This window comes from Bifidobacterium tibiigranuli, assembly GCF_022655035.1.
Lineage (GTDB): Bacteria > Actinomycetota > Actinomycetes > Actinomycetales > Bifidobacteriaceae > Bifidobacterium > Bifidobacterium tibiigranuli_A.
In genome coordinates this window covers 1-49,579 of the sequence record NZ_JALCUA010000010.1, presented here as the reverse complement: position 1 = coordinate 49,579, position 49,579 = coordinate 1, and the positions used below count along the sequence as shown (strand labels likewise).

Here is a 49,579-nt window from a genome sequence, read left to right as displayed (position 1 = left end):
GCTCGCCAATTGAACGCGATTATCGTACAGGATGAATGCTATTCCGCGTTCGACTGGACCTCCGAGGGCGACGACCCCACTGCCAGCATTCTTTCAATACCGGGTGCCACACGGCCTGGTGGCGGCGTTCTCGCTCTGTACTCGATGAGCAAACAATCCAATATGGCCGGATACCGCGCAGGTTTCGTGGCGGGGGACTCAAGCATCATTGAGCAGCTCGGCACCCGGTGGGGCACATACGGTCTTGTGCTCTCGCAACCGGTGCAATATGCCATGATTGATGCATTGGCGAACACGGAAGCCGTCAGCGAACAGCGACGAATTCACGCTCGGAGACGGTTGGCTCTGCAAGAAGCCTTTGAACGGTGGGGCATGATTTTTTCTACGGGCAATGTCGGTGGGTTCTTCCTCTGGGGCCATGTTCCTGGGGAAAACGCCGAAAGCGTGGTGCAAAGATTGGCTGAACTTGGCATACTGACCCGCACCGGCGCTGCATATGGTGATGAAACGCATACCTACGTACGCATATCAATCACTGCAAGCGATGCGCAAGTGGCGGACGCTGTAGAACGATTGCATCATGATGCTGATCGGTTAGTGTGAAGTTGGGCGTGGAAGACCCTTTATAAAGGACGACGGATCACCGTCACCGGTGTTGCTACCGCGCGTTACGTATTGCAATAATGGCGGGCTGCACTTTGAGGCGCCGGTCACGAGTTCTTATTCGCTGAGCGGCAGTCCCATTGGACTTCGCTAAAACGACTGAGGCTGCTAACGGTGAATGAGGGAACGCGCTTTTGCGCCTCTGTGCATTCCACGCCAGATTCAGGGCATTCAGGCGGTGGCGAGTTCGCGTTCGACTGCGTGGCGCAGCAGTTCCGAGCGCGTGACGCCCTGGCGTTTGGCGCGCGCGTCAAGCATCTCGACGATGGTGGGCTGCGCCTTGAACGTGACGGTTGTGAGCTCCTCGTCGCTGAGCGGCGGCTTGCCGATGAAGATCTCGCCCTTGCGGTTGGGGTAGTGGCCGTTTTCAGCCTGCTGTGCCCACTGGTCGAACTGCTCGTCCGTTATCTGTACGCCGTTTTCCGTGGTGAATGTCATGGTCCTGCTCCTTAGGCTACATGAGATCGAGTTCTCTGAGCGTCTTCCTGGTCGCGCGCATCGCGTGGTAGACGAGCCACTCATGCTGCTCGCCGATGACGGCGAGCATTTCGATGACGCGCCCGTCCGTAGTGGTGCCGACGAGCAGGTATTGGGTGGGCTCGTCGTCTCCGGGTCTGCGCATTGATCTGATGATGTGGCTGAAAGCATAGCGCACATCGTGTTCGTTGATGTCGGGGTGACGTTGCATCACTCGTGGGTGTACTCTGAGCTGGCTCGGCAAAGGCATCACCCCAATCGTTCCGTGTCATTTCAGTGTAATACAAAATGGTCGAAGCGCTAGACGGATAATCCTGGAGAAAAATGTGGGAGAGCTGGAGTCAAAGGGTTCCAAAAGAATCGAGAACGCTGCTGCAAACCTCAGTAATATGCCTACGAGTAATATACGCATGAGTATATTACTCGTAAGTATAATCCGGAGCTGCATTGTATTTACGGGCTGCAACGAGCAAAACCTCATAGTCAAATCGGCCAACGACATGTTTCGCGAGGCCTTCCATGGCGCTGCAGTCGGCGCGGCCGCAGTGCGCAGCGGCTCCTAGCCAAGGGCGAGGTGGACGGAGATGAGCACCATAGCGATGCCGATGACGGAGTCGAGCGCGATCCAGGCCTGGGCGCTGTTGAATAGGCGCGACATCGTCGCGGACAGCGCTCCCAGCAGCGTGAACCACAGGATGCTGCAGAGGATCGCACCTGCGGCGAATGACCATTTCAGCGTTGCGCCGTAGGTGGCTGCGAGCCCGCCCATCAGCACGATAGCATCCAGATAGACGTTGGGGTTGAGGAAGGTGACTCCCAGACAAGCCAGGATATCCGTGCGCAGCGGCGATTGTTCCATATTGGTAGCGGCAGCGCTGGTAGCGGCGGTGTCAGCTGCGGCGGTGTCGGCTCCGGCAGCGTCGGTCGCAGAAATGTCAGAGCCGCCGTGCCTACGCTCCGCGATAGCTGCACGGCGTAGCGCGCGCACGCGAACGAACACACGTTTGAACGCGAGAATCGCATAAAGCATCAGCACGGCAGCGCCAATCCACGTCAAAGCCGACAGCGCCGAGGGATGGCTCTCTACCACGACGCCCATGCCTCGGGTTCCGAGCGTGACGAGGATGGCGTCTGCCGCGATGCATATGCCGACGATGGCGGGGACGTGGGACCGCGCGATGCCTTGGCGAATGACGAAGGCGTTCTGCGCGCCGACGGCCACAATCAGGCTTGCTTGGCTGGTGAATCCTGTGAGCAGGATGGGGAGTGCTGCGATACTCATACCCATGACAGTAAGGTTTGGTTTTCTGCAAGTCCAACTAATTATTTTGCTAATATATAAGAATTACTTATGTCATTGTGCGGTATCCCACGCGAGCTGTGCGGAAAGGAGACCGTTATGACCGTACGTCGGTCTAGCAAGAGGCTTTCTGGTGGCTTGCAGGCGGTGGGCTCGCAATCGGCTGGTTTACAGGCGGTCAGTAGCTCGCAGTCGGTCGGTTCGGATGCTGCGACCGCATTGTCGGCGGCAATCCGCTCCATTCCCATAGAGCAGCTCACTGCCTTGCAGCAGATTGTGGAAACGGGCAGCTTCGAAGCGGCCGCAGACGAGCTGCGCATCTCGCAATCGGCCATCAGCCAACGGGTGAAGGCGCTGGAATCGCAACTCGGGCAGATTGTGGTGCAGCGCACTAAGCCGGCGCAGCCTACGCGCACGGGTCAGTTGCTGCTGCGTCTTGCCCGCCAGATCGCCCTCGCTCAGGAGGAAGCGATGCGGCAGATTGCGGACGAGCAGCGCGGCAATGAGGTGAATATTCGCATCGTGGTGAATGCCGACTGCCTGGAAAGCTGGGTGCTGCCGGCGCTCGCGCCCATTGCGCGCCAGTCCATCGCCGTGGATATCAGGCGGCAGGACGAGCAGCTGTCGTCCCGGCTGCTGCGTTCCGGCGAGGTGATGGCCGCCATCACCGCTGACGAGAAGCCAGTGCAGGGATGTTCCAGCACAAGTCTCGGCGCTATGGCTTACTATGCCGCCTGCGCTCCGCAGTTCGCCCGGCGGTGGTTCCCCGATGGCATGAACGGGCCGAGTCTCGAACGGGCTCCGCTGATGCAATACGACAAGGACGACAGCCTGCAAAATACATTCATACGCAGCATCACGGCGGCCGCAGTGCACCCGACCACGCATTACGTGCCCACGCCCACCGGATTCATGAACGCGATCGCGCTCGGATTCGGGTGGGGCATGATCCCCGCCGCAAGCCTGGACTCGCTTCCCGCCGGCACGCTGATCCGGCTCTCTGACAAGCCGTTGCTGCGACCGTTGTTCTGGCAGCAATGGCGGCTATCATCGCCGTCACTTGACGCCGTGGCCCAAGCGATTATCGCAGCGAGCCGCAAAGCGCTGGTGGCGCAGGACTAGCGGTTTTTCCCGCATGGTTGGGCATCCAGCTGCTCGCAACTGGAACGAAAGGGCCGCTGACCGCGCGCCAGTGGCTCTTTTGTGCCAGTACACGAAGCAACTGGCAGAAATACGCCGCTGACCGCAACTCAGTGGCTCTTCTGCTCCGGTATGCCTGCGTGGGGATACGGTTTAGCCGAGAAACAGAAATCCCGCAGCCTTTGGAAACAAAGGGCTGCGGGATTATGGGCGGAGGATGCGAGATTCGAACTCGCGAGGCTGTTACACCAACACGCTTTCCAAGCGTGCGCCATAGGCCACTAGGCGAATCCTCCAAGTACACCGACCCCATACGGGTATCGGCACACAACTTGAAGAGGATACCACAGATTGCGGCTGGGCAACAACCCAGCGTGGCGCAGGTGGCTTTGAGACTATGCTCCTTTGTCTCTATGCCCCTTGTGCGACGCAGAATCGCGACAGGAGGCACAACAAGGGCATAAGACCTTAAGCTATGCCCTTGTTGTGCCTCCTGTATGGGTTACCTGGCGCAAAAGGGCATTATGCCGAATTTTGCGCCCATCGCCTAGTCGGTCAGCTAGTCAGCCGGAACCCCGGACTGATCAACCAAACTCCTGACTGACTAACCAACCGAAGACCGAAGGATCAGTAGTTGTTCGAGCCGGGGCCTTCGAAGTGGATGGTGAAGCCGCGCTCATAGTGCAGGAACATGACGGCGCCGTAGCGGTCGACGTCGCGGTGGGTGAACAGCATGCGGATGGCGAAGGTGGTCTGCACGTTGTAGGGCAGCTCCTTGAAGGCCTTGTGGGCATCCCAGTTCGGCGGGGCGATCGCCTGATCGGGCACGTAGGCGTAGCCGTAGCCGTCCTCGTTCACATAGCCCATGAAGGGCAGATCCCAGGCGTTATGATCGGTCAGCGCCTGCTTGAAGTCCTCGACCTGCGCGATTTCCTCGTCGGTGATGCCGAATTCCTTGGCGACCTTGATCGCCTCTGCGGTCTTGGCGGCCGCGTCCTCTCCGTACAGCGACGTATCAACTGTGATGAGTTTGTCTTCTGCCATCGGGGTTCCTTTCCATTGCATGTTGCGTTCCCCCAGCGGGTGTCGCTGCGTTGCTGGCCGTTATGCTTCTACGCTGGCAAGCAAACGGACAGCAGGGGAACCGGTGTCGCCGGATTTCTCCAACACCGTTCAACGTATCATGTTTTGGTTACGGCAAAGGGTCTCGCTGTGGAACGAAGGGCAAAATAATGGTCAATGTGATATATAAGACACTGAAAGACAGCGAGGCAGATTTCACAACACCCGCACGTCGAATGTTTGCGCACTGCCGCCGCACCGTGAGAGAGTGGAACGCAGATCACAGCGCAAGGAGGACGGATGACTTCATCGAAAATCGCAGCAATCATGTCTTTGGCGGTGTCGGCGGCTTTGCTCGGCGCATTGGCAACGGCACCCGCATATGGGGCTTACGAGATTTCGCCTTCCGCTGACACATCGGTGAGTCAGCAGGAGTCGGTGGATTTTTCGGCGGCCCCGCGGCAGATGCCCGATACGAGTGCATTGAACAGCCAGATTCCCCCCGACGCCACCTATGTCTCCCCGGACTACGTCACGCTTTCGGACGGCAGCATGGTTGACGCCACAACTGCACAGCCAGTCAATGATGAAAAGCTTGTGGGCGATGCGAACAAGCCGGCTGACCCGTTGGCGAAAACCGATGGAAAATCGTTCGTTCCCATAACCGTTGGCGAGGCCAAACAGGCCGCAGGCGATTCGGCGGCGCAAGACCAGGCACAATCAGCACCGAAGCGCATGCAGCGTTCCCTGCCGCTGGGCAACGGTTCGTACGGTGCATATTGGGGCACATATAACGGCACTCGCGCCTTCTTCGAATCCGATGGCACGCTATTCGCCCAGCAGGCCAAAAGCGTTATCGACGTCTCGCAATGGCAGGGCAACATCGACTGGCAGGCAGCGAAGAACGCAGGCGTCGAGGGTGCCATCATTCGCCTGAGCTATGGCTGGGACAATGGCTTCGACACCTATGCGCGCCGCAACATCAGCGAGTGCAAACGCCTGGGCATCCCTTTCGGCGTCTATATCTATTCCTACGCACAGGATGCGGGCGACGGCGCATCCGAAGGCTCGGACGTGGCGAGTCTGCTCCGCCAGGCAGGCGTGAGCCCGGGCGACTTGAGCTACCCGGTGTTCTACGATCTGGAACGGTGGACCTGGTCGGGCCATACGCCTCCCACCAGTCCGAGCGTGTATGACGGCATCGTCAACGCCTGGTACTCCAAGCTGAATGCTGCTGGATACCACAATCTCTCCGTGTACTCGTACACGAGCTATCTCAATACGGCGCTGAACTCGACCAACATCCGCTCCAAGACCCGCTGGGTCGCCAGCTACGGTGCGCGCACGGGATTCCCCTACTCTACAAACGACCGAGGATGGCAGTATTCCGACAGCGGCAACGTGAACGGCATCTCCGGATCCGTGGACCTCAACGCCTTCGGCAACAAGAACTATGTCGATAACGACCCTGCGGGCCAGGACCCGAAGCAGCAAGGCGCGGCGCTCACGGACGTGAAAGAAGGGGACTATTATATAGTGTCCTCGTACGCTGATCAGGTCGTCGACATCGCCGGGTCGAGCACGGCTGATTCCGCAGCGGCTGAAATCCGGCAATACAGCGGAGCAGCCAATCAGGTATTTCATATCGCCGCCTTGGGAGGGCAGCGTTACTCGATTAAAGCCTCACAATCGGGCAAGGTGCTGAGTGTGAAAAACGGGCTCTCGGGCAACGGCATGAAGGTCGTGCAGAACAGCTCCACGAATGCGGCCAGCCAGCAGTGGCAGCTGTATCGAAGTGCACGTGGGTACTACTTCATCAAGTCCTTGGCCGACAGCACGAAAAACCGTTTCCTCGATGTCACAGCCGGCAACAGCGCGAACGGCACACCGGTCGAGATATGGGGACTCAACGGCGGCACCAACCAGCGCTTCCGGCTCGTGCCGGTCGGAGCATACCGCCCGGGCGCGAATGGCTGGGTCACCATCGGCAACGCCACCTATTGGTACGATAATGGCGTGCGCTGCACCTCCCAGGAAATATATGACCCGGCCTCGAAGGGCTGGTATTACCTCGACGCGAGCGGGAAGCGCGTCAGCGGATGGTTCACGCTACCTGACGGCCGACGTGCGTACTATGATCCGAAAACCGATGCGATGGTTCATGGAGAGCGATATATCGGCGGCATCTGGTATTTCTTTGACACCACCGGCAATATGGCGCACGACAAGGACGTATGGATAGCCGCGGGCCAGAAGTGGGCCAGATACGACTCGCAGGGCCATATGGTGTACGGCGAGGATTTCCGATACGGCGGCTGGTATTACTTCGACCAGCATACCGGGGCCATGGTGAAAGGCTGGAAATTCCTGCAATCCAATGGCGGCAAATGGGTCTTCTACGATATGACCACTGGCCGCATGGCGCATGGCGAACAATGCATCAACGGGAATTGGTATTACTTCAACGATGCCACAGGCGCGACAACCTACGGCTGGAAAAAGCTTGCGGACGGACGATTCGTCTACTATGACCGCGTCACCGGGATCATGCTCAAAGGGCATCAGGTCATCGACGGTCGCGCATACTACTTCGACCCGGTCACCGGCGCGCTGCACAGCTAGAACACAGCGGCACAGCAGGGGCTACGCGCAGTTGCGCCTGCCGTGCCGCCTAAAGGCCATAAGCCCGGGCGGCAATTGGGTGCGACCAGATGCCGTCCGGGCGCGAGAACTCCTGCGTCCGGGCGCAAGAACGCCTGTCACAGCTCCTTTTCGATGATGTAGCGCGGGCGGTTCTTCGCTTCCAGATAGATCCGACCGATGTATTCGCCGATGATGCCGAGCGAAATCAGGATGAGCCCGCCAAGGAACCAGAGCGAGAACATCATCGATCCCCATCCGGAGACGGCGCGTCCCATGGCGACTGAAACGATGATGTAGATGAGCATGGCAATGCTGCCAAGCATGGAGATGAAGCCTGCCACGGTAACGAGATGCAGCGGCTTCACGGAGAAGGACGTGATGCCTTCCATCGCGAACGAGATCATCTTGGACAGCGGGTATTTCGATTCCCCGGCGACGCGCACGCCGCGCTTGTAATGGACTTTGTCTGTCGTGAAGCCAAGCGAGGGAACGATGCCGCGCAGGAAGAGATTCGACTCCGAGTAGCGGGAGAGCGCCGCTATAGCGGTTCGGCTCATCAGGCGGAAATCGGCATGGTCGGGAATCGTATCGGTTCCCATCCATGTCATGAGTTTGTAGAATGCCTCGGCCGTGAAATGCTTGAAGGCCGTGTCGTTCTCCCGATTGTTGCGTACTCCGAACACGATTTCGTTGCCAGCGCGGTATGAATCGACCATCCGCCCGATGGCGTCGGGATCGTCCTGCAGATCCGCATCCATAGAGATCGCGGCATCGCAGTCGCGCTGCAAGGCTGCGATGAGCCCCGCGTAGACCGCGTTTTGATGCCCCCGATTATGAGAGAATTTGAGTCCCCGATACAGCGTCGGGTTCTTGGCGTGCAGCTCCTCGATGATACCCCACGTGCGATCCGAGGAGCCGTCGTCGACGAACAGCACAAAGCTCGAGCTGCTGATGTCGCCGGTATTCATCAGCGCGGTCAGCTGGTCTTCGAGGACCGCGGCGGTCTGGGATATCACAGGTTCCTCGTTGTAGCACGGTATAACCATGCTCAGCAGAGGCGCCTTTCTGCGATGCGTTTCCTGTGCAGAACCCATAAGAGCGCTGTTGTCTTCCTCGTTTGGCATGTGCCTCAGTATAGCGCAGACGCCATGTGATGATACGGCGGGAATGAGCGATGCACAGAGTCTTCATGTGTCCACGCGGAGCATTACCTTAAAGTCGGCTGATTTGTTCACATATGGGATAGAGCGTGATAATGATGGGGTACAGGCCGAAGTTTCTTGGTGCAGTGGGGGCGCTGATCGTAGCGGCAAGTCTGGCGCAGACGTTTACGTTTACAGCCATGGGTGCGCAGCTGCCGGCCGATAATGCGCAGGATACGCAGGTCGATTCGAGCCAAGTCAAGCAGGGAGACGCTTCGCAGCCTAGCACGGGTGAATCATCCCCTTCGGCTCAGCCATCAGGAAACGGCACGCAAACGGGGGCATCCGCTGCTGCGCCGTCAGCCTCCAACCCATCGAAGGCGCCGACGAGCAGCCAGTCGCCGACGGCCGCTGACCACTCGGCTGTCAATGGCCAGCAGAGCCAGCAGGCTTCGGGTGAATCGCGCAGCGAGGCTTCGCCCGACACTGGCGACACTAACGCGGGTTCAGACAACGGGGGATCTGCCCCTGATCCGAGCGTGCAGGGCTGGGTCGTGAATGACGGCGTGAAGCACTGGTACGATCATGGCGTCATGGTCAAGGACGAGCAAGTATACGATCCGGAAAGCCGCGCATGGTACCAGCTCGATGCGCAGGGCGATGTGGTGACCGGCGAATTCTATTGGTCGCAAACCCACGACTGGTACGACTTCGACAAGACCGGTGCCATGGTCAAAGGCATGGCCTATATCCATGAGCGCAACGGCTCTAAATGGGTGTACTACAGCTTCGATACCGGCGCGATGGCGCATGATGAGCAATATCTGGACTTTGACGGCCAACACACCGGATGGTATCTGTTCGACCATTACACCGGTGCGGTGACCTACGGTTGGAAGTATCTCGCCCAAGGGCATAAGTGGGTGTATTACGGCATTCCTGACGGCAGGATGCGTAAAGGCGAGCAGGACATCAACGGCGCCTGGTATTACTTCGATCTTTCCAGTGGCGCGGTGACTTACGGTTGGAAGTATTTGCCGCAGGGACGCAAATGGGTGTATTACGGCATTCCCGATGGCAAGATGCGCAAGGGTGAGCAGTGCATCGGCGGCGCTTGGTATTACTTCAACGATTGGACCGGCGCTACGTTGTACGGCTGGCAGTGGGACCACGGCAAGCAGGTGTTCTACGATCGCGTCAGCGGCAAGATGGTGCATGGTGCAGTGATGATTGATGGCATGCCGTACTACTTTGACCAGTGGACGGGCCGCCGATACGCCAGGAATGAGATAATCGGCAGGCTGCTTGCGCAAGCCCGCTCCTCGTATGGAAAGAACATCGACGCCCCTGGCATTCTCGCTGCGAACGGTGGGCTGATTTGCCCCTTCGGGCCGTGCATGGCCTGGGTGTGGTGGGTGTTCCATGAATCAGGGCTCGGCATATTCCTCGCTGATGGCGCCGCCTCCGGTTGGCCGCATCACAACTTCGATTGGTACCGGGTGCGCGGCCGTGTCAGCATGACGCCGCAGGTCGGTGACATCGCGTTCTACAAGTGGCCGGGCTGGGCGGATGCCTACTCCGCGTCCCATGCGGGCATCGTCGTATCGGTCAATGGCGGTCACGCGATTGTCGCGGATGCGATATTCGGCGGCATCGGCGAACGCCCTTCGTACAACGTGCTGGTCGGCTACGCACATCCATATTGGGGCTGAGTGCGGCATGACCTCAGCCAGACGCATGATTCAAGCCATCGCGACCGCAGGGGCCGCAGTGGCGCTGCTCGCCGCCTGCGCTGCGCCGGGTTCGGGTTCAGACTCGGGTTCGGCTGTCTCTCCATCGCATACGGCCAAGCCCGCTCCGACGCTCGCCAAGGTGTTCAAAGACGCCCATGTGTCCGTCTGCATGGCAAAGGTGCTGGGGCAGTCCGCCGACAGCCCGGTGAACACGAAGAAGGCGGCGGCTCTGGATTCGCTGTCCTTCCCGGCGTACGCGCAGCAATATCACCAGCAGTGTGGTGCCCAGCTGCAGCAAGTGCAGACCCTGCAGGGACTGGAAGTGTTCACCGGTCTGCGGTATCTGGACGTCAGCTCGCTGCCTGCTCTGAGCTCGTTGCATGGCGTCAGCCGGCTGACCAAGCTGGAACAGATCAATATGTACGGGACGAGCATATCCGACATATCTGCCTTCGGCGCGCTGCCCAAGCTGTCGCAGGTCGCGCTGAGTTCAAACGTATGCGACTTGGCTGCGCTGAAGCAGCTGCCGCTGAAATCGCTGAGCGTGGCATGTCCGACGGCCGATATCTCGCCGATCGACGGCAAGCAGACGCAGCTCTATGTGCATGCGCCGTATGACGAGAATATCGTGCGACGTTCCGCGCAATCGGGCAACACCGTCACCATCCAGAACCAGGATGGCTCATTCGATGTGTACCGCACCGTGTCGGGAGAAGTCCAAGTAACGCATATGTAGCATGGCTGTGCAGCCCTCGGGTTGTGCAGCACAGCAGGTGCGCGTTGAAGCGGGTCCTTTCCTGCGCGGTCTTGCGCGGGAAAAGCGCTATTCGCCTTGCTATTCTGTCGGTACGGTATCGACCTTGCGGTCATTGACGCCTTGCTGTTCCACCGGTGCTGATATTGGCGCGATCTCGCCGCTGTGGCCGTCTGCGCTTCTGTCTTCGACCGCGACTTCGCTCCCACTGCGCTGTGTGCGCTTGAGCACTATGGACTTGGACGCTATGAACGTGGACGTTACGAATCGGATCAACGCACGCGCAGCCGAGTATAACCATTCCAAACCGTACCCGGCGAGCGGAACCATCATGGCGGCGAAGGGGAACACGTACACGCTTTTCGCCTCCCACAGCAGGAAGCACAGGAATCCGGCGGCGATGATGCACGCATTCAGGCAGAGCGCCTCGAAGGCGTCGCGGTTCTTCTTCCGCGCCGTTATGCCACGGATGCAGCCAATAGTGCAGAAGGCATACAGCAGGAATTGGTAGACGTTGGTGAACGAGACGAGCAGTTGGCTGCTGGGCCCGAACATGGCCGCGCCCAGCAGCGAGCTGTTGGCGCGCCGCGGAGAGAGCGACGAGTACAACAGACTCTGATAGGTCGGCTCCGCCCACTCCGAGGCCAGCTTCTGTATGAAGAAGGTACTCGCTGACTGCGGGTCGCTCGTAAAGCCGTTGATAGCGTTGCGAATCGTATCCTGGGCGGCCTGCTGCTGCAGTGCCGTGTTGCCCTTGTAGATGACGTAGTGGTGGATGGCTGAAGCATCCCACCACCCGGGCATCCACGTTGCCCCGCCTGAGTGCGTAAGACCTATCGCAATCCAGGAAAGCTGGGGCAAACCGCCGCCGAATTTCTGGCCCACGATATGCTCGACGAGCGGCACGGACAATCCCGACGCCCAATGAGCCGCCGCAAAGAGAATGATATCAAGCGCAATCAGCCAATACATGCGTTTCCGGATTGCCGAAAGCACGAGCAGAAGCACGAAGGCCAGCACGAAAAGAACGACGGTTCCCTTGATGATCATGGCGAGGGTGCCGATGGCGAAGGCCCCGAAGGTCCATATGGCGGCTTGCAGCGCATCCTGCTGCCGCATCGCCTGCAGCGCGCAGAGCACGGCGAGCAGCACGAAGAACAGTCCTGCGGCGTTGGTGTAGATGAATCCTGCCGACATGAGCAACGGCACGTTGACGGCGAGCAGCAGCACGGTTATCCGCTGCCCTTTTTCACCAAGTCCGATATAGGTGCTGATCTTCCAGATGGCCCACACCGAGGATGCGGTCAGTATGGCATTGAGGATGAGCAGGGCGAACAAATTGTCGGGGCCGACCAGCAGGAAGATGAGGGTGAACCACAGCAGCCCGCCGGTCTGGAACGGATACCAGGAATAATACGAATAAAAGGTGGGATGGCCGACACCGTGCGGGGCGAAATCGTGGAAATGGCCTAGGGAAAGCGAGTTCGCGGACTGGATAAGGCTGGTGGAATCCGGGTAGCTGAAACTGTTTCCGGTTATGTCGAGCGCCAGAACCCAGAGCAGGCATGCAGCGAGCGCATACACGAAGATGAACAGCCCTATGTGGGCCTTCGGCTGCAGCTTGGTCCAGGCGTAGGCGGTTCCCGCGAGGAAAACCAGCAGGACAGCAAACCCGAGGTAGAACATCGGCGTAGGTAGGATCTGGCGAAGATCCATCCGTTCCGTCGTGATGTTGTGGAGCGGCGAGGCATGGGGCGCTAGAAGAAAAAGCCCAGTGTGCGACCAGGATATCCCGGCGAGAAAGGCGGCTATGGCGCAGGCGAGCGCGACCGCCACGGTCTGCAGCACCATCGCGATACGAGCGGGGAGATGCGGCTTCTTCAAGACTGGTATCTCGAGCGAAGCTGGGCCTTGGCTCAGATGGTTGCCGTTCTTCATTCCGCCTCGTTCATTGCTCACGTAAGTTGAAACCGCGTCATGATGCACGATGCCGCAAAACCCAAAGGAAGATCCATCATAACGCCGACGGCTATTCTAGGCATCTTTTCTGATAGAGCAAAAGACGCATAACGCATCTACTTGGAATATCTACGTGAACGGTGAACGGTCATTCATAGCTGCCCGATGATTACTCACAGGCCAGTCCGTCCTTGTCTCTGTCGAGTTCTGGGCGGTATCCAGGATCTCCACGGTGAAGCGGAGCCTTGCCTGCCCGCCGAACTGCAGTGCAGTTAGCATAATACGTACCGGAAGGCTGTGCCGGTTTTGCGGGCTGCGAGGATTGCGGAATGTATTGACCCGTCGTCTGGTCAAACCAGAACCAGCCGTTCCATTCCGGTACATATGTCCGCCCATGCGCCATTTTTCCGGTGTTCTGGTCGAAATAATAGTAGGCGTTCCCTTGCCGTTGCAGCCCGTGCACCATTTTGCCGGTTACTGAATCATAACGGACCCATTTCCCGCCATTGGAACGGACAAAAGTGTCGCCGTGGAACATCGCGCCGGTATATGTATCGAACAGATACCATCCGGTATGCGCGGCGTCGTAGTTGACAAACTGCTCCCCGTGAGCCATTTTCCCTGTAGTCCAGTCGTAGTACACCCACTTGCCGCCATTAACTCCGACGTAGTGTATGCCCTTGAACATGGCTCCGGTAGTAAGATCGAAGAAATACCATCCGCCGTTTTTGTAGTTCTCCCCTTTGACCATATAGCCGTTATGGTCGTAGCGAACCCATTTACCACCGTTAGACCATTGATACACATCTTTATCGTGCGCGATTGATCCGTCCGAATCCGCCCAATACCATGCGTTTGACCCGGGGTCAAAGAACTCCTTGGACGAGGCAACGGTCCCCTGTTCGCACCAACGTCTCGCGGAGAGGCTGTCGGAATGAACCCACCCCGTGTATTCCGGCTGCTGGCTGCATTCAACGGAGGCTTCGGCATTGCCCTCGGCAAATGCAGACGGAATGCAAGTCATCGTGGTCAGTGCCAGGCAAGCGGCAACAATTAGCGAACTGTATTTATGATGAATCATAGAGCGCCTTCGCATCTTTCTCAGTGAAAATGATTGATATAGGGCATTATATGCCAAGTCTGGTATCCAAACGTCGCAACCCCCGCATGAGGATGAGGCATGTGCGGGGGTTGCGACGTATCAGCACGGTTTTGCATCACGATTCCCGCATGAAGGACATGGCGGTGCGGGGGTTGCACAGTTTACGTTTCGGGAAGAATGCTTGGCATGGGAGGAGAACTTCCTAGTGCCTGCGGTGGGCTGGGTGAGCGTGCGAAGTTGTGGTGCCGCCAGCGGCAGGAGCGGCTGCGACTAGCGCTTCGCGCTGCTGTTTGGCGAGGCTGGGGAAGAACAGCATGTTGACTTTCGGCACATGATAGAGGCCCCAGGTGAGCAGAAGGTCGATGATGGTGCGCACGGCGAAGATGACGTAAGGAACCGCGACTCCATGCGTCAAGGCATCGAGCCGGGGAATGACGTGCCCCCACGGTGTGATGCTGTCTTCGACAAGATGAATGCACAGAATCGGCAGGGTGTACTGCCCTACCAGCGACAGCCCTTTGCCCAAGGGGGGCACTGCCTTGTCGATGACCATGCAGATGCCCACGATGCCCAACGTGGCGCAGAACGAGCCGACCAGTGCCAGCAGCGGCCGCTGGCCGTATTGGTTCACGGCCATGCTAAAGCCGCTGAACTCCCAGAAGAACAGTCCCCACACCGCGAACGGCACGATCCAGAGATAACGGTGGTGCCGCAGGAAGCCCAGCACGTCGCCTTGCCGAGCCACATAGCCGATATAGACGAACAGCGTTGCGGTCATGCCCGACTGAATGCTGACGGGGAGCCAGACCACCCGTGCGCTGAAATACCCGATGCAGAAGATGAGGAGGATCCAGAGTGGCGCGCCCTTCATCCGGGCGAAAATATGCATGAGTAAATGGGCCCAGAACAAGGCCAGCAGGAACCAGATGGCCCCGATGGATGCCGGAGCCTTCCACAGGAAGTTGTTGGTTCTGGCACCGGCGCCGTACAGCGCCGTGAGCATCCAATGCCTGAACGCCGTTCTCCCTCCAGTACGGGTCGACCATGCTATCAGCGTGTTCAGCACCACCACGGTCAGGGAGGTTATGCCGTATGTCGCCAGCAGCTCCTTCGATTCCTTGGCGCCTCTGAAAGGCCGCTCGGGATGCATGAAATAGCCTGAGAGGATGAAGAACAGGGGCATATGGAAGGTAAAGCAGAAATGGTACAGATACGCGGCAAGAGAGCCGCTCGCGGGGGCGTTATTGACGATCAGGATGCTGTGTCCGAGTATGACACAGAGGATCGCCACCCCTTTGGCGATGTCGAAGTACCGAATTCTTGAAGCCATGCCCTCATCCCCGTGGTTGGAAGTCAACTGTACAAGTATAGAAGATTTTGTCGGACTTCTCAGCACAAAATATGAGGATATGGAGAAAATGCACACAATGCTGAAGATTTGGCGGACGGACCATTAAGATTACGACAGGTATGATTCGAACGACACGAGGGACAGCCAAAAAATGCCAAGCATGAAATTCGCCAACATCCTGTTGGAAAACAATCCTCGGGCCATAGCCTACCCGGGCATGTACTGCAAGGCTGACCAGCCGGTGGTTTTCGACGATGAGACCGCAGACTGGGTCATGCTGCGCGCGGGCGTCTTCGACTTCACCACGTATTTCAATTCGCTTTCGGTCGCGAAGCTGCGCAAGTACACCATCGCCGAGGATTTCACGTTGCATGTGGAGCTCAAAGGCGCGGCTTGCGAAGTGCAGCAGACGATGGGCGATGCCTTCGCCGCGCATTCCATCCTGGTCGATGGCAGCGTGCAGCAGGTCGCCGCCAGCGAGGAATGGCAGAGCGTCGATCTGCCGCTGCGCGTTGACGAGAACATGGTGATCGTCGGATTCTCCATCACGACGCAGGGCCGCGTCGAGATCAGGAACGGCTTCTACGGCGTCGACTATTCCGGCGAGCTGCGCGATGTCGAGCTGGCGCTGTCCACGACGACGTTCAAGAAGGAAAGCTACATCATCAACAATGTGAATCTGGTCAGGCAGCACATCCTCGAATCCGAGGACGATATCGCCAGCCACTTCCATATGTACGTCATCGACAACGGCCGCACGCTGGATGCGGAAGGCATGAGCGGCGATGGCGTGCAGGTGATTCCGAACGACAACGTCGGCGGGGCGGGCGGCTTCACGCGCGGCATGCTCACCGCGATGGAGCAGACGCCGGTGGCGACGAACGTCCTGCTCATGGACGACGATGTGGCCGTCTCGCCGGAGAGCATCAAGCGCACCTACAACCTGCTGCGCCTGCTCAAGGAGGAGTACCGCGACGCGATGATCAGCGGTGCGATGCTCAACTTCGAGATCGGCGAAGACCAGTGGGAAGATATCGGGTTCATGACGCCGGAAGGCACTTTCGCGCCGTGCAAGCCGAGCATTCGCCTGACGAAATTCGAGGATCTCATCTACAACGAAACCTTCACCACCACCTCGACGATGCGCAAGAGCATGTACGCGGCATGGTGGTACTGCTGCATACCGATTGACGTGATCAAGCGCAATGGGCTGCCGTTGCCCTTCTTCGTGCGCTGTGACGACGCGGAATACGGGATTCGCTGCAAGACACCGTTCATCACTATGAACGGACTGTGCATCTGGCATCTGTCCTTCCATGAGCGTTACAACGCCGCCGTCGAGCGCTACCAGACGACGAGGAACACCATGGTTGCGCAGGCCGTGTGCGATATGGCTCCCAGCTCGGACTTCATGCATGAGCTCAAGAACAATATCCGGCTTGAGCTCAAGAAGTTCGGCTATGAGAACGCCGAGCTGTGCCTCGATGCCTTCGAGGACTTCCTCAAGGGGCCGGAGTTCATCAGCACGCCGGGCATCGCCGAGAAGACCTTCATGGCCGCCAACCGCAACAAGGAGCAGCTGGTGGACTTCGAGACCCTGCAGCGCCAGGCCGACGAGGACCCGGACCTCAAGGGCTTCAATGTCCATGACATCGATCGCCAGCTCATCGATGGCAACAAGCCCCGCACGATTGCCCAGCGGCTTGATGATTTCGTCACCGATAACGGGCAGCGCTACCTCACGAGCGAAGGCAAAGGCTATGCCGTGATTCCCATGCAGGGATGGCTATACCCCGCCGGCGTCATCCGCGGCAAGAAAAAGCTTGTGATCATGGACTGGTACAACCGCAAGGGCGCCATTCGCGCCAAAGACGCGAAGCGCTACCAGCAGATCGAAAAGCGGTATAAGCGCGACCTCAAGTACTACAAGGCCAATATCGACCGCTTGAAGCAGGAGTACGCCGAGGCGCGGCAAACGCTGACTTCCGTCGATTACTGGAAGCACTACCTGAAGATGGCGTGACGGTATCCGCTGCATGCATGACGGTTTGTTGGCGTGCAGCGGAGGCATCGGCCTGCTAGTGGATGTTCGCAGGAATCATATGCGCGACGAACATGCCGATATAGGTGATGGCGATGAGTGCCGCGACGATGCGGTTCAGCCGTGCACTATCCTGCGCATGCATGCCTGCCGTCGGCATGAACAGCATGACCAGCGGCAGGCAGGGCACGAAGTAGCGTCCCTGCATGCCTTCGGCATAGCCGCCGAGCTTTCCGACCCAGATGAGTATCATCGCCAGGCAGATTAGCGAGAAGAAGACCGCCACGCTGGCAAAAGCCGTGAGTTTCTCCGGAACCCTGAGATTGAGCTGGTGTGCCGTCTGCAAGCCAACAAGGACGAATGCCAGCAATATGGGAGCCATGATTGTCAGCGGCAGCATCGTGTCCTGGCTGCCGACTGCAAGCTCGACGTTCCTGCCGATGTTATCGACGCTTTCGACCGAATGATTCAGCGGATTGACCAATGATTTTATGATGGTTCGCACGAGGAGCCACGGATGGGCCATCAGCTGATGGCTTATGCCGCTCATCTTGCTGAGGCTTTTCGCGCCGGGCGCGATCATGCGTACGGCATGCTGCCAGAGGAGAGCCGGGATGACGGCGCACAGCGCAGGGAAGGCAAGAGCGGCGTACTCTGCGGCCTTCCCCTTGGCAGGTGGAGTGATGGCAGACGGCGCGACGGTGTGCGGGGCGATGCCTAACGGAAGTATGATCAGCAGCGCCAGGCTCGTCGGTTTCGTGCAGCCCAGGAAGAACGCTGCAATGGTGAGTCCGAGCAGCACCCAATGCCGATGCCGCGTCGAACGTCTGAGCATGAACACGAATCCGATGAACAGGAACGCGATGGCATTGGTGACCGCATCCGCTGTGGGAAACACATACGAGAGAAACGCCGTCGGCAGCAGCGCCGAAATCGCCAGCAGGCTCGACAGCTCGGCGCTGATGGCTATCGCGAATCCCGTGATCAGCGCGCATGACACCAGCGTCATGATGGAAGCAGTCATGTAATTCCCAGTGCCGAGCAATGATGGAAAATACAGAAACGGCGAATACGCGGCCGTGTTGTTGAATGGCTGGAAGTGACCAGCAGCATCGAGGCCGCCGAATTGCGAGGGGTCCGCAGGATTGGGAATCGCCCTGATCTGGCCTGATGCTACCTGCAAGGCGCGCAGCCATTGATTGGCCCCGTCATTTTGCGCAGGAGCCTTGTCGAACATGATAAACAGCACGCCATAGATCAGAGTGAACACGATGTATGCGCACCCGGTTGCGATGCTGTTGCGCCATGGAGCGCGCACGGGCAGGGCGGGCCGGATAGGCCGAGCATCGGGAACCGACCTCCCACGGGCATGCAGTGGAGGCTTGCTCTGATTCGGGCGCCATGGCTCGAAACGCCTGGCATCATGCGCCGAGTGGCGACTCGCGCCGTCGCCTATCTCATGGGACTCCATCGGATGCCTCTTTCGCTCAACTTGACATCTCCAGTCTAAGGGAATGCGGGAATGATGGAGCGCCACGACGGCACGCCGATCGTTTCCGAGGCGCTGAAGCTCCTTGGGCCCTATACTGGGCTTGGTAATGGTAAGGAATCGGGCACGGTGCCCCAGGGGCTGCTCTTGGGGCACCGTCATGGCACAAGGTGGTTGGCGTGAAGATTGCGGTTGCGGGTACTGGCTATGTCGGGCTGTCGGTGGCGTTGCTGCTGGCCCAGCACAATGAGGTTCATGCGCTTGATATCGTCCCCGACAAGGTAGCGATGCTCAATCGGGGGCGCAGCCCGATCGTCGACCGTGAGATCGCCGAATTTCTCGACGGTAATGCCAGCGGAGAGCGGCCATTGGATTTCGCGGCGACCCTCGATCCGGCGCAGGCCTATGGCGATGCGGAGTATGCCATAGTTGCGACCCCCACGAACTACGATTCGCAGAAGAATTATTTCGACACGTCGAGCGTCGAATCAGCGATTGCCGCCATCCGCGCGGCGAACAGCAGCGCGTGGATCATCATCAAGTCCACCGTTCCCGTCGGTTACACGCAGCATCTGCGCGATGCGCTCGGTGACGACCGTATCCTCTTCTCGCCCGAGTTTCTGCGCGAAGGCCATGCGCTCTATGACAATCTGCATCCCTCTCGAATCGTCGTCGGCGCACCCCAGTCGGACGCGTCGGCCTTGGCTGCAGCCACGCGCTTCGCCGAGCTGCTCGCTCAGGGTGCCGATCTCGCCGAAGCTGCGCGTGCCAATGAGGATGGCAGCCGCGGCATCCCGCAGCTCGTGGTCGGCCCCACTGAGGCCGAGGCCATCAAGCTGTTTGCCAACACCTATCTGGCCTTGCGCGTGGCGTATTTCAACGAGCTCGACACCTACGCCGACAGCCGCGGGCTTAACGCCCAGGAGATCATCCACGGCGTGTGCCTCGACCCGCGCATCCGCGACAACTACAACAACCCGAGCTTCGGTTACGGCGGGTACTGCCTGCCCAAGGACACCAAACAGCTCCTGGCCAATTACTCGCAGGTTCCACAGAATCTGATCTCTGCGATAGTCGACGCGAACCGCACGCGCAAGGACTTCATCGCCACTGAGATAGAGCGGCGCATCGAGGGCATCAACAAGCCAGTGGTCGGCATCTACCGGCTCACCATGAAGTCCGGGTCGGACAACTTCCGCCAGTCCGCGATTCAGGGCATTATGAAGCGCATCAAGGCGCGGGGCGTCCCCGTCATTGTCTACGAGCCCACGCTCAATGCTGCCGATTTCTTCGGCAGTGAGGTGACCCACGATCTTGAGTCCTTCAAACAGCGTGCGGATGTCATCGTGGCGAACCGCTGGAATGATGACCTTGTCGATGTTGGCGACAAGGTGTTTACCAGAGATCTGTTCAAAAGGGACTGACGGGTTCTCTGACGGCTGTCTTGTTGCAGCAGAGCGGATGGGCGATTTGCCGGTGGCTCATACGATATCGGGTTTTCGATTTCGAACGGGTGCCGGGCGAGCGTGCATCATGCGGCACGGTGCGGTATCGTTCGATATAATATTGATGAAATTCAATGAAAAATCGCCGACCGCTCCAAGGTGAGCAGGCTGCTACGGCATTGCCTGATGCCTGGTCTGGCGCGCTAGGGAAGGTTCTGGGTTCTCTCTATGGCAGACGGATCGTATGGCAGCACGGCCGTATCTTCAGCCGCGGCACAGCACGGACGTGAGACGACTGCCTGGCCTTCGACGCTCGGGCGTCTTGCGCGAGCGTGGTGGCTTGCGGCGGCGGCCGTCGTTGTAGCTGCCGTGCTGCACGGGTATATGGCATTGACGGCGGTGGCTCCGGCGTTTCCCTATGATGAGATTACGCTTCTGCAATATGCCAAGTACTTCTCCGGCACTGGCATGTCCATTCCTGTGATGGGCGGAGGGTATTTTCCGGCCTGGTCATTCCTGCTCGCCCCCATCTGGTGGGTCACTGCGGATCCGGGCACGTTTTACCGCATCGCCGTCTGGCTGGGCGTTGGCATTGCGCTGCTGACCATCTGGCCGCTTGCCTGCCTGGTCCGTCGTTTTCAGCTCTCCGCCCCGCAATCCGTGCTCGTGGCCGGACTGGTTATGTGCATGCCGTCGCGCACAGTGCAGGCGGCGTACACACTGAGCGAGAAGTTCCTGATGCTGGCCTTGGCCTGCGCAGCCGTAGCGGCATATCGACTCTGGGAGAAGACCACATATGGGCGCATGGCGATGCTTGCGCTCTTGGTCGCGCTGGTAGTGCTCACGCACGCGCGGGCGATCATCGTGCTGCCAGTCACGTTGCTATGGCTGCTGTTTCTGGTGAAACGCAATTGGCGGGTATCCCTGAGCGCAATCGTCGCAACGGGGCTGCTCGCAATAGCAGGATACCGCTTCGCGATGCGGCTGAATACCAAGCTCTTGGCGCTGCCATTCAACCAGGGTACGAACGTATCCCAAAATCTGCGCTCCCCGTTAGGCATCATCGCCAGTGCGGTGCTTGGCCAACTGTGGTATCAGGTGGTTTCCTCCCTGGGCATTATCATTATCGGCTTCGTGGCGCTGCTGGTCATTATGGTCCGGGATTGGAAGAAGGAGAAGACCTTCGGTCCGGCGTTGTGGCTGCTGGGCGTGCTTGCAGGATCGTCAGCGCTGTCGATGCTGTCCTGGTCGTCGCACGATATGCTGTTCAGCGATGATCGCGGGCGTCTCGACGCTTGGATATATGGACGGTACATTGATCCTTTTGCCGCGTTGATTGTGGCCGTCGGGCTGGCGATGATCATCAGGGGATTGCATGCTTCGCAGCTGTTCTCGCTCTTCGGCATCGGTCTGCTGGTCATCGTGCCGACGGTTTTCTGGGTTGCTCCGCGCGCTGCGACATGGGGTGCCATCACCCCTGCGCATGTTCCGGGCATTCTTCCATGGAGCGGTGCGTTGCCGTTTGCCCAGCAGCAAGACCCTGGCTGGCTGCTCAATGCTCAGCCCGGACCGTACCGCACTTGGGGCTGGCTGACGCCGACCTTTACCAACGACACTCGGTTCTGGCTCTTCGCCTCATTGACGTCAATCGTCTTCTGGCTCATGCTGCTTGTCGCGCGCCAGCGCAAGACGCTGATAGCCCTCGTGCTTGTGGTCGCCTGCTGCTTCGGCGGCGTCCTGTCGCGCCCCGCGGTGGAGGCATACCAGGGCAAGGACGGCGGCGTGCCTCCTGTGGTAGGCACGATGAAGGAGATTTCCGATCGCTACCATGTTTCCACATTGTCATTCGACACTGTGTGCCGCACGAATCCGGGGAATTCGGCATGGGTCCAGAACGTCTTCGCATTCTGGTTCCAGTCCGATCTCAAGCTCACTGACTCATATGGCTCGTTCAGCACCGAACTGGTCATCGGCTGTCAGGACTTTCCCGCAGCGGCATCGGTCCACGCGCTGCAGGTCGGCAAGGAAAGCTCCATTGGCTACCAGCTGTGGGTACTGCCCGGCCATTTGCAGGATGAGCTGAAGGTGGCGGGGCTGGCTTCTTGACGGGGTTGTGTGAATGAAAGGCAGATATGCGAAGCTGCGGCGAAGCCTCTGTCACAATAGTATGAACGCATGAATCGCAACGGTTGCCATGGCGCTTTGCCGCTCGTGGCACCTCACTGATAGGATTGCAAACCGTGAACCAACTGGTAAAGAGGATCAAAGAGCGGTATAGCTATGCTTGGACTGTGCTGCGCGGTCTGGTCAAAACCGATTTCAAGCTGCGCTACCAAGGGTCCTTCCTCGGTGTCGCCTGGTCTGTGCTCAAGCCTTTGATGCTGTTCTGCGTCATGTACCTCGTCTTCGCGAAGTTCCTGCGCATGTCGGACGGCACGCCGACCTATCCCGTGGTGCTGCTGCTGGGCATCAGCTCGTGGCAGTTCGTCACGGAATCCACGAATGTGGGCCTGCGGTCGGTTGTGGACCGCGGCGATCTGCTGCGTAAGATCCACTTCCCCAACTACATCGTCGTAGTCTCCGCCACTGTGGGCGCCCTTATCAGCTTCGGCATCAACCTGCTGGTCGTGCTGGTCTTCGCCATCTTTTCGCGGGTCAAATTCACCTGGGATGTGCTGTGGGTGCCGCTCAACGTTGTCGAGCTGTATGCGGCGACGCTGGCGATAACCCTGCTGATGGCGACGATGTATGTGTACTTCCGCGACATCGCGCAGATCTGGGAAGTGCTGCAGCAGCTGATCTTCTACGCCATGCCTATCATCTACCCGCTGCTGTACGTCACTCAGCACGGCGGACCGCTCGCCTCTCTTGCACGGCTTGAACTGCTCAATCCCTTCGCGCAGATCATTCAGGATATCCGGCACAATCTCATCGCACCGGAAACGCAGCCGACGATATGGAACCAGTTCAGCAACTGGGGCGTCAGGCTGGTGCCCCTGGTGCTGACTGCGTTGGCGCTGTGGCTGAGCATCTATCTGTTCCGGCGCAACAGCCGCAAATTCGCGGAGGTGATGTGATGACGTATCAGCAGGATGAACGCATGACGGTACGGCGCAACTTCGAGGATGCTCCTGTCGTCCTTTCAGTCGACCATATTTCGAAGTCCTTCAAGCTTCCCACGGAGCAGGCGACGGGCCTGAAGCAGGCCGTGATCAACTGGACCAAAGGCATCAAGGGCTTCCGCAGACTCGATGTGCTCAAGGACATCAGCTTCGAGGTGCATCAGGGCGAGTTCTTCGGCATCGTCGGGCGCAATGGCGGCGGCAAATCGACCTTGCTCAAGCTGATTTCGCAGATCTACTATCCTGAGACCGGCCAGATCAGCGTCACCGGCAAGCTTGTGCCCTTCATCGAGCTGGGCGTGGGCTTCAACCCCGAACTGACTGGGCGCGAGAACGTCTACCTCAATGGCGCGCTGCTGGGATTCACCCATGAGCAGGTCGACGGCATGTACGACGACATCGTGGAATTCGCCGAGCTGCAGGACTTCATGGATCAGAAGCTGAAGAACTACTCCTCGGGCATGCAGGTGCGGCTCGCGTTCTCCGTGGCCATCAAAGCCCAGGGCGACATCCTCGTGCTGGATGAGGTGCTCGCAGTCGGAGATGAGGCCTTCCAGCGCAAATGCGACGATTTCTTCACCGAAATCAAGAAGGATCCCACCAAGACAGTTATTCTCGTCACGCATGATATGAATTCGGTGAAGCGCTACTGCTCCCGGGCACTGATGATCGCTGATGGGGAAGTCGAGGCTGCCGGTGACCCTGAGACGGTTTCGCAGCAGTACACGCTGGCGAATCTAGCGGTGCAGCGTGCGGAGGAGAAGCAGCGGCGGGAGGCTCGCGGAGGGTATGCGAACGGTCTGAACGAACGTTGCCCCATTCTGCGCACGAGTGCAGTGTCCTCGCAGGTGTGCTCCGGCGAAGAGCCGTTCGTCTTCGACGTCGAATACCAGTACGACGAGCCGGGGGACTTCTATCTGGCCATCGCACTGCACGACACACGTCGTGGCGGCATAACCTACGACACTGGGGCCAAGGTCTTCAGAGTCAGGCAGCATGGGCATCATACGATTCGCTTCAGCCTGCCGCTCGATGCGTTCAATAACGGCGAGTTCCGGCTGATCACTTCGCTGCGCACCCCGATGGCGAACGATCCGAGGGGAACCGATGCCGTGGGCGTCGCGCTGGACGAGAATTCGTGCAGCTTCGCGATTCGCAACGACAGGAACGACGAATACGCCCTGCTCAGCGACCGCGCCCTGGTCATGACTCCAGTCGACGACTCGCTGATAGAGACGGTGCACTACGAGGCCGCAAACATCGAGGATTCCGCCGCAGAGCATGCTGTAGAGCGTGCCGGCGGGATTGCCAGCGGACGTACTGACGAGCGCACTGACGGGATTGCGTAACTGCGGCAAACATTCACTGTAGAAGGGATTGTGCGCACCTATGAAGGGCATTGTTCTCGCGGGAGGCTCTGGCACCCGCTTGTATCCGCTGACCTCGGTCACATCCAAGCAGCTGCTGCCGGTGTACGACAAGCCGATGATCTACTATCCGCTGTCGACGCTGATGCTGGCCGGTATCCGCGATATTCTCATCATCTCCACGCCGCAGGATCTGCCGAACTTCGAGCGCCTGCTCGGTGACGGCTCGCGATTCGGACTTTCGCTGAGCTATAAGGTGCAGCCGTCTCCCGACGGCCTGACGCAGGCCTTCCTGCTGGGCGAAGATTTTATCGATGGCGATGCCTGCGCGCTGGTGCTTGGCGACAACATCTTCTACGGCAACGGGCTTTCGAAACAGCTGGGCGAAGCGGTGCGCCGCGCTGAGACTGGCGAGGCGACGGTGTTCGGCTACTACGTCGATGACCCTGAACGCTTCGGCGTCATTGAGTTCGATGATGACGGCAAGGCGGTCTCCATCGAAGAGAAGCCTGCGCATCCCAAGTCGCGCTACGCGGTGACCGGGCTGTATTTCTATGATTCGCGTGTGGTCGACTTCGCCAAGAGAGTCAGGCCTTCCGTTCGAGGCGAGCTGGAAATCACCGATCTCATTCAGCTGTATCTCGACGATGGCTCGTTGCATGTCGGCACGCTGGGCCGTGGGTATGCGTGGCTCGATACCGGTACTATGGAGTCGCTCTACGAGGCCGGCGAATTCGTACGCACAGTCCAGCGATCACAGAGCCTGCCCATATCAGTGCCGGAGGAAATCGCCTATGTGCACGGCTGGATTTCGCGTGACGCTCTGGAATCCGCGGCACGATCCTATGGCAAATCAAACTACGGGCAGTACCTGCGGCAGGTGGCCGAAGAGCGGCTGTTCTCCTGATGGAACTCATGGCGCTCATGGAGGCGCGTACGGCATGACATATATATCCGTTTCGTTAAGGTAATGAGCCATGACTGATGTGTTTTCTCCTTCGTGTGTGTTGGTGACTGGTGGGTGTGGGTTTATTGGCTCGAATTTCGTGCGTTGGGTGGTGGAGCATGAGCCGGGTGTGCGTGTGGTGGTGCTGGATGCGCTGACGTATGCGGGCCGCCTGGACAATATCCGGGGCGTGCTGGGCGAGCGGGTCTCGTTCGTGCATGGGGACATCCGGGACGCGGAGCTGCTGGACCGTATCGTGCCGGGGTGCGATGCGATCGTGCATTTCGCGGCGGAGTCGCATAATGACAATTCGATCGCGGACCCCGAGCCGTTCGTGTCCACGAATGTGATGGGCACGTTCCGTTTGCTTGAGGCGGCGCGCAAGTATGGCGTGCGCTTCCATCACATCAGCACGGACGAGGTGTACGGGGACCTGGCCCTGGATGATCCGGAGCGCTTCGTGGAGGAGCGGGCGTACCGGCCGTCCTCGCCGTATTCGTCTTCGAAGGCGTCGAGCGATCTGCTGGTGCGGGCGTGGCATCGCACGTACGGGGTGCGGGCCACGATCAGCAATTGCAGCAACAATTACGGCCCGTACCAGCATGTGGAGAAGTTCATCCCCCGCCAGGTCACGAACATCCTGGACGGGGTGCGCCCGAAATTGTACGGCGACGGGCGCAACGTGCGCGACTGGATCCACACGCAGGACCACAGTTCGGCGGTGTGGACGATCCTGACGCGGGGCCGGCTGGGCGAGACGTATCTGATTGGCGCTGACGGGGAGCGGGACAATATCACGGTTTTGCGCGACATCCTGCGCGTGATGGGCCGCGATGAGGATGATTTCGACTGGGTGCGCGACCGTCCGGGCCATGACCGGCGGTACGCGATCGACTCGTCGAAGCTGCGCCGCGAGCTGGGCTGGATGCCGCAGCACACGGACTTCGAGTCGGGATTGCGCCAGGTGGTGGACTGGTATGCCGGGCATCGCGAGTGGTGGGAGCCGGTCAAGGCCGCCACCGAAGCCCGATACAAGGCGCAGGGGCAGTAAAGGTCCGCTGCTACTGGCAGGCGTCGAAAGACCACGCAACAACACAATCCCAGGAAAACGCCAAGCTGTACATGATGGTGAATTGCGTGATGCAATCGCATCTAACTCGCAGCGCCTGAAATGTTGAGTGTACTGAAAATAGAAGGCAAACTCGGTTTCTATTTCTAGTGTACTGAAAATATGGGTCCATAATCTGTCTAATTTTCAATACGCTGGAAATCGCACTGTCTACGATGCGTGTAAACCGGATATGCTTTGCCGGGTTCGCATAGTATGGTGATTTGGGTTTGTAGAGAATTGTCAGGGGCGGAATCGTCGGAGACTGTCGGGAAGGACGGTGACGTTGGAGTTCGAAGGTAAGGCATGGGTGGAACGTGCCGGATTTTCTATGCTGATAACGATTGTAGGCATGTGACAATATGAACAGATGGATTAAGATCGCCGGCAATGTACTGACCGTGCTTGCCGTTGGCTTCGTGATATGGAAGCTGGCGTCGCAGCATATCGATTACTCGGCGCTGCTCAGTCGGCAGGCCATTGTGCCATTGCTGGTTATCGTCGTTGCTCAGACGCTTATCGTCATCGCCAATGGGCTGCCCTGGACTCTTTTGGTGTCCGCTATCACCGATACGAAAATCAGCTTCCGGCAGACATGCCCGGTATATCTGAAATCGAATCTGATGAAGTACATACCTGGAAACATCTTTCAGTATGTGGGCAGAAACGAATTCGCTGCCCGCTACGATGTTTCGCATATCAAAATCGCTTCGGCGACGATTGTCGATGTGGCGCTGAATGTGCTTTCCGGCTTTATCATCTCCCTGTTATTCTTCCGGAGCTATATATTCGATGTCGTAGCGCATAATCGTTTTGTGGCTATCGGAGCGGTGATTTGCGCAGCTGGGCTCCTCGCGCTGCTCGTTGTGATATATGCAAAGCGCCAATGGGTGAAGGGCGTTGCAAGCCGGTATTCATATCTGCTGTCAGGGCGCAGCATCGTGACCATTCTTGAATGCCTTGCGTACTATCTTTGTGTGTTGTTTGCCGGAGGCGTGCTGTTTGCACTGGTCGTGTACTGGCTGCTCGGCGAGCCTTTTCAGTTGAGTTCATCGCTCATCCTCGTTTCGGCATACACGCTCGCATGGCTTGTCGGCTTCATTACGCCAGGCGCGCCCGCAGGCATAGGCATCAAGGAAGCGGTGATGATAGGCGCGGTGTCCGCTACGGTGGCAAGTCCCGCAGCCATCACCTTGGCCATGGTTGTGACTCGCATTATCATGACCATAGCTGATGTTCTGGCATTCCTTGCCATCCCGTTGATCACTCGTGCCGGGAAGCAGCCGGTTTCTAGCGACTCGCACCAGGCTGAGTCAACGGATGCTCAGTAGCATACGATTTTTGCAAAGGTAACATATGAATATCGTTGTTTTCGGCGGTTCGGGTTTCATCGGCAGCCATATGGTCAGATGCTTGTCGACCGACCCCGGCAACCACATCACCGTGTTCGATCACTCTGTGGCCGCAGGGCAGCGCCAGGGAATCACCTATGTCCAGGGCAGCTTCGCTACAGGCTTTGACTTCGCCGGGCTGGTGAGAGGCGCAGACCTTGTTATCCACCTCATCAGCACATCGGTGCCGGGCACGGAAAGCGGGGCGCTGTCCGAAATCCAGCGCAATGTCATACCGAGCGTGGAGCTGTTTCAGGCGTGCGCCGAATGCGGCGTCAAGAAGGTCGTGTTCCTTTCGAGCGGGGGCACCGTCTATGGCAATTCAGGCAGACAGGCGAACAGGGAGACCGATCTGCCCGACCCCATCAACACCTATGGGCTGCAGAAGCTCATGATCGAGCAGGCGCTGCGGCTGTGCGCCACAACTGGCGGCTTCGACTGCCAGATCATCAGGCTCTCCAACCCGTATGGCCCCGGCCAGAACCCGCAAGGGCCGCTCGGACTGATCACCAAGCTGGTCTACCAGGCCATCAACGGCGAGACCATCCAGATCTTCGGCGATGGCTCGGTCGTACGTGACTTTATCTACATCGATGACGCCGTGGCGTGCATCATGGACGTGATCGGCAACGGCGCTCCCAACGAAACGGTCAATATCGGACGAGGCGTCGGCACGTCGGTCAGCGAGGTCATCGAAACGCTGGAACGGGTGCTGCCCATACAGGTGAACGTGACGCACCGGCCGGGGCGCAGCGTGGACGTTCCGTATTCCGTCCTTGACATCGCGAAATACCGGAGCTTCGGCAGCGTGCGCGAGTTCGTGACCTTGGCCGATGGCATACGCAAAACCTACGATTTCTTTCGGAAAGGACGATCATGAAGAAGCGTCTGCTGGTCACCGCGTCGACATTCCCGCGCTGGAAGGACGACACCGAGCCGAAGTTCATCTATGACCTGTGCATGCAGCTCAAGCAGCACTACGACGTGACCGCGCTGGTTCCCGCTGCTCCCGGTGCGCGCAGCACAGAAACGATGGAAGGCATCCGCGTCAAGCGCTTTAGGTATTTCCCCATCGCCTCGTTGCAGACTCTTGCCTACCCGGGGGCGATTGTGCCCCGCATCCGGGAGAAGAAGGCCCGCGCCCTCTTGGTGCCGTTCTTCTTCATCGCGCAGTACTTCGCCACGCGCCGCGAGCTGAAGCATTGCGACGCCGTGCTGGTCAACTGGTTCGTGCCGCAGGGGGTCACGCAGTCCTTCCTGCGCAGGAAAAAGCCCTATATCGTCTCCGGTCTCGGCGGAGACGTGACCTCGCTCAACGGCTTCCCGTTCAAGCAGCTCAAGCAGCGCGTCATCGACGATGCCGGGGCGGTCACCGTGGTCTCGCGCGATCTCAAACATACCTTGCAGACGCGTTATCGGCATACGCAGCATGTGCAGGTCATTCCCATGGGCGTCGACCTGACCTTTTTCGGCCCCAAGCATCGCGACGAGGCCTTGCGCAAGACGATCGGCAAGCCCATTGTGCTCTTCGTCGCCCGGCTCGCCGAGAAGAAGGGCGCACGGTACCTGCTTGAGGCCATGCAAGGTCTCGACGCGAAGCTGCTCATCGTCGGCGATGGCCCTGAACGCGCGATGCTGGAAGGGCGCGCACGCCAGTTGCAGCTCGATTGCGAGTTTCTAGGGCCGAAGAACAAGACCGAACTGCAATCGCTATATGCATCCTGCGATGTGTTCGCGGCACCGTCGGTGGTGGCGGCGGACGGCGACAAGGACGGTCTGCCGGTCGCGATTCTGGAAGCCATGGCGTCAGGCGCGCCCATTGTGGCCTCGGATATTGCCGGCATTGGCGAAGCGGTGGCGGACGGCGAGAACGGCTATCTTACGAAACCGGGGGACGTCGATGCGCTGCACACGGCAATTGCGAAGGTACTGTCCCCGGGAGACGACGGATACAAGCGTTTCTCCCAGCGTTCGCTTGCACTCGCCGGACGTTTCGATTTCGCGCAGATCGGCGAAGAATACCGCAAGCTGATCGATGCGTTGATCCGTTGATTTGACACCTGTCTTTTTTCAGAAGGAATCATGCTTCTGAAAAACGAACTGGTCAGGCCGACGCGCCGTTCTGTTTTGGCTGAGTGGGTCGGCTGCCTTCCTGCACAGTCGCAAACCCGTCCCACTCGTCCTGTTTGGCCCAAATGGCCTGATACGGCGCGGAATACTGGATCTCCTTGGTGCGTTCGAGCTCGTCCTCTACAAGCCGGCGCTGGATGCGCTGCACTTCGGAGATGATCTGCAGCGCGACGCATACCGTGGCGATCATCAGCAGGGCGACGCCAAGCAGCATCGACTGCAGATGGCCCTTGTCCTGGCCTATTAAGGCGAGCGCGAGAAAACGGATGATCGGAATCAGCCCCAGCACGCCGAAGATGATGGCCGCCCATTTGAAGATGACGTTGGATTTGAACATCAGGAAACTGCGGATGATCGCCCCGCCCGACTTGGCCATATGCTCGAAGATGTTCGAAAACAGCCGCGATTCGCGGGTTTTGGGATTCGTCGTGATCGCGTACGATGCGATGGCGATGCGCTTGTTGCCCGCCTGAATGATCGTCTCCATGCAGTAGCTGAACTCGGTGACGATGTTGAGCTGAATCAGCGAACGCTTCGAATAGGCGCGGAATCCGCTCGCCGCATCGGGAATATGCGTGCCAGCGGCCTTATTCACGACCCACGAGCCGAAATGCTGCATGGCCTTCTTGAAACCGCTGAACTCGCTGATTTTCGCGGTCTGACGGTCGCCGACCACGATATCGGCCTCATGGCGGACGATGGGCTGGACCAGCTCGCCGATGGCCTCGCTGGGGTACTGGTTGTCACCGTCCGTGTTCACCACGATATCCGCGCCATGCTTGAGCGCATAATCCACACCATCGCGGAAGGCGCGCGCCAGCCCCATCGGCTTGGCGTGATGCACTACATGCTGCACGCCAAGGCTGCGGGCCACCTCGACGGTGCGGTCTGTGCAGCCGTCGTCGATGATCATCAGCTGGATATCGTCGATGCCCGATATGGTCGTGGGGATTTTGGCCAAGACGAGGGGAAGTGTCGTTTCCTCGTTCAGGCAGGGAATCTGGATGAAAAGCTTCATGGTTCCTTCGAGTCGTTCCTTCAAATCATTGCGTGATGCTGCTTACGCCAATTGTAGACAGTGAGGGGGAACGTCCTCCGCGCGGCTCGTGGTTATCTTGTTGTCCCCCGTCTTCCCTGCCTGCTGGAACGAAAACGCTACTGAGCAGTCCGACGTTTTCGTTCTAGCAGGCACGGGATAGCGCTACAATCCGGACGCAACCCGCCTAGTCCGTTATGGTCTGCTCCTTGAACACCTTGCCCCAGGCGTCGATGCTGCAGATGTCGGATTCGCGGTATTCCTGGGACAGACGCTCCCAGTTCTTCAGTAGGGTCTGCGATATGCGCAGCCCCTCGCGGACCTGCTGCCTGAACAAGGCGCTGTCCCGTCGGCACCAGGCCACCGTGTTGCCGTCGGGCGAGGTGACGAGCGCGGAGTTGACGCCCACGAATGAGCGCCATATAGCCTGATCGGAGGGGATTGCCACATCCGGCTGGGCGTCCTTAGTGCCGTCGCCGCGCGAAACCAACGCACGGGCTATGGCTTTGAGACCGCTTTTCTTGATGGCCTTGGACGTGGTCGGCGTAAATGGCATGGCGAATTCGCGTGCCGGCGCGGGAACCTCATCCACGTCCGTGATCAGCGTCGTATCGGCGAAGCCCTTGCGCGCCTGCTGGACCTGGGCCATCTTGCCGGGCATGGAATCGAGGATGTATTGCGGCCCGCGCAGGATGTCGCGCAGCCCCATATGCCGCAGTCGCAGCGCGGAGTAGACGAGCTTGATGCCTACGTTGACGTCGCCGTAGAGCATTTCGAAGGCGAAGCGGCGGCTGGGCTTGGGGCAGTGCAGCAGGCCGCAGATCCAGCGGTTGCGCTGGAAGAAGTACTCCTCCCACGTTCTCGACGGGTCCTTGTCATGCCACGCCTGATGCCAGACGGCCACACCGGGCAGGCACACCGTGTGGTAGCCGTGTTCGGCGGCACGCAGCGCGTATTCGGTGTCGTCGAATTTAATGAAGAAGGGCATCGACAGGCCGATCTCCTTCATGATGGCCGTGGGGATGAGGCACATCCACCAGCCGTTGAAATCCGAGTCGATGCGACGGTGGCGCTCGGGCGAGTCGCGTAGCGGGAAGCGCGCGAAATCATGGTTGTAGTCCAGTCCTTGCGACGGTTTCATCCATACGCTGGCGGGGACGAAGCGCTCGCCCTGCGTGTAGAGCACGGTGCGGTTGTCGAGATGCAGCATGCCGCCGCCCACGATGGTGGGGCGTTTGGTGTAGTCGGCGAACTGCAGTGCGCGCAGAATCGCCTCCGGTTCGCTGATGGCATCGTCGTCCAGCAGCAGCGTGTACGAGCTGGTGCCTGCCTTGAGCGTCTCGTACATGCCGCGCGAGAAGCCGGCCGAGCCGCCCATGTTGGTCTGGCGCAGATACGTCAGCCGACTGCCGAGCTCGTTTGCGACCTGCTCGAAGCCAGGCTGGTCGCGCACCAGGTCGGTGCCCTGATCGGTGCAGTAGATGGTGTCGAGGCGCTCCACCAGCGCCGGCTCGTGCGCGATGGTGCGCAGCTGGCGCAGGCAGTACTTGGCGCGGTTGAAGGTGGTGATGGCGATGGACAGGGTGGTGCTGGCGGTGCTGGTGCTGCCCGTGTCGCTCGGTACCGCCGTCTTCTCGCCACACGGCACCGACCATTGCGCGTCCTCGATGTTCAGCGCCGCATCGTTGCCGGCTTTGGCGTCGAACCAGAAATAGCCGCCGTCGATCAGCCCGTTCATGGGGAGCACAGTTTCGATGCTTGCGAAGCCATCGGCGTCGAGCATGGCTTCATCATGGGTGGTATCGACGTTGATGGTGTCGAGCGCGGAGAAGAGGCCGCGGCCCGAGGATTTATACAGTGCAATTTCGCCGATTCCGCGCACCTTCGCGCTGAACCGCACGGCGCTGATGCCCGTCCAGCGCTTCCAATAGCTGGCCGGGAAGGCATTGAAGAAGGTGCACAGCGAAACGTTTCTGCCGGCGAGCACTGTCATCGCATGGCGCGAATCGACGGTGAAGACGTCGTTGGCTGCAGTGCTGGCGTGGTCTTCGATGCTTTCGTTGAGCAGATGCCGCACGGCCTTGCTGTTCATGCTGTCGAACGGCATCTTCTCCATATCGAGGCGAGGGTTGAACACGTCGTCGGTGAGATGCGGCCTCGTCCATTCGATGGCGTACAGGGGGAGCACCAGATCCTGGTCGCTCACAGGGAACACGACGCGGCTGACCGCCTCCCAATTCCGGTCGTCCGTATCGGTGCCTGACTGGTACATAGTATGCATGGTCCTCATTATATGGAACTGCGCGTAAGTGTGCGGGCGAGCGCCGCGTTGGGCGGCGTAGCAACGAGCCTTGATGCTGCTGTTGCCTCGGCGTTGCCCCATTGCGCCGACCTCGTTGGACTGAGGGCTTCGCAGGTCGGTACGGTAGAATGACCTGCGATATGGCGAGTATGGGTTGCGATGCGTGACGCGGCGTGCGATGCGTAGGAAGGCGGTGCAAGCGTGATGCTGGGTGACGGGCAAGTGAGCGCTGGCGTAACGGGCGATGCTGCAGCAGATGGCGAGTCAACAGGCGAGACGCCGATGACGCCGCCGTTTTCGGTGCTGATGGCCGTGTACGCCGGCGACGAACGCGACTATCTGCGTCGTGCGGTGTTGTCGAACACGCTTGAGCAGACTTGCGTTCCGACGCAGTTGGTCATCGTGCGTGACGGGCCGGTTCCCGCGTCGATACAGGCTTTTTTAGATGGGCTGGATGTTTGGCTGGGCAAGGCATTCGCGCAAGTCGGGCGGCATGATTCGCTTCCCGAGATCACGGTGTTGGAGCTTGCGCGCAATTCCGGGCTGGCGCATGCGTTGAATCAGGGTCTGCGGCGCTGCCGGTACGATCTGGTCGCCCGTGCGGACAGTGACGACATCTCGCTGCCGGCGCGATTCGCCACGATTATCCCGCTGCTTGATGGGCCACATGGTGAGTCGCATCGTGCGCCGCAGCATGATTCGCGCGGAGAACGTGAGCATGTCGGCCACTATGACATCGTCGGCAGCGCTATCCGCGAGTTCAGCGGCGATGAAAGGCACCCCGGCCAGGCGCGCACACTGCCAGCCGGTGGCAAGAAGCTGCTTGATTTCGCGCGCGTCCAGTCGCCGCTGCATCACCCGAGCGTGGCCTTCCGCAAGTCGGCGGTGCAGCGCGTCGGCGGGTACCCTGAGCACAGCGGTCGCTTCGAGGACTATCTGCTCTGGGAGCGGCTGATTCTGGCTGGTGCGCGGCTGCATAACGTTGCCGAGCCGCTGGTGCTGTATCGCGTCGATGCGGGCGCATATCAGCGGCGCGGCGGCTGGGCCATGTTCCGCGACGAGCTGGCATTGCAGCGCCGATTCCGTGCGGATGGGTTCACGAGCGCTGCGCAATTTGTGCGTAATGTCGCTATTCGCGCGCTCTACCGGCTCATGCCGACCGGATTGCGTAAGCTGGGGTATCGAGCGCTGATAGCGCTGCGCAATGCGGGACGTAAGCTCGGCGACGTGAGCGGCAGCGGGCGGCGCAAGGCGCAACGCAATCGCGGCAGCGGGCGCAGCAATGAACGTAGCAGCGAACGTAGCAGCGGAAGCAACGATGGGTGTAACGATGGACTCAGCAATGGGCGCAACAGTAGACGAAACGATAGAGGGAGCAGCAGCGACAGCTCCGGGCATGGCAACTCCGAACACAGTATTTCTAAACGCAGTATTTCTGAAATGAATGAGTCAAAGAACCGCAGCGCTCGCTAGGAGAGGCTGACCGCAGCAGCATTCAGTCGCAGCTGCTCTCGCACAACAAGACGGAAACGAGGCATAACGCATATGGAACTGTCCACATGGCAGCAGGCTGTGCCCTTGGTCGTGGCCGTCATACTCGCGATCTATGTGCCGGGCACGCTGATCGCTGCCGCCGCCGGGCGGCGCGGAACCGTAGAGCTTGCCGCGCTGGCACCCGTGGTCTCGCTCGCCATCGCGGGCGTGGGCGGCGTCATCGCTTATCCGCTTGGGATGAGGTGGGAGTGGTGGAGCTACCTCATGTCCTGCGCGCTGGTGCTGGTTGTCGTGCTTTCCATAGCTGGCCGTCGTGAGGCAATGCGGCTGATGCAGCGCGGGCTGCGGCATGCTGAGACCGCGAATCGCGCGTCGTCCGCAGGCTCCATAGATTCCGCAGATTCCGCGCAATCCGGCGCAGCGACCGACACGCTTCAGGCGGATTCCGTTCGTCCGGCTTCGAAGCGCCCGACTCCGCAGACTTTTGCGCAATGCTGCCGCGAGGTCCTGCGCTTATGCCGTTTCTGGCTTCCCGCATGCGCGGGCGTTGCGTTGGCGGCGCTCACCGTGACGTTGCGGTTGATGCGCGCCGTGCCTTCCCCGGAGCAGGTCACGCAGAACTATGATTCGGTGTTTCACGACAATGTGGTCGCCCGCATCATGCTCACCGGCCAGGCCTCGTCGCTGCACGCGCTGCCGCCGATTCGCGAAGTCTACCCGATAGCCTTCCAGCAGTTCGCAGCGCTGGGTGGCAGCGCGGTTCCCGGAGCCAGCGCGACCACGGCCATCACCGCCGCCTGGTTGGTATTCGCGGCGCTTATCTGGCCGATTTCGATACTGTATCTCGTCCGTGTTATTTGCGGCCGCCGTGTCATCTCCGACTTCCTGGCACCGGCTTTGTCGGCCGTCAGCGCCGGATTCCCGTTCCTTCTGCTGGATTGGGGCACGCTGTATTCGATGTTCGCCGCCCAAGTGGTCGCGCCGGTGCTGCTGGCGCTGCTGTGGCGGTGGTGCCGTCACGACTGGAAGGCGGGCAAGGCAACGGCGCTGGACGGCCTCGGCTGGGTCGCCGTGGGCGTGATCGCGGTGTCGTTCTGCCATTTCCGCGTCACGCTGACCGTGATATTGCTGGCGTTGCCACTGCTGCTCGTGTGGCTGGTGCAGGCGGTCGGCGCATTGCGGCGCGCCAATGCCAAGGCCTTCCGGATTGCCTTGGGCGCTGGCGTGCTCGCGGTGGTCGCTGTGCTGGCCGTAGGCTTCAAGATCTTCGTGAATATGTATCTGCGCACCAATTCGCGGCCCATCTCCGGCCATCTCAACGGCGGTCCGGCCTTGCCGACCGAAGATATCCCGTCGGCAATCAAGCGTTTTGCGCTGGGTGTCCCCATCGACTCGACGGATCAGCGCATGGCCGTGTTCTGGCCGATTGCCGTGCTGCTGATCGCTGCCGTCGTGGTCGCGCTGCTGGCGCATACGCAGGAAAGCCTCATTATGGTGGCGTCCTTCGCGCTGCTGGGCTTCGTATTCATCAGCTGCGCGGGGACCCATGCCGATTGGGCGAAGGTGGTGACCGCGCTGTGGTACAAGGATCAGCGCCGGCTCTTCGCGGCTTGGCCTATCGCTGCGTTGCCGCTCATATGCTGGTCGCTGCTCTGGCTGCTCGATATGGCGTCATCGGCGCTGGCTCGGCGCGGGCAGTCAGGTCGGCAGCCGTCGCTTGTGCTGCGTTCCTGCGCGCTGGCGGTGGCCGCTATTATAGGACTGCTGGCCTGCGTCGCCAATCCGCAGGCCGACGGCATGCAGCGGGCAGTCGGCCGGACCTACGCCTTCGCCGCGAACGGCTCGGATGATCCGATGCTTTCGCGCGACGAGTATCTGCTGCTCGGGCGCCTGGGCTCGCATGTGGGGGAGGGCGAAGGGGTGATTTCCGACCCGTGGAATGGCAGCGGATTCATGCTCGCCATAGGTCGGCGCACGCCATATTATGCGCATCTCAACATGCTGTGGGATTACGATCATGCCTATCTCGCACTGCATTTGGGCAATATGAAAACCGATCCGCAAGTCTGCGAGATCATCCAGCGCAACAATCTGCACTGGTACTTGGATATGGGCGGCTCGTACGCGCCCGGCGACCCGCAGCACGCGATATTCGCCGGCATGCGCCCGGTCGCAGGAGTCATGCAGCCCGTCGACCATCAGGGTCGCGCGACTCTGTACTGGATCACCGGCTGCGGGATGGGCAGTCGGCCGTAGCCGGTGGTGTGAGGGGCAGGCAAGCGGCCCTCTAGTAGTGTTGTCACGCAAAATGCCCCATTAGCGTGATATTGGTACTAGAGCCGTCAGCTAGTCGGACTGTCGTCACGCAAATGACCCTATTTGCGTGACGTTTGTACTAGGATTCCACAGCACTGATTTCTATATCATCGATGGCGGCGACGATTTCTGGGTTGCCGGCCAGCAGTTCCGCGTTGGCTGCGGGGCGCTGCCCAAGGCCTTCGCGCAGGCCGCGCTTGAGGCAGTCGAGGATGACCGCGCGGTCCGGCGAGCGCCAGTAGGTCAGCACCCAGCGGCGCAGGGTTTTGAGCAGCAGCTCGGTGTATTCGGCTGCGGTGAAGTTGCCGCGTGAGAATCGCAGGATCCACAGTTTGTTGCGCACTTCGAAGAAGAAGCGCTCGCCCGGGTCGGCGTCGCTGGAACCGAAGACCTTCGTCTTGTGTATGACTTCGCTCGCGGGCACGTAGTAGCCGGTCGCGCGGCGGAGCAGCTTCGTGGTGTATTCGTAGTCGTCGTTCCACAGGAAATACGCGGCGCGGGGCAGCGCGCGGGTGGATTCGATCATGCGCGCGTTGATAAGGCAGGAGACGAATGAGAGCGAACGCACTTGGAAGGCTTCGGCCGATTGCTGCAGCTTCGCAGCGCCCAGCGCGCGCCAGGTGCGCGGGCGCGGCTTGTTCATCAGATGCTCGCGGCCATCGGTCCACAGCGCTTTCGAACCCAGGACGGCCGGCCAGACGCCATTGCGCTCGCGGGCCTCGCCAGCGGCGGCGAGCAGCTGCTCCAAGGCCGTGGGGGTGGGGATGGTGTCATCGTCCATAAGCCAGACGTAGTGGTTCGCCTGTTGGCTGCGGTTGTCGTCAGGATGGTTTGCGGCGTCCAGTATGGCAGGGTCGGTGGCAGCGTCGGCCAGTGCGCGGGCGATTCCGGCGCAGAATCCGCCAGCGCCGCCCACATTGTGATCGAGTACGGTGACTTCGGGCTGCAAGGGGTGCCGCTTCGCCACATCAGCCGCGCCATCGGTGCTGGCATTGTCGATGACGATGACGCGATCCGGCTGCCGGGTCTGCGAGGTCAGCGCGTCGAGGCACTCCTGCAGCAGACCCGCGCGGTTGTAGGACACGACGATGGCGGTGACGGTAAGACTCATGCGTTCCAGTATAAACGCCAGTGGCTAAGCGCGGCTCGGCAAGTGGCACTGGACAGATTCATGCGTTTGGTATCGGGAAGCGCACGAATTCGTCCAGTAGTCCAGTAAACAGACTGCAGTCTGCCGCCCATCGCAAACCATGCTGAATTCGGCCTCCGGCTTCCGAGCCGATTTCACCGTCGTCGCGTAGACTGGGAATCATGCGCTTTCTTCCCGGGCAAGAGCCCACTCATGACCTGACCTATGACGATGTGTTCTTGGTGCCGTCGCGCTCGGACGTGACTTCGCGCTTCGATGTCGATCTGTCTTCGGACGACGGCACTGGCACCACAGTGCCGATTGTGGTGGCGAATATGACCGCCGTATCGGGCCGACGCATGGCGGAAACCGTGGCGCGGCGCGGTGGCATGGCCATCATCCCGCAGGATATCCCCACCGATGTCGTGGCGAAGGTGGCAGGCCGGGTCAAGGCCGCGCATCCGATTGTGGATACGGCCATCACCGTGCACCGCGACGACCCGGTGGCCGCGGTGATCTCGCTGATTCCGCGACGCACGCATGGCGCCGCCGTGGTGGTCGAGAGTGGCAAGCCGGTCGGCATCGTCTCCACGAAGGACTGCGAAGGCGTGGACCGCTACGCGCAAGCCGGCACGGTGATGACGCCCGAGCCGCAGGTCGTCAAGCTCTCCGATGTCGAGGGCGGCGGCGAGCACCTGCGCGAGGTGTACGGTCAGCTCACCTATCATCGCCGCTCCTTCGTGCCGGTTGTCGATGACGCCGGGCTGCTCGTGGGTGTGCTCACGGCCAAGGGCATCGTGCGTTCGAGCATCTACCGCCCTGCGCTCGATGCGCAAGGTCGGTTCCGCATCGGCGCCGCCATCGGCATCAACGGCGATATCGAGTCGCGTGCGCAGGCGCTGCTTGAGGCCGGGGTCGATACTCTTGTGGTCGACACGGCTCATGGCCACCAAGAAAAAATGATCGCGGCGCTGCATCGCGTGCGCACGCTCGACCCGAAGGTGCCGATCGTGGCCGGAAACATCGTTACGGCGGCGGGCGTCGAGGACCTGATCGAGGCCGGAGCCGACATTATCAAGGTGGGCGTAGGGCCGGGAGCCATGTGCACCACGCGCATGCAGACCGCCGTGGGCCGCCCGCAGTTTTCGGCCGTGCTCGAATGCGCCGAAGCGGCGCGCAAACTTGGCAAATCCGTCTGGGCCGACGGCGGCGTGCGCCATCCGCGCGATGTCGCGTTGGCCATCGCCGCAGGGGCCAGCCAGGTCATGGTCGGCTCGTGGTTCGCCGGCACCTTGGAATCGCCGGGCACGCTCCAAGTGGACGGCGAAGGCCGGCGCTACAAGGAAAGCTTCGGCATGGCCTCGGCCCGCGCCGTCGCGGCTCGCACCGCAGGCGTTGATTCCTTCGACCGCGCGCGCAAGGCGCTCTACCAGGAGGGCATCTCCTCCTCGAAGATGTACTTGGATCCGCAGCGCCCCGGCGTCGAGGATCTCATCGACGAAATCACCTCAGGCGTGCGCTCCTCATGCACCTACGCGGGTGCACGCAATCTCAGGGAATTCGCCGAACGCGCCGTCGTCGGCGTCCAGTCCGCCGCAGGCTATCAGGAAGGCCGCCCGCTGCCGCAAGGGTGGCGGGCGTAGTGCACCTTGGATAGGGCCGTGTTGGAAAACGTACGCTGAGTCGCTGTCAGCGTACGTTTTCCAACACAGCCTTCGTGAGCAATCAGAAAAACGTACGCTTAGGCTCGGTGCTAGCGGGCTCGGTGCAGCAGGCTCGGCATCAGTACCGAGCCTGCGAATGCCCGCTCAGTACTTCATGCCCATCGCGGCGCGCACCTCATCGAGGGTCTGCTCGGCGATGGCGTTGGCGCGGTTGTTGCCGTCGTGCAGGATGTCGCGGATCGAATCCATATCCTTGGCGAGCTCGGCGCGGCGCTCGCGGTGCGGGGCAAGGAACTCGTTCACCGAGTCGATGACGTACTGCTTCAGCGCGCCGGCACCCGCGTCGCCAATCTCCTCGGCGATATCCTTCGGGTCGCGGTCGGTCACTAATCCGGCGGTCGTCAGCAGCGCGGAGACCTGGGGGCGGGCGATGGGGTCGAAGGTGATGCGGCGCTCAGAGTCAGTCGGGCTCTTCTTGATGAGCTTCGTCGTCTCCTGCGCGGTGGCACCCAGCATGATCGAATTGCCGTAGGATTTGCTCATCTTGCGGCCGTCCAAACCCGGAATCTCGGGCGCCTCGGACAGAATCGCCGAAGGCTCGGGGAACACGGGGTGCTTGGGCGCGTAACGCTCGTTGAAACGCCGCGCGATGGTGCGCGTGATCTCCACATGCGGCAGGTTGTCCTTGCCGATCGGCACGACGTTGGCCTTGCAGAAGAGGATGTCGCACGCCTGATGCACGGGGTAGGTCAGCAGCAGTCCGGTCAGCGCGTGGCCGGAGGCCTCCATCTCGGACTTCACGGTGGGGTTGCGGTGCAGTTCGGCCTCGGTCACCAGCGACAGGAACGGCAGCATCAGCTGGTTTTCGGCCGGCACCGCGGAATGCGTGTAGATCATGGTCTTGGTCGGGTCGATGCCCGCCGCAAGATAGTCGAGCACGAGGTTGAGCACATTGTCCTCGATATGCTCGGTCGTGTCGCGGTCGGTGATCACCTGATAGTCGGCGATGATGATGTTGGAGTGCACGCCCTTGTTCTGCATGGCGACACGCTCCTGAATCGAGCCGAAGTAGTGGCCCAGGTGCAGTCGGCCGGTCGGCCGGTCGCCAGTGAGCATCGTGAAACGGCCCGGATTCGCGTCGAGCTGCGCCTTGGTCTGCTCGGAAAGCCGCTTCGCCGCTAGGAAGCTCGCGCTCATCTCATTGCCCGCTGCAGTCATCTGCTGGTCGTCGCTCATGCCATGTCCTTTGCCGCACCCGCCGAAAAGCGTGTGGAAACCGTTCGAAAATATCGCTTTTATCGTAAAAGTCCGAGCAGACAAGCCGGTGCGGCGCAACTGGTGGTACTCTCTTATGTGATGAATCGAACGCAACAGTAAATTTCAGGGGGTCAGATGGGCCGCGGACGTCAGAAAGCCAAGCAGCAGAAAATAGCCCGTAAGCTCAAGTACTTGACAACTGATACCAACTACGACGAACTCGCCAAGGAGCTGCGCGTTCAGGAGCAGGGCTCTGACGTAGCTGATTCTTTCGCTAATGCCGGAACGGTGTACGCCGATGATTCGACGTCGACTCGTGGTGGCGATCGCGCTGGTGCGGTCGAGAGCAAGCCTGAGTCACAGTCGCCCGTTGACGACGATCTTGACGAGTACGCCAAGTGGGCCGCCGAAGCCGCCGCGAAGGCAACCAGCGACGAGTTGCCGGTGACGCCGGCCGCCAAGCCGAAGCCGCATCGCATTCCGATGCCGGTGCCGAGTGCGCTGTCGAAGAACGGCGCATTGCACAAGACCGGAGCGGCGCACAAGACGGGCGTGCCGCAGAAGGTCGCGGACGGTGCTGGTGCCGAGCCGCGCGACGCAAGTGCCAGTGCTGCCGACGAGTCGGGCAAGGCCAGCAAAACTGGTGACGCCAAGGTTGCAAGTAAGGCTGTGGGCGCTGGGTCTGCAAACACGGGGTCTGCGAGCAAGACGCCAAAGGCTGTGAAAGCTGCGAAAGCCGCGAAGCCCTCAAGTGGCACGGCACGCAAGTCGGATGGCCAGACCGGCAAGACTGCGAAGGCAGCGGGCGCGTCCGCGAGTCGGTCGGCCGCCGCGACCAAGGCCAAGTAGCTTAATAGGCGCGACTCGAACTCCATGCAACGGCCTGTGCCCCTTTCGTGACGCTAAATCGTGATATGAGGCACGAAAGGGGCAGAGCGCTGTAAAGAATGCCCCTTTCGTGACGGTAATCTGCATTCAGCGTCACAAAAGGGGCAGAGTCGGAACCGGAAAGGCCTAAGCACATGAAGAATGAGCTGGTGTATCAGTCGACCGACTACACCTGCGCGCCGGCGACTATGGTGAATGCGCTGCGCTATCTGTTCGATCGTGACGAGATACGCCCTGATGTGCTGTGGTCGGTTTTCCGCGCCTCGCTGGATATGTACGGCTCTGACGGCAGTTTTGGCGGCGATGGCACCTCGCCGGACGCCATGCTCAGCCTGGTCAGCACTTTCAACATGTATGGCGAATCCGGCCAGTTCCCCATTAGGGCACGGCTGCTGCACGGCGAGGATGCGCTGGCGGGTGAAACTGACGAATCGGGCAGATTGGATACTCCGTTGCGCCGGGCAATCGCGTCGGGGCTGGACGGCATCGATGCGAATCAGCCGACTCGTGCGCAGCGCAATGGTGAGAACGCTTCCGACGCTGCTGTTCAGCGCACCAGCATTCAGCACATTGATGAGGCTGCGCATAATGTCAGCCCCGGCGCAGTCGGCGTGGCGCGGGTCTGGTCGAACCGGATGAACGGGCATTATGTGCTGGTCACCGGTTTCGGCGCGCTGCCTGATGGTGCCGCCGCCGTGCGCGTATTCGACCCGTACAAGGATTCCAAGGTTGACGGCGTGCAGGTGCAGCGCATCGAGCATGAGCCCGCGCAGGCCAATCGGCTGATTGCCGCCTCGCTATTCGACAGCGGGGAGCGCACGCCGTACGCCTTGGTGAATGACCGGTATGAGCGCCGCGTCATCGTCATCGGGCGCCGCGAATCGGCCTGAATCCGCCCCGAACGTCGTAGCACCGCAATACAGCCGCAATCCGTCGCGAGCTTGCCGCGGCGTGCTGTGATAAGCGATTATAACGAATGCCGATAGCGCAATGTGGCCGCTGCGGCGTCAACGGCAACAAAGGTACTTTATACTGACCTGAGCCGATGCCGCGCATGGACCATCATCTGTGGACGGTATCGTATGGCCGGGCGCTTGACGTTACGGGCCAGCCGATCAGGGATGGCCGGTGGCCGACGGTGCCAGCCGAACAGAGATACGCAAGACATGTATCAGACAGGGAAGAAGCATATGAACGTTCTGAAGAACCGTGTTACCACCACGCATCGCAAACTGGCGGTGTCCGCTGCCGCAGCAATCGCGGCCTTGGGCCTCGCGCTGGCCGGATGCGGCTCGCAGGGTTCCACCAGCTCATCGTCGAGCAGCGCGTCTGGATCGAATGGCTCGAACAGCGCCGTCGGCAAGCCGTTGGATACTGCGGCCTACGACAAGATCATCGCTGCAGGCTCCGTGGCCGACAGCTCCACGGTCGATGCCAGCACCTGGGCCTCGGCGGTCAAGAAGGCCGGCGTGCTCAAGGTAGGCGGTACCAAGACCTCGGCGCTGTTCTCGCTGCAAAGCCCGGACGACAACAAGGTGCGCGGCTTCGATGCCGGCCTGTCGCAGCTGCTGGCCCGCTACATCATCGGCGACGCGAAGACCGACGTCAGCGTAGTCACCTCCTCCACGCGCGAGGCCGTGTTGCAGAACGGCACGGTGGATTCCGTGTTCGCCACGTATTCGATCACCCCTGCGCGCATGCAGAAGATCGATTTCGCCGGCCCGTATTACGTTTCGCGCCAAGGCATTCTGGTCAAGTCCACGAATACCAGCATCAAGTCCGTCAAGGATCTCGACGGCAAGAAGGTCGGCGTGCAGGCCGGCTCGACTGGCCCGCAGGTCGTCAAGAAGGCCGCGCCGAAGGCCACCGTGCAGGAGTTCCAGGACGATTCGCAGCTGGTGCAGGCCATCAAGCAGGGCCGCATCGACGCTTATGTGGTCGATCAGTCGCTCGTGCTGGGCGATGTGGCCAAGGAACCCAAGGCGCTCAAGGTCGTCGGCAGTGGCTTCGGTACTCCGGATCCCTACGGCATCGGTCTGCCGAAGGGCTCTGACGCCAAGCCGTTCGTGAACGCATGGCTGAAGAAGATCGTCGCCGACGGCACGTGGGCGAAGCTGTGGAAGGCCACCATCGGCGACCGCACCGGCGTCACCACGGTGCCGAAAGTGCCGACCATCGGCTCGCTGAACATCAAGTAGGCGTCTGCTGAGTGAGTGCCTGCTGAGCGCCTGCCAAGTAAGCGTTGACTAAGTGAGTACTTGCAAGGCGCAGCGTTAGCAAACGAAAGCAATCTCAAGCCAGGCGGGGCGAAAGCCGAGCAGCCGCCAGGCACATCCGAATGAGGGTCGTTCGGTGGCTGATAAAGTCGGCGTATCTGATGCATGAGATGTTTCAGATACGCCAGCTAGCTGCCGAACGGCCCTTGATGCTCACATGACCGGTCGCTGAAAGCCGCAGCGATCAGGCGACCGATCACGTCAGGCAATAACGGCAATAACCGATTAACCGACTACAAGCCCAAGGCGGTGGCGTATGCATCAGGATTCGCTATGGGGTACCATGTCCTATCTGGCCGGGCGCTTCGGCCATGACTATGTGATGAGCTACGGGGTGACGCTGCGCATCGGCGTCATCTCGTTCATTATTGGGCTGCTGCTCGCCATCCTGCTGACGATGGCGCGCATCAGCCCGATTCCGCCGCTGCGGACGGCGATTTCGGGCTATGTCGAAATTTTCCGCAATATTCCGGTGCTGTGCCTGCTGCTGTTCATCGTGTACGGCCTGCCGGAGGTCGGTCTCACGCTGGACTATGAGCCAAGCGTCATCGCTGCGCTCGTGCTGGTGTCCTCCGCGTTCGGCTGCGACAACCTGCGCTCGGGCATCAACGCCGTGGACCCCGGGCAGATTGAGGCCGCGCGCTCGCTAGGGCTGTCGTTTGGCGGCATCACGCGCTCCATCGTGCTGCCGCAGGCGCTGAGCACCGTCGTGCAGCCGATGGTCACGCTGTTCATCTCAGTGATCATCAGCTCCTCGACTGGCGCGCTCGTGCCAATCGCCCATGACGAGCTGACCGGGCTGGTTTCGCAGATCAACACCAAAGAAGCGCTGGGCATACCAACCTTCGTGGTCGCCGCGCTGTTCTACGTGGCCACGGGGCTGGTCATCGGCGCGATAGGCCGCATCATCGAAAAGAGGGCCGTGATATGGCGATGACACCCACCGAAGCCGCGCTGTTCGAAGCCGCAGGTCCGCACGCCCGCCGACGCATCCTCATCGGCACCATCGCCACTTCGCTGGTGTTCGCGGCGCTCGTCGTCTGGCTCCTCATGCGACTGGACGCCAACGGCCAGTTCGACCCGCAATATTGGGATCTGTTCGCCAGCGTCAACACCTGGAAGTTCCTCGGTGCCGGTTTCATCGGCACGATTCGGGCGTCGCTGAGCGCAGGGGTCATCGCGCTCGTCGGCGGCCTGGTGCTCATGTTCGGCCGCATCTCGGGAATCGCGCCGGTCCGCTGGCTCGCCACGGCGGTGATCGAATTCGTGCGCGGCACGCCGACGCTGCTGTTTATCTACTTCTTCTTCCTCGTGCCCTCGCAGTTCGGCATCCATATGAGCACCTATTGGATGGTGGTCATCCCGGTGTCGTTCTACGCCTCCGCCGTGCTGGCTGAAGTGTATCGCGCCGGTGTGCAGGCCGTGCCGGCCGGGCAGCGAGAAGCCGCGGAATCGCTGGGCTTGGGCCGCTGGCAGGTGTACAGCTCGGTCATTCTGCCGCAGATGTTCCGCATCATTGTGCCGACGATGGTCACGCAGCTGGTCGTCGTGGTCAAGGACACCACCTTCGGCTACGTCGTCACCTACCCCGAGATGATGCAGAACGCGAAGGTCATCGTCGCCAACTCCACCAGCATGCTGCCGGTCTACCTCGTGGTCGCCCTCATCTACATCCTCGTCAACTACGCCATCTCCCGCTTCGCCCGCTGGCTTTCGAGCCGCTCCGACGTCAAGATCCTTGCGGCGTGAGGGTTGGGGACATCATTGGTTCTAGTAGTGACGTCACGCAAACAGGTGATTTTGCGTGACGCTGCTACTAGGAACGCCGATTGGTAGTACTGTCGTCACGCAAACACGGCCGTTTGCGTGACGACAGTACTAGGACAGTGACGCTAGTACGAGTAACGGGGCCGGTGGCACGCAAAAGTGGCGCGTTACGCAACTACCAGCGGCAGCAGAGGGCTGAGGTCATCGCGCTCGCCGACGGCACTGATGTGGCCGGCGGTTTTCTCCTCATCCCATGTGGTGATGCCGCAGGCCAGACGCAGCCATACGTCCGGGTCGAGTTCGATGACATCGGGCGGCGTGAGATTGTGCGGGTCCGAAGCCGGGCCATCGAGAATCTTGACGGCAGCCCACGGGGCCACACGCACCTCGACGCCTGGCCCGGGTGCCCTGCGTTCGAGCAGGAACATGGAGTAGCGCACGGCCAGTGCCCAGATTGGGCGCGGGAGGTCGGAAGAAACGGACAGGCGCACCGCCGCGTCGGTCTGTGTTGCCGGGCTTTCGGCTGGAACGGTTGGAGACGGCAGTCCTTGCGACTCCAACGCGGTTTGCGCCGCCTGCGCCCATTGGTGCAATGCGGCCTTGCCTGCCGCCAGATCCTGTTCACGTATCGCTGCCATAGCCTCCATTGTGCCAGCGCATTGGACGTGGAGTCGGACGTGATGGTGCAATCCGTGCGGATTGGGCGTCATATGCCGCCTCAGCGTACGTTCTTATGCACGCTCCCATGCTCCGTATTGGATAACGTACGCTGAGAAGCGGTTATCGTACGTTATCCAATACGAACGTCGTGAACGTGTAGGAAAACGTACGCTGAGCAGGTGGCGGCGCACGTTGCCCGAATCCGCTGCCACGTACGTCGCGTACGTCGGGCATAGTGCCCATGCCGCGCATGGCACCCGCGCCGCCAAATATTAAGACTCCCGATACCTGGTGTTTCAGCGGTCGTGCTAAGCTCAGCGCTGGAAACGTATGCAATAACGAGTCGTGACGGCGAATGGGCAGCAGTGCAAAAGTTAATGTGGCGTCGTTCGGCTCGGGCATAATCGGGCATAATGTTTCATGGAGAACAATCCGTCAAAGGGAGTCAGGTAATGACCGAACACACCGCACCCATGTCACCGACCACGCCGGGCGAATTCGCCGACGAAATTCGCAAGGAACTCAAGTATACGCAGGGCGTGACCGCCGAGCAGGCGACGCCGGCCGATGTGTACGTCGCCACCGCGACCGCAGTGCGCAAGCACCTCGTGGATTCGTGGGCGAGCACGCAGCATGACATGGTCGCTGGCAGCACGAAGGCTGTCGGCTACTTCAGCGCCGAGTTCCTCATGGGCAAGCAGCTGCTCAACGCGCTGCTCAACGCCGGCCTGAGCGATCAGTTCTATGATGCGGTCAAGGAGCTTGGCTTCGACGTGCAGGATGTCATCGACTCGGAATACGAGCCGGGACTGGGCAACGGCGGCCTGGGCCGGCTCGCCGCGTGCTACATCGACTCGCTCGCCTCCAAGGGCGTGCCCGCTTTCGGCTACGGCATCCAGTACCGCTACGGCATCTTCAAGCAGGAGTTCGACGAGCAGGGCGCTCAGGTCGAGCGTCCGGACTACTGGCTGGCCAACGAGGAGCCGTGGGGCCATATCGACTACAACCGCTCGCAGCGCGTCAACTACGGCGGCAGCGTCGTGGAAGAAGACGGCAAGAAGGTGTGGAAGCCGGCGTGGTCGGTGCGCGCAGTGCCGGTCGACTATATGGTGCCGGGCTATGCGTCGGGCCGCGTGAACACGCTTCGGTTGTGGAGCGCGAAGTCCTATGACGAGTTCGACTTGCTGGCCTTCAACAAGTCCGAGTATATGGACGCCGTCAAGCCGCAGGTCGCCGCCGAGAACATCTCGAAGATCCTCTACCCGGAGGATTCCACCCCGCAGGGCAAGGCGCTGCGCCTTGAGCAGCAGTACTTCTTCGTCGCTGCCTCGATTCAGGACGCGATTCGCGTCTTCTACCCCGGCGAGGAGAACCCCGACCTCACTACCTTCCCGAGCAAGATCTGCTTCCAGCTCAACGACACGCACCCGGTCATCGGCATCCCCGAGCTCATGCGCGTGCTCATCGACGAGTACGGCTACGACTGGGATACCGCGTGGTCCATTACCAACAAGTCCTTCAACTACACCTGCCACACGCTGCTGCCGGAGGCCCTTGAGGTCTGGTCGGCGAAGCTGATCGGCGAGCTGCTGCCGCGTCATCTTGAGATCATCAACAAGATCAACGAGCAGTTCGTCGCCGAGCTGGGCACCAAGACGAACGACAGCGCCAAGATCGACCGCATGCGCATCGTCACCGACGGCGAAGACCCGCAGGTGCACATGGCCTACCTCGCCACCTATGGCGGCTCGCACGTCAACGGCGTGGCCGCGCTGCACTCGCAGCTGCTCAAGGACGTCACGTTGCGCGACTTCTCGGACGTCTACGGCGACAAGTTCACCAACGTGACCAACGGCGTGACCCCGAGGCGCTTCATCAGGATCGCCAACCCGCGCCTGTCCGCGCTGATCACCGAAGGCCTGGGAACCGACCGCTGGCTGAGCGATCTGGACATGCTCGAAGGGCTGGTGCCGCTGGCGAAGGACGACGAGTTCGTGAAGAAGTTCGCCGCCGTCAAGCAGGCCAACAAGGTCGCGTTCTCCAACTACGCCAAGCGCGAGTACGACTTCGACATCGACCCCAACACCATGGTCAACTCCATGATCAAGCGCCTGCACGAGTACAAGCGCCAGAGCCTGAAGATCCTCTCCGTCATCTCGCAGTACGCCGACATCAAGAGCGGCAAGGTCAGCGCGGACGACATCCTGCCGCGCACCGTCGTGTTCGGCGCCAAGGCCGCTCCCGGCTACAAGATGGCCAAGCTCACCATCCAGCTCATCAACAATGTGGCCCGCGTCGTCAACAACGACCCGGACGTCAAGGGCAAGCTGGCCGTGTACTACCCCTGGAACTACAACATCCGCCTCGCGCAGCACCTCATCCCCGCGACCGACCTCGACGAGCAGATCTCGCAGGCCGGCAAGGA

General features: G+C 60.4%; 37 protein-coding genes, 1 tRNA gene and 1 pseudogene. 24 read left to right on the top strand and 15 right to left on the bottom strand.

All coding sequences use genetic code 11. The features are described from left to right. Nucleotides 1–603: pyridoxal phosphate-dependent aminotransferase (locus LKK40_RS09270; protein WP_304310343.1), on the top strand; the 603-nt coding region annotated here is incomplete at its 5' end. Between the two features lie 231 nt (nucleotides 604–834). On the opposite strand, the gene LKK40_RS09265 is transcribed toward LKK40_RS09270, so the two are convergent. From LKK40_RS09265 to LKK40_RS09255, 3 genes are all read right to left on the bottom strand, one after another. Next, on the bottom strand, nucleotides 835–1,101 hold the full coding sequence (locus LKK40_RS09265; RefSeq protein WP_162000796.1) for a ribbon-helix-helix protein, CopG family: 267 nt from the start codon (nucleotides 1,099–1,101) through the stop codon (nucleotides 835–837). Between the two features lie 16 nt (nucleotides 1,102–1,117). Then, nucleotides 1,118–1,351: a hypothetical protein gene (locus LKK40_RS09260; RefSeq protein ID WP_162000795.1), complete on the bottom strand. Its 234-nt coding sequence runs from the start codon at nucleotides 1,349–1,351 to the stop codon at nucleotides 1,118–1,120. A gap of 348 nt (nucleotides 1,352–1,699) precedes the next feature. Next, nucleotides 1,700–2,422, bottom strand: a complete 723-nt coding sequence (locus tag LKK40_RS09255) for a LysE/ArgO family amino acid transporter (RefSeq protein ID WP_162000794.1) — start codon at nucleotides 2,420–2,422, stop codon at nucleotides 1,700–1,702. Between the two features lie 117 nt (nucleotides 2,423–2,539). Here LKK40_RS09255 and LKK40_RS09250 point away from each other — a divergent pair, with 117 nt between their 5' ends. Beyond that, nucleotides 2,540–3,562, top strand: a complete 1,023-nt coding sequence (locus LKK40_RS09250) for an ArgP/LysG family DNA-binding transcriptional regulator (RefSeq protein ID WP_162000793.1) — start codon at nucleotides 2,540–2,542, stop codon at nucleotides 3,560–3,562. 229 nt (nucleotides 3,563–3,791) lie between these two features. On the opposite strand, the gene LKK40_RS09245 is transcribed toward LKK40_RS09250, so the two are convergent. Both LKK40_RS09245 and LKK40_RS09240 read right to left on the bottom strand, forming a co-directional pair. Further along, nucleotides 3,792–3,876 (bottom strand) — tRNA-Ser (locus LKK40_RS09245). 331 nt (nucleotides 3,877–4,207) lie between these two features. Next, nucleotides 4,208–4,624 carry a glycerophosphodiester phosphodiesterase gene (locus LKK40_RS09240; protein ID WP_152581514.1) on the bottom strand — a complete coding sequence of 139 codons (417 nt, stop codon included), beginning with the start codon at nucleotides 4,622–4,624 and terminating at the stop codon, nucleotides 4,208–4,210. A 318-nt stretch (nucleotides 4,625–4,942) separates the two neighbouring features. Here LKK40_RS09240 and LKK40_RS09235 point away from each other — a divergent pair, with 318 nt between their 5' ends. Then, nucleotides 4,943–7,264 carry an RICIN domain-containing protein gene (locus LKK40_RS09235; RefSeq protein ID WP_152581513.1) on the top strand — a complete coding sequence of 774 codons (2,322 nt, stop codon included), beginning with the start codon at nucleotides 4,943–4,945 and terminating at the stop codon, nucleotides 7,262–7,264. Nucleotides 7,265–7,401: 137 nt separating this feature from the next. Here the strand turns inward: LKK40_RS09235 and LKK40_RS09230 are convergent, their stop codons facing one another. Continuing rightward, complete coding sequence (locus tag LKK40_RS09230; RefSeq protein WP_237564511.1) at nucleotides 7,402–8,331, bottom strand: glycosyltransferase family 2 protein; 930 nt, start codon at nucleotides 8,329–8,331, stop codon at nucleotides 7,402–7,404. A gap of 209 nt (nucleotides 8,332–8,540) precedes the next feature. On the opposite strand from LKK40_RS09230, the gene LKK40_RS09225 reads away from it, so the two are divergent. Next, complete coding sequence (locus tag LKK40_RS09225) at nucleotides 8,541–10,139, top strand: CHAP domain-containing protein (RefSeq protein ID WP_152581512.1); 1,599 nt, start codon at nucleotides 8,541–8,543, stop codon at nucleotides 10,137–10,139. Between the two features lie 7 nt (nucleotides 10,140–10,146). Then, the gene (locus LKK40_RS09220; protein ID WP_152581511.1) at nucleotides 10,147–10,896 is read left to right on the top strand and encodes a leucine-rich repeat domain-containing protein; all 750 of its coding nucleotides are present in this window, start codon (nucleotides 10,147–10,149) and stop codon (nucleotides 10,894–10,896) included. Between the two features lie 99 nt (nucleotides 10,897–10,995). Here LKK40_RS09220 and LKK40_RS09215 read toward each other — a convergent pair whose 3' ends face one another. From LKK40_RS09215 to LKK40_RS09205, 3 genes are all read right to left on the bottom strand, one after another. Further along, nucleotides 10,996–12,852, bottom strand: a complete 1,857-nt coding sequence (locus LKK40_RS09215; protein WP_152581510.1) for a glycosyltransferase family 39 protein — start codon at nucleotides 12,850–12,852, stop codon at nucleotides 10,996–10,998. Between the two features lie 190 nt (nucleotides 12,853–13,042). Next, nucleotides 13,043–13,954, bottom strand: a complete 912-nt coding sequence (locus tag LKK40_RS09210) for an excalibur calcium-binding domain-containing protein (protein WP_237564510.1) — start codon at nucleotides 13,952–13,954, stop codon at nucleotides 13,043–13,045. Nucleotides 13,955–14,177: 223 nt separating this feature from the next. Next, nucleotides 14,178–15,305 (bottom strand): acyltransferase family protein, encoded by a 1,128-nt coding sequence (locus tag LKK40_RS09205; RefSeq protein WP_152581509.1) that lies wholly within the window; start codon nucleotides 15,303–15,305, stop codon nucleotides 14,178–14,180. 172 nt (nucleotides 15,306–15,477) lie between these two features. Between LKK40_RS09205 and LKK40_RS09200 the strand changes: the two genes are divergently transcribed. Then, on the top strand, nucleotides 15,478–17,349 hold the full coding sequence (locus LKK40_RS09200; protein ID WP_152581508.1) for a glycosyltransferase: 1,872 nt from the start codon (nucleotides 15,478–15,480) through the stop codon (nucleotides 17,347–17,349). Between the two features lie 55 nt (nucleotides 17,350–17,404). Here the strand turns inward: LKK40_RS09200 and LKK40_RS09195 are convergent, their stop codons facing one another. Next, the gene (locus tag LKK40_RS09195) at nucleotides 17,405–18,637 is read right to left on the bottom strand and encodes a DUF2142 domain-containing protein (protein WP_304310342.1); all 1,233 of its coding nucleotides are present in this window, start codon (nucleotides 18,635–18,637) and stop codon (nucleotides 17,405–17,407) included. Nucleotides 18,638–19,035: 398 nt separating this feature from the next. Between LKK40_RS09195 and LKK40_RS09190 the strand changes: the two genes are divergently transcribed. The 9 genes from LKK40_RS09190 (at nucleotide 19,036) to LKK40_RS09150 (ending at nucleotide 30,287) form a co-directional block, all read left to right on the top strand. After that, nucleotides 19,036–20,280: a nucleotide sugar dehydrogenase gene (locus LKK40_RS09190; protein WP_152581506.1), complete on the top strand. Its 1,245-nt coding sequence runs from the start codon at nucleotides 19,036–19,038 to the stop codon at nucleotides 20,278–20,280. 249 nt (nucleotides 20,281–20,529) lie between these two features. Next, the gene (locus tag LKK40_RS09185; RefSeq protein ID WP_152581505.1) at nucleotides 20,530–22,407 is read left to right on the top strand and encodes a hypothetical protein; all 1,878 of its coding nucleotides are present in this window, start codon (nucleotides 20,530–20,532) and stop codon (nucleotides 22,405–22,407) included. A gap of 134 nt (nucleotides 22,408–22,541) precedes the next feature. Further along, entirely contained in the window at nucleotides 22,542–23,378 is an 837-nt protein-coding gene (locus LKK40_RS09180; protein WP_152581504.1) for an ABC transporter permease, read from the top strand. Further along, nucleotides 23,378–24,772, top strand: a complete 1,395-nt coding sequence (locus LKK40_RS09175; RefSeq protein ID WP_152581503.1) for an ABC transporter ATP-binding protein — start codon at nucleotides 23,378–23,380, stop codon at nucleotides 24,770–24,772. Before LKK40_RS09180 ends, LKK40_RS09175 begins: the two co-directional genes overlap by 1 nt. Nucleotides 24,773–24,812: 40 nt before the next feature. Next, on the top strand, nucleotides 24,813–25,697 hold the full coding sequence (gene rfbA, locus LKK40_RS09170; protein ID WP_152581502.1) for a glucose-1-phosphate thymidylyltransferase RfbA: 885 nt from the start codon (nucleotides 24,813–24,815) through the stop codon (nucleotides 25,695–25,697). A gap of 70 nt (nucleotides 25,698–25,767) precedes the next feature. Beyond that, nucleotides 25,768–26,787, top strand: a complete 1,020-nt coding sequence (gene rfbB, locus LKK40_RS09165) for a dTDP-glucose 4,6-dehydratase (RefSeq protein ID WP_152581501.1) — start codon at nucleotides 25,768–25,770, stop codon at nucleotides 26,785–26,787. 419 nt (nucleotides 26,788–27,206) lie between these two features. Then, on the top strand, nucleotides 27,207–28,175 hold the full coding sequence (locus LKK40_RS09160; RefSeq protein WP_152581500.1) for a lysylphosphatidylglycerol synthase domain-containing protein: 969 nt from the start codon (nucleotides 27,207–27,209) through the stop codon (nucleotides 28,173–28,175). 25 nt (nucleotides 28,176–28,200) lie between these two features. Continuing rightward, a complete protein-coding gene (locus LKK40_RS09155; RefSeq protein WP_152581499.1) occupies nucleotides 28,201–29,115 on the top strand; it encodes an NAD-dependent epimerase/dehydratase family protein in 915 nt (304 codons plus the stop codon). Next, nucleotides 29,112–30,287 (top strand): glycosyltransferase, encoded by a 1,176-nt coding sequence (locus LKK40_RS09150; RefSeq protein WP_152581498.1) that lies wholly within the window; start codon nucleotides 29,112–29,114, stop codon nucleotides 30,285–30,287. The genes LKK40_RS09155 and LKK40_RS09150 overlap by 4 nt, the downstream gene beginning before the upstream one ends. Before the next feature lie 52 nt (nucleotides 30,288–30,339). Here LKK40_RS09150 and LKK40_RS09145 read toward each other — a convergent pair whose 3' ends face one another. Together LKK40_RS09145 and LKK40_RS09140 are read right to left on the bottom strand one after the other, a co-directional pair. After that, a complete protein-coding gene (locus LKK40_RS09145; protein ID WP_304310341.1) occupies nucleotides 30,340–31,383 on the bottom strand; it encodes a glycosyltransferase family 2 protein in 1,044 nt (347 codons plus the stop codon). A 205-nt stretch (nucleotides 31,384–31,588) separates the two neighbouring features. Then, nucleotides 31,589–33,682, bottom strand: a complete 2,094-nt coding sequence (locus LKK40_RS09140; RefSeq protein ID WP_237564509.1) for a glycosyltransferase — start codon at nucleotides 33,680–33,682, stop codon at nucleotides 31,589–31,591. Between the two features lie 225 nt (nucleotides 33,683–33,907). On the opposite strand from LKK40_RS09140, the gene LKK40_RS09135 reads away from it, so the two are divergent. Then, complete coding sequence (locus tag LKK40_RS09135) at nucleotides 33,908–35,176, top strand: glycosyltransferase (RefSeq protein ID WP_237564520.1); 1,269 nt, start codon at nucleotides 33,908–33,910, stop codon at nucleotides 35,174–35,176. A gap of 72 nt (nucleotides 35,177–35,248) precedes the next feature. Continuing rightward, nucleotides 35,249–37,453 carry a DUF6541 family protein gene (locus tag LKK40_RS09130; protein WP_304310340.1) on the top strand — a complete coding sequence of 735 codons (2,205 nt, stop codon included), beginning with the start codon at nucleotides 35,249–35,251 and terminating at the stop codon, nucleotides 37,451–37,453. Between the two features lie 139 nt (nucleotides 37,454–37,592). Here the strand turns inward: LKK40_RS09130 and LKK40_RS09125 are convergent, their stop codons facing one another. Continuing rightward, nucleotides 37,593–38,624, bottom strand: a complete 1,032-nt coding sequence (locus LKK40_RS09125; RefSeq protein ID WP_304310339.1) for a glycosyltransferase — start codon at nucleotides 38,622–38,624, stop codon at nucleotides 37,593–37,595. 200 nt (nucleotides 38,625–38,824) lie between these two features. On the opposite strand from LKK40_RS09125, the gene LKK40_RS09120 reads away from it, so the two are divergent. Further along, a complete protein-coding gene (locus tag LKK40_RS09120; RefSeq protein ID WP_304310338.1) occupies nucleotides 38,825–40,285 on the top strand; it encodes a GuaB1 family IMP dehydrogenase-related protein in 1,461 nt (486 codons plus the stop codon). 165 nt (nucleotides 40,286–40,450) lie between these two features. Here LKK40_RS09120 and trpS read toward each other — a convergent pair whose 3' ends face one another. After that, nucleotides 40,451–41,542, bottom strand: a complete 1,092-nt coding sequence (trpS, locus tag LKK40_RS09115; RefSeq protein ID WP_152581491.1) for a tryptophan--tRNA ligase — start codon at nucleotides 41,540–41,542, stop codon at nucleotides 40,451–40,453. Between the two features lie 156 nt (nucleotides 41,543–41,698). On the opposite strand from trpS, the pseudogene LKK40_RS09110 reads away from it, so the two are divergent. The 5 genes and pseudogenes from LKK40_RS09110 to LKK40_RS09090 form a co-directional block, all read left to right on the top strand. Then, nucleotides 41,699–42,067 (top strand): annotated as a pseudogene (locus LKK40_RS09110) (DUF3073 domain-containing protein); the annotation flags it as partial. Between the two features lie 518 nt (nucleotides 42,068–42,585). Beyond that, nucleotides 42,586–43,341: a hypothetical protein gene (locus LKK40_RS09105; RefSeq protein ID WP_304310337.1), complete on the top strand. Its 756-nt coding sequence runs from the start codon at nucleotides 42,586–42,588 to the stop codon at nucleotides 43,339–43,341. Nucleotides 43,342–43,641: 300 nt separating this feature from the next. After that, the gene (locus LKK40_RS09100) at nucleotides 43,642–44,649 is read left to right on the top strand and encodes a glutamate ABC transporter substrate-binding protein (RefSeq protein WP_304310336.1); all 1,008 of its coding nucleotides are present in this window, start codon (nucleotides 43,642–43,644) and stop codon (nucleotides 44,647–44,649) included. Nucleotides 44,650–44,983: 334 nt separating this feature from the next. Next, on the top strand, nucleotides 44,984–45,664 hold the full coding sequence (locus tag LKK40_RS09095) for an amino acid ABC transporter permease (RefSeq protein WP_273193726.1): 681 nt from the start codon (nucleotides 44,984–44,986) through the stop codon (nucleotides 45,662–45,664). Continuing rightward, complete coding sequence (locus LKK40_RS09090; protein WP_304310335.1) at nucleotides 45,655–46,476, top strand: amino acid ABC transporter permease; 822 nt, start codon at nucleotides 45,655–45,657, stop codon at nucleotides 46,474–46,476. Before LKK40_RS09095 ends, LKK40_RS09090 begins: the two co-directional genes overlap by 10 nt. Before the next feature lie 185 nt (nucleotides 46,477–46,661). On the opposite strand, the gene LKK40_RS09085 is transcribed toward LKK40_RS09090, so the two are convergent. Beyond that, nucleotides 46,662–47,132 (bottom strand): sterol carrier family protein, encoded by a 471-nt coding sequence (locus LKK40_RS09085; RefSeq protein WP_304310334.1) that lies wholly within the window; start codon nucleotides 47,130–47,132, stop codon nucleotides 46,662–46,664. A gap of 474 nt (nucleotides 47,133–47,606) precedes the next feature. Here LKK40_RS09085 and glgP point away from each other — a divergent pair. Next, nucleotides 47,607–49,579, top strand: a 1,973-nt coding sequence (gene glgP / locus LKK40_RS09080) for a glycogen/starch/alpha-glucan family phosphorylase (protein WP_304310333.1), incomplete at its 3' end; no start/stop codon positions are given.

Bases quoted from the DNA above. Each gene is read 5' to 3' on its own strand.
- LKK40_RS09100 (WP_304310336.1), top strand. From the start codon at position 43,642: ATGAACGTTCTGAAGAACCGTGTTACCACCACGCATCGCAAACTGGCG.
- trpS (WP_152581491.1), bottom strand. From the start codon at position 41,542: ATGAGCGACGACCAGCAGATGACTGCAGCGGGCAATGAGATGAGCGCG.
- LKK40_RS09235 (WP_152581513.1), top strand. From the start codon at position 4,943: ATGACTTCATCGAAAATCGCAGCAATCATGTCTTTGGCGGTGTCGGCG.
- LKK40_RS09120 (WP_304310338.1), top strand. From the start codon at position 38,825: ATGCGCTTTCTTCCCGGGCAAGAGCCCACTCATGACCTGACCTATGAC.
- LKK40_RS09200 (WP_152581508.1), top strand. From the start codon at position 15,478: ATGCCAAGCATGAAATTCGCCAACATCCTGTTGGAAAACAATCCTCGG.
- LKK40_RS09255 (WP_162000794.1), bottom strand. From the start codon at position 2,422: ATGAGTATCGCAGCACTCCCCATCCTGCTCACAGGATTCACCAGCCAA.
- LKK40_RS09260 (WP_162000795.1), bottom strand. From the start codon at position 1,351: ATGCAACGTCACCCCGACATCAACGAACACGATGTGCGCTATGCTTTC.
- LKK40_RS09135 (WP_237564520.1), top strand. From the start codon at position 33,908: ATGCTGGGTGACGGGCAAGTGAGCGCTGGCGTAACGGGCGATGCTGCA.
- LKK40_RS09185 (WP_152581505.1), top strand. From the start codon at position 20,530: ATGGCAGACGGATCGTATGGCAGCACGGCCGTATCTTCAGCCGCGGCA.
- LKK40_RS09150 (WP_152581498.1), top strand. From the start codon at position 29,112: ATGAAGAAGCGTCTGCTGGTCACCGCGTCGACATTCCCGCGCTGGAAG.
- LKK40_RS09210 (WP_237564510.1), bottom strand. From the start codon at position 13,954: ATGATTCATCATAAATACAGTTCGCTAATTGTTGCCGCTTGCCTGGCA.
- LKK40_RS09240 (WP_152581514.1), bottom strand. From the start codon at position 4,624: ATGGCAGAAGACAAACTCATCACAGTTGATACGTCGCTGTACGGAGAG.
- LKK40_RS09175 (WP_152581503.1), top strand. From the start codon at position 23,378: ATGACGTATCAGCAGGATGAACGCATGACGGTACGGCGCAACTTCGAG.
- LKK40_RS09105 (WP_304310337.1), top strand. From the start codon at position 42,586: ATGAAGAATGAGCTGGTGTATCAGTCGACCGACTACACCTGCGCGCCG.
- rfbA (WP_152581502.1), top strand. From the start codon at position 24,813: ATGAAGGGCATTGTTCTCGCGGGAGGCTCTGGCACCCGCTTGTATCCG.
- LKK40_RS09225 (WP_152581512.1), top strand. From the start codon at position 8,541: ATGATGGGGTACAGGCCGAAGTTTCTTGGTGCAGTGGGGGCGCTGATC.
- LKK40_RS09230 (WP_237564511.1), bottom strand. From the start codon at position 8,331: ATGGTTATACCGTGCTACAACGAGGAACCTGTGATATCCCAGACCGCC.
- LKK40_RS09140 (WP_237564509.1), bottom strand. From the start codon at position 33,682: ATGCATACTATGTACCAGTCAGGCACCGATACGGACGACCGGAATTGG.
- LKK40_RS09205 (WP_152581509.1), bottom strand. From the start codon at position 15,305: ATGGCTTCAAGAATTCGGTACTTCGACATCGCCAAAGGGGTGGCGATC.
- LKK40_RS09265 (WP_162000796.1), bottom strand. From the start codon at position 1,101: ATGACATTCACCACGGAAAACGGCGTACAGATAACGGACGAGCAGTTC.
- LKK40_RS09160 (WP_152581500.1), top strand. From the start codon at position 27,207: ATGAACAGATGGATTAAGATCGCCGGCAATGTACTGACCGTGCTTGCC.
- LKK40_RS09095 (WP_273193726.1), top strand. From the start codon at position 44,984: ATGCATCAGGATTCGCTATGGGGTACCATGTCCTATCTGGCCGGGCGC.
- LKK40_RS09145 (WP_304310341.1), bottom strand. From the start codon at position 31,383: ATGAAGCTTTTCATCCAGATTCCCTGCCTGAACGAGGAAACGACACTT.
- LKK40_RS09090 (WP_304310335.1), top strand. From the start codon at position 45,655: ATGGCGATGACACCCACCGAAGCCGCGCTGTTCGAAGCCGCAGGTCCG.
- LKK40_RS09250 (WP_162000793.1), top strand. From the start codon at position 2,540: ATGACCGTACGTCGGTCTAGCAAGAGGCTTTCTGGTGGCTTGCAGGCG.
- LKK40_RS09220 (WP_152581511.1), top strand. From the start codon at position 10,147: ATGACCTCAGCCAGACGCATGATTCAAGCCATCGCGACCGCAGGGGCC.
- LKK40_RS09130 (WP_304310340.1), top strand. From the start codon at position 35,249: ATGGAACTGTCCACATGGCAGCAGGCTGTGCCCTTGGTCGTGGCCGTC.
- rfbB (WP_152581501.1), top strand. From the start codon at position 25,768: ATGACTGATGTGTTTTCTCCTTCGTGTGTGTTGGTGACTGGTGGGTGT.
- LKK40_RS09155 (WP_152581499.1), top strand. From the start codon at position 28,201: ATGAATATCGTTGTTTTCGGCGGTTCGGGTTTCATCGGCAGCCATATG.
- LKK40_RS09215 (WP_152581510.1), bottom strand. From the start codon at position 12,852: ATGAAGAACGGCAACCATCTGAGCCAAGGCCCAGCTTCGCTCGAGATA.
- LKK40_RS09085 (WP_304310334.1), bottom strand. From the start codon at position 47,132: ATGGCAGCGATACGTGAACAGGATCTGGCGGCAGGCAAGGCCGCATTG.
- LKK40_RS09125 (WP_304310339.1), bottom strand. From the start codon at position 38,624: ATGAGTCTTACCGTCACCGCCATCGTCGTGTCCTACAACCGCGCGGGT.